This window comes from Vandammella animalimorsus (genome assembly GCF_002288875.1).
Taxonomy (GTDB): domain Bacteria; phylum Pseudomonadota; class Gammaproteobacteria; order Burkholderiales; family Burkholderiaceae_C; genus Lampropedia; species Lampropedia animalimorsus.
Genome location: NZ_NTBH01000003.1, coordinates 1 through 57,016 on the forward strand (window position 1 = coordinate 1; position 57,016 = coordinate 57,016).

General features: G+C 64.9%; 45 protein-coding genes, 1 tRNA gene, 1 rRNA gene and 1 pseudogene (1 of these 48 cut by a window edge). 12 read left to right on the top strand and 36 right to left on the bottom strand.

All coding sequences use genetic code 11. The annotated features are described in order from the left end of the window. Positions 1-66: 66 nt before the first annotated feature. The 3 genes from rrf (at position 67) to CLI93_RS05590 (ending at position 2,325) form a co-directional block, all read left to right on the top strand. A 5S ribosomal RNA gene (gene rrf / locus CLI93_RS05580) occupies positions 67-179 on the top strand. Positions 180-333: 154 nt separating this feature from the next. After that, positions 334-828: a GNAT family N-acetyltransferase gene (locus tag CLI93_RS05585; protein WP_095543723.1), complete on the top strand. Its 495-nt coding sequence runs from the start codon at positions 334-336 to the stop codon at positions 826-828. Positions 829-1,083: 255 nt separating this feature from the next. Next, a complete protein-coding gene (locus tag CLI93_RS05590; RefSeq protein ID WP_095543721.1) occupies positions 1,084-2,325 on the top strand; it encodes an MFS transporter in 1,242 nt (413 codons plus the stop codon). A gap of 80 nt (positions 2,326-2,405) precedes the next feature. Here CLI93_RS05590 and CLI93_RS05595 read toward each other — a convergent pair whose 3' ends face one another. Further along, complete coding sequence (locus tag CLI93_RS05595) at positions 2,406-4,112, bottom strand: TonB-dependent siderophore receptor (protein ID WP_172425525.1); 1,707 nt, start codon at positions 4,110-4,112, stop codon at positions 2,406-2,408. A 17-nt stretch (positions 4,113-4,129) separates the two neighbouring features. After that, positions 4,130-4,684 (bottom strand): annotated as a pseudogene (locus CLI93_RS15625) (TonB-dependent receptor plug domain-containing protein); the annotation flags it as partial. Positions 4,685-4,806: 122 nt separating this feature from the next. Here CLI93_RS15625 and CLI93_RS05600 point away from each other — a divergent pair. Next, a complete protein-coding gene (locus CLI93_RS05600; protein WP_095995977.1) occupies positions 4,807-5,658 on the top strand; it encodes an AraC family transcriptional regulator in 852 nt (283 codons plus the stop codon). Here the strand turns inward: CLI93_RS05600 and CLI93_RS05605 are convergent. From CLI93_RS05605 to CLI93_RS05635, 7 genes are all read right to left on the bottom strand, one after another. Then, complete coding sequence (locus CLI93_RS05605) at positions 5,649-6,524, bottom strand: isocitrate lyase/PEP mutase family protein (protein ID WP_095995978.1); 876 nt, start codon at positions 6,522-6,524, stop codon at positions 5,649-5,651. The two genes, CLI93_RS05600 and CLI93_RS05605, sit on opposite strands and share 10 nt — an antisense overlap. A gap of 91 nt (positions 6,525-6,615) precedes the next feature. Next, positions 6,616-7,797, bottom strand: coding sequence for a 2-methylaconitate cis-trans isomerase PrpF (prpF, locus tag CLI93_RS05610; RefSeq protein WP_095995979.1), 1,182 nt, complete (start codon positions 7,795-7,797; stop codon positions 6,616-6,618). 56 nt (positions 7,798-7,853) lie between these two features. Then, the gene (locus tag CLI93_RS05615; protein ID WP_095995980.1) at positions 7,854-8,891 is read right to left on the bottom strand and encodes a hypothetical protein; all 1,038 of its coding nucleotides are present in this window, start codon (positions 8,889-8,891) and stop codon (positions 7,854-7,856) included. Next, positions 8,888-9,880, bottom strand: a complete 993-nt coding sequence (locus CLI93_RS05620; protein WP_095995991.1) for a Bug family tripartite tricarboxylate transporter substrate binding protein — start codon at positions 9,878-9,880, stop codon at positions 8,888-8,890. Before CLI93_RS05620 ends, CLI93_RS05615 begins: the two co-directional genes overlap by 4 nt. A 40-nt stretch (positions 9,881-9,920) precedes the next feature. Beyond that, positions 9,921-12,569, bottom strand: a complete 2,649-nt coding sequence (gene acnD, locus CLI93_RS05625; protein ID WP_095995981.1) for a Fe/S-dependent 2-methylisocitrate dehydratase AcnD — start codon at positions 12,567-12,569, stop codon at positions 9,921-9,923. A gap of 239 nt (positions 12,570-12,808) precedes the next feature. After that, positions 12,809-13,963: a bifunctional 2-methylcitrate synthase/citrate synthase gene (prpC, locus tag CLI93_RS05630; protein ID WP_095543149.1), complete on the bottom strand. Its 1,155-nt coding sequence runs from the start codon at positions 13,961-13,963 to the stop codon at positions 12,809-12,811. Next, the gene (locus CLI93_RS05635; protein WP_095543148.1) at positions 13,960-14,358 is read right to left on the bottom strand and encodes an acyl-CoA thioesterase; all 399 of its coding nucleotides are present in this window, start codon (positions 14,356-14,358) and stop codon (positions 13,960-13,962) included. The genes prpC and CLI93_RS05635 overlap by 4 nt, the downstream gene beginning before the upstream one ends. 133 nt (positions 14,359-14,491) lie before the next feature. On the opposite strand from CLI93_RS05635, the gene CLI93_RS05640 reads away from it, so the two are divergent. Beyond that, complete coding sequence (locus CLI93_RS05640) at positions 14,492-15,928, top strand: short-chain fatty acyl-CoA regulator family protein (protein ID WP_095543147.1); 1,437 nt, start codon at positions 14,492-14,494, stop codon at positions 15,926-15,928. Here the strand turns inward: CLI93_RS05640 and CLI93_RS05645 are convergent. From CLI93_RS05645 to CLI93_RS05685, 9 genes are all read right to left on the bottom strand, one after another. Beyond that, entirely contained in the window at positions 15,913-17,091 is a 1,179-nt protein-coding gene (locus CLI93_RS05645; RefSeq protein WP_095543146.1) for an NADH:flavin oxidoreductase/NADH oxidase, read from the bottom strand. The genes CLI93_RS05640 and CLI93_RS05645 overlap by 16 nt on opposite strands. 32 nt (positions 17,092-17,123) lie before the next feature. Then, positions 17,124-18,299: an MFS transporter gene (locus CLI93_RS05650; RefSeq protein WP_172424328.1), complete on the bottom strand. Its 1,176-nt coding sequence runs from the start codon at positions 18,297-18,299 to the stop codon at positions 17,124-17,126. A 75-nt stretch (positions 18,300-18,374) separates the two neighbouring features. Beyond that, positions 18,375-19,334, bottom strand: coding sequence for an MBL fold metallo-hydrolase (locus tag CLI93_RS05655; RefSeq protein WP_095543144.1), 960 nt, complete (start codon positions 19,332-19,334; stop codon positions 18,375-18,377). 30 nt (positions 19,335-19,364) lie between these two features. Next, a complete protein-coding gene (locus tag CLI93_RS05660) occupies positions 19,365-20,075 on the bottom strand; it encodes an ABC transporter ATP-binding protein (RefSeq protein ID WP_095543143.1) in 711 nt (236 codons plus the stop codon). Between the two features lie 17 nt (positions 20,076-20,092). Then, positions 20,093-21,874: a branched-chain amino acid ABC transporter ATP-binding protein/permease gene (locus tag CLI93_RS05665; RefSeq protein WP_095543142.1), complete on the bottom strand. Its 1,782-nt coding sequence runs from the start codon at positions 21,872-21,874 to the stop codon at positions 20,093-20,095. Continuing rightward, the gene (locus tag CLI93_RS05670) at positions 21,871-22,794 is read right to left on the bottom strand and encodes a branched-chain amino acid ABC transporter permease (RefSeq protein WP_095543141.1); all 924 of its coding nucleotides are present in this window, start codon (positions 22,792-22,794) and stop codon (positions 21,871-21,873) included. Before CLI93_RS05670 ends, CLI93_RS05665 begins: the two co-directional genes overlap by 4 nt. 71 nt (positions 22,795-22,865) lie before the next feature. Beyond that, complete coding sequence (locus CLI93_RS05675; RefSeq protein WP_095543140.1) at positions 22,866-24,062, bottom strand: ABC transporter substrate-binding protein; 1,197 nt, start codon at positions 24,060-24,062, stop codon at positions 22,866-22,868. 70 nt (positions 24,063-24,132) lie between these two features. Continuing rightward, on the bottom strand, positions 24,133-24,897 hold the full coding sequence (locus CLI93_RS05680; protein WP_238945889.1) for an SDR family NAD(P)-dependent oxidoreductase: 765 nt from the start codon (positions 24,895-24,897) through the stop codon (positions 24,133-24,135). A gap of 24 nt (positions 24,898-24,921) precedes the next feature. Beyond that, entirely contained in the window at positions 24,922-26,637 is a 1,716-nt protein-coding gene (locus CLI93_RS05685) for an FAD-dependent oxidoreductase (protein WP_095543139.1), read from the bottom strand. A gap of 293 nt (positions 26,638-26,930) precedes the next feature. Here CLI93_RS05685 and CLI93_RS05690 point away from each other — a divergent pair, with 293 nt between their 5' ends. Then, positions 26,931-27,779: an IclR family transcriptional regulator gene (locus tag CLI93_RS05690; protein ID WP_095543138.1), complete on the top strand. Its 849-nt coding sequence runs from the start codon at positions 26,931-26,933 to the stop codon at positions 27,777-27,779. 113 nt (positions 27,780-27,892) lie between these two features. Here CLI93_RS05690 and ubiB read toward each other — a convergent pair whose 3' ends face one another. The 5 genes from ubiB to CLI93_RS05715 all read right to left on the bottom strand — a co-directional run bounded on the left by ubiB (position 27,893) and on the right by CLI93_RS05715 (position 32,072). Beyond that, positions 27,893-29,461, bottom strand: a complete 1,569-nt coding sequence (ubiB, locus tag CLI93_RS05695) for a ubiquinone biosynthesis regulatory protein kinase UbiB (RefSeq protein WP_095543137.1) — start codon at positions 29,459-29,461, stop codon at positions 27,893-27,895. 17 nt (positions 29,462-29,478) lie between these two features. Then, complete coding sequence (locus tag CLI93_RS05700; protein ID WP_238945887.1) at positions 29,479-30,192, bottom strand: hypothetical protein; 714 nt, start codon at positions 30,190-30,192, stop codon at positions 29,479-29,481. Between the two features lie 145 nt (positions 30,193-30,337). Beyond that, positions 30,338-30,412 (bottom strand) — tRNA-Arg (locus CLI93_RS05705). Positions 30,413-30,460: 48 nt separating this feature from the next. Continuing rightward, complete coding sequence (locus tag CLI93_RS05710; protein WP_095543136.1) at positions 30,461-31,435, bottom strand: NAD(P)H-dependent flavin oxidoreductase; 975 nt, start codon at positions 31,433-31,435, stop codon at positions 30,461-30,463. A 346-nt stretch (positions 31,436-31,781) separates the two neighbouring features. After that, a complete protein-coding gene (locus tag CLI93_RS05715; RefSeq protein ID WP_095543135.1) occupies positions 31,782-32,072 on the bottom strand; it encodes an H-NS histone family protein in 291 nt (96 codons plus the stop codon). 124 nt (positions 32,073-32,196) lie between these two features. Between CLI93_RS05715 and CLI93_RS05720 the strand changes: the two genes are divergently transcribed. Then, entirely contained in the window at positions 32,197-32,697 is a 501-nt protein-coding gene (locus CLI93_RS05720; RefSeq protein ID WP_143326442.1) for a hypothetical protein, read from the top strand. Between the two features lie 509 nt (positions 32,698-33,206). Beyond that, positions 33,207-35,174 carry a TonB-dependent receptor domain-containing protein gene (locus CLI93_RS05725; protein WP_095995982.1) on the top strand — a complete coding sequence of 656 codons (1,968 nt, stop codon included), beginning with the start codon at positions 33,207-33,209 and terminating at the stop codon, positions 35,172-35,174. A gap of 127 nt (positions 35,175-35,301) precedes the next feature. Here the strand turns inward: CLI93_RS05725 and CLI93_RS05730 are convergent, their stop codons facing one another. Then, positions 35,302-36,759, bottom strand: a complete 1,458-nt coding sequence (locus tag CLI93_RS05730; RefSeq protein ID WP_095995983.1) for an L-lactate permease — start codon at positions 36,757-36,759, stop codon at positions 35,302-35,304. A 60-nt stretch (positions 36,760-36,819) separates the two neighbouring features. Between CLI93_RS05730 and CLI93_RS05735 the strand changes: the two genes are divergently transcribed. Then, positions 36,820-37,437: a helix-turn-helix domain-containing protein gene (locus CLI93_RS05735; RefSeq protein ID WP_238946646.1), complete on the top strand. Its 618-nt coding sequence runs from the start codon at positions 36,820-36,822 to the stop codon at positions 37,435-37,437. A 193-nt stretch (positions 37,438-37,630) separates the two neighbouring features. Beyond that, positions 37,631-38,137 carry a DUF2478 domain-containing protein gene (locus tag CLI93_RS05740; RefSeq protein WP_238946139.1) on the top strand — a complete coding sequence of 169 codons (507 nt, stop codon included), beginning with the start codon at positions 37,631-37,633 and terminating at the stop codon, positions 38,135-38,137. Positions 38,138-38,194: 57 nt separating this feature from the next. Here the strand turns inward: CLI93_RS05740 and CLI93_RS05745 are convergent, their stop codons facing one another. From CLI93_RS05745 to bacA, 6 genes are all read right to left on the bottom strand, one after another. Beyond that, on the bottom strand, positions 38,195-43,810 hold the full coding sequence (locus CLI93_RS05745; protein WP_095995985.1) for a DNA repair ATPase: 5,616 nt from the start codon (positions 43,808-43,810) through the stop codon (positions 38,195-38,197). Positions 43,811-43,933: 123 nt separating this feature from the next. After that, a complete protein-coding gene (locus CLI93_RS05750; protein WP_095995986.1) occupies positions 43,934-44,587 on the bottom strand; it encodes a pilin in 654 nt (217 codons plus the stop codon). Positions 44,588-44,598: 11 nt separating this feature from the next. Beyond that, on the bottom strand, positions 44,599-46,692 hold the full coding sequence (locus CLI93_RS05755; protein WP_238946647.1) for a flotillin family protein: 2,094 nt from the start codon (positions 46,690-46,692) through the stop codon (positions 44,599-44,601). A 55-nt stretch (positions 46,693-46,747) separates the two neighbouring features. Then, on the bottom strand, positions 46,748-47,398 hold the full coding sequence (locus tag CLI93_RS05760) for an OB-fold-containig protein (protein ID WP_095995987.1): 651 nt from the start codon (positions 47,396-47,398) through the stop codon (positions 46,748-46,750). Positions 47,399-47,538: 140 nt separating this feature from the next. Beyond that, complete coding sequence (locus tag CLI93_RS05765) at positions 47,539-48,267, bottom strand: PspA/IM30 family protein (RefSeq protein ID WP_095995988.1); 729 nt, start codon at positions 48,265-48,267, stop codon at positions 47,539-47,541. 47 nt (positions 48,268-48,314) lie between these two features. Further along, on the bottom strand, positions 48,315-48,947 hold the full coding sequence (gene bacA, locus CLI93_RS05770; RefSeq protein ID WP_095995989.1) for a biofilm formation regulator BacA: 633 nt from the start codon (positions 48,945-48,947) through the stop codon (positions 48,315-48,317). Positions 48,948-49,121: 174 nt separating this feature from the next. On the opposite strand from bacA, the gene ahpC reads away from it, so the two are divergent. Together ahpC and ahpF are read left to right on the top strand one after the other, a co-directional pair. Then, positions 49,122-49,685, top strand: a complete 564-nt coding sequence (gene ahpC / locus CLI93_RS05775; protein WP_095539922.1) for an alkyl hydroperoxide reductase subunit C — start codon at positions 49,122-49,124, stop codon at positions 49,683-49,685. A gap of 144 nt (positions 49,686-49,829) precedes the next feature. Beyond that, on the top strand, positions 49,830-51,383 hold the full coding sequence (gene ahpF, locus CLI93_RS05780; protein ID WP_095995990.1) for an alkyl hydroperoxide reductase subunit F: 1,554 nt from the start codon (positions 49,830-49,832) through the stop codon (positions 51,381-51,383). Between the two features lie 121 nt (positions 51,384-51,504). On the opposite strand, the gene nrdE is transcribed toward ahpF, so the two are convergent. The 6 genes from nrdE to CLI93_RS05810 form a co-directional block, all read right to left on the bottom strand. Beyond that, entirely contained in the window at positions 51,505-53,751 is a 2,247-nt protein-coding gene (gene nrdE / locus CLI93_RS05785; RefSeq protein WP_095995992.1) for a class 1b ribonucleoside-diphosphate reductase subunit alpha, read from the bottom strand. A 101-nt stretch (positions 53,752-53,852) separates the two neighbouring features. Further along, positions 53,853-54,299, bottom strand: coding sequence for a class Ib ribonucleoside-diphosphate reductase assembly flavoprotein NrdI (gene nrdI, locus CLI93_RS05790; protein WP_095543124.1), 447 nt, complete (start codon positions 54,297-54,299; stop codon positions 53,853-53,855). 89 nt (positions 54,300-54,388) lie between these two features. Next, the gene (nrdH, locus tag CLI93_RS05795; RefSeq protein WP_095543123.1) at positions 54,389-54,619 is read right to left on the bottom strand and encodes a glutaredoxin-like protein NrdH; all 231 of its coding nucleotides are present in this window, start codon (positions 54,617-54,619) and stop codon (positions 54,389-54,391) included. A 471-nt stretch (positions 54,620-55,090) separates the two neighbouring features. Continuing rightward, a complete protein-coding gene (locus tag CLI93_RS05800; protein ID WP_095539917.1) occupies positions 55,091-55,462 on the bottom strand; it encodes a dihydroneopterin aldolase in 372 nt (123 codons plus the stop codon). Positions 55,463-55,511: 49 nt separating this feature from the next. Continuing rightward, complete coding sequence (locus tag CLI93_RS05805; protein ID WP_095543122.1) at positions 55,512-56,828, bottom strand: O-antigen ligase family protein; 1,317 nt, start codon at positions 56,826-56,828, stop codon at positions 55,512-55,514. Next, on the bottom strand, positions 56,806-57,016 hold the 3' portion of the coding sequence (locus CLI93_RS05810) for a glycosyltransferase family 2 protein (RefSeq protein ID WP_095543121.1). It continues 641 nt past the right edge of the window; the window shows 211 of its 852 coding nt (coding positions 642-852); the start codon falls outside the window, past its right edge; it ends in the stop codon at positions 56,806-56,808. Before CLI93_RS05810 ends, CLI93_RS05805 begins: the two co-directional genes overlap by 23 nt.

Genomic DNA, 57,016 nt, shown 5'->3' on the forward strand with positions numbered 1-57,016 from the left:
CAAAATCACTCGATTCGACTCTATGCTTTTTGTTGCTGTAAAAAATCAGCAACAACACCAGTTATGCCTGATGACAATAGCAGTCTGGAACCACTCCTTCCCATCCCGAACAGGACAGTGAAACGGACTAGCGCCAATGATAGTGCGGATTCCCGTGTGAAAGTAGGTCATCGTCAGGCTTCTATGCCCTAAACCCCCCTCTTCCTCTCGGAATTGGGGGGTTTGTTTTTGCCCAAAATTTGAGCGCAGTATCCTTTTAAGGGCTAATCCACTATGATTGCGCTGTCAAAACTTGTTGGCGTTGAATCCATGGATGTTGGATTGCCGCTAGATATGGAAACACCACCTGAAGTTGTGCTGCGCATAGCCAGTGATGAGCAGGATTGGGAGTCTGTGCATGAGCTGTTTTTGGAGTATGCGCAGGGCTTGTCCATTGATTTAGCATTTCAGGACTTTGATACTGAGCTGGCATCATTGCCTGAGCGATATGCGCAACCTGCTGGTTGCGTAGTGCTGGCCTTCGTTGATGGAATGCTGGCTGGATGCTGCGCGATGCGCGGCCTTGAGTCCCCAGATTACCCTGATGCCAGCGAAATGAAGCGCTTGTATGTGCGCAGATTGTTTCGTGGCTTTGGTCTGGGGAGGTTGCTTGCACAGGCTGTAATGGAGCAGGCTGCCTTGGCGGGCTACGGCTGTATTTTGTTGGACACTCTTGATGAGATGGACGCAGCTCGCGCGCTTTACGAGGATTTGGGCTTTGAGGAAATTGAGCCTTATTACTACAACCCGCATCCTCAGGCCTTCTTTCTGAAGGCAAGTTTGGTTTGATGACGCTTCATTCAGCTTGCTTGGATATGGTGTTATGGCCGTGTTTTCAGTGAAATCCGCACAGCTGTTGCATTCAGAATGCTTGTGATGTGTTGGCCTCATACACGTTTTCGTTTTGCATCCAAGGCTTTGGCTTAGAAAAACTAATTAGACGAAATACAGGCAAGAGGCGAGTTAGATGCTTGCCGCCTTGGCATGTGGCGCAGCAGTAATAATGGAATGAGTATGCAGTCTTCCCGCGCCGTTTCCACGGCCATGCTTCCCAGTGAGCGGCGAACCAGCCTGGTTCTGGCTGGTATTTTTGTGTTGCGCATGCTGGGTTTGTTCTTGGTTTTGCCGGTGTTTAGCTTGGCTGCGGCTGATTACCAGGGTGGGGACGATCCCCGGTTGATTGGTCTGGCGATGGGCATTTATGGTCTGACCCAGGCGCTGTTGCAATGGCCCCTAGGCATGGCTTCGGATCGCTGGGGCCGCAAGCGGGTGATTGCCATGGGCCTGCTGGTGTTTGTGTTGGGCAGTGTCTGGGCGGCGTTGAGCCATTCAGTTTGGGGGTTGGTGGCCGGGCGGGCCTTACAAGGGGCTGGGGCCATCTCGGCGGCCATGACGGCGCTGCTGGCGGATGCAACCCGCGAGGTCGTTCGTACCAAGGCCATGGCCTTGATCGGCATCAGCATTGGAGCCAGCTTTTCCTTGGCTTTGATTCTCGGGCCATTGCTCGGGTCAAAACTGGGCTTGAGTGGCTTGTTCTGGTTGATGGCGCTGCTGGCTGGCATTGCTCTGCTTGTGGTGCTCAAACTGCTGCCCCGACCCAAGGGCCAACAGGATGCTCCGGTGCAGCATATCGAGCTGCCAGCCCATGCTGCAGAAACAGCTGCGCAGACAGGGCGATGGGCACTGTGGCGCCTGAACCTGGGGGTTTTTGTTCTGCATCTGTTGCAAATGGCCATGTGGAGCGGCGTGCCTTTGTTGCTGCAGGATGCTGGCTTGGCCAGCGCCGCGCATTGGCAGCTGTATTTGCCGGCCGTGCTGTTGTCGGTGCTGTGTTTTGGTGCGGTGTTTTCGCTGGAGCGTCGCGGGCGTTTGCAATGGGCGATGCGATTGGCCATGGGCCTGATTCTGGCAGCGCAGTTGGCGCTGGCGACTTTTAGCCATTATTTCCATGAGCAACTGACAGGCCAGGCAGCACTGTGGTTTCTGGGTGCGGTGCTGTTCGTATTTTTCTGTGGCTTCAACGCCCTGGAGGCCATGCAGCCCAGCCTGGTGTCGCGCCTGGCGCCGGCGGCGCAGCGCGGCTCCGCAATGGGGGTGTACAGCACGCTTCAATCGCTGGGCCTTTTTGCCGGTGGTGTGGTGGGGGGCGCACTGGTGGCCTATTGGGCAGAGGCCGGGCTGTTTGCGGTGACTGCGCTGATTGCCGCCGCTTGGTGCGCATTGACGCTCTGGTGCGAGCGCGTGCCGCAGCACACAGCTGATGCGGCGCGCTCCTCGCAGCCTTAGTGCGCTTCAGCACGTCCCAGGCGGATTGCTGTTTTGGCTTGGCCTCTCCTCGATGAGGCATCTGTTCCCAAGTCGGCCGCTTACCACTGGTAGCGCAGGCTGGCCTGGGCGCTGCGGCCCTGGCCCCAGTAGCAGACGGTGGGGCCGTAGCAACTGGCCACGTGGGCGCGGTTGGCGATGTTTTTCACGCTGAGCGCGAAGTGGTAGCCCGCGAGCGCGGCGTGGGCCTGGCCCAGGTCGTAGTCCAGCCCGGCGTCCAGCAGGGTGTGGGCGGGGAGGTGCTGGCCGGGCCGCCCGTGCCAGGCGCGCTGGCCAGTGTGGCGCGTGCCGCCGTACAGCGTCAGCCCGGCCAGCGGGCCTTGGGCGATGCGCCAGTCCAGCCACAGCGCGGCCTGGTGGCGGGGCACGTCGGGCACGGCGCTGCCGGCTTCGCCGGGGATGTGCGAATGGGTGATGCGAGCATGGGTGTAGGCGTAGGAGGCGTTCAGGTGCACTTGCGCGCCGAGCTGCGCGCGCGCCTCCAGCTCCAGCCCGCGCGTGCTGCGGCGGCCTTGCTGCACCTGGCAGGCGCGGCCGCAGATGGGGGATTCGGTCGGGTCGGGGTCGCGCGTGAGGGCCTTGTGCTGGCGCAGCGCAAACAGGCTGGCTGAGAGGGTGAGGTTGCGGTCCTCGGGCTGGTAGCGCAGGCCCAGCTCCCATTGCTGCGAGCGGCTGGGCTGGAACAGACGGCCGTGCCGGTCTTGCCCGGCCACGGGCTCGAAGCCTTGGGCGTAGGCGAGGTAGGGTGCCCAGCCATTTCCCATGAGCCAGCTCAGCCCCAGGCGGCCGGTGGTGGCGCGGTAGCGTGAGGTGGGGGAAGCGGGCGCGCCGGCCTGCCCCAGCCGCAGCCGGTCGTGCCGCAGGCCGAGGGTGGCGACCCACTGGCCCAGGCGCAGCTGGTCTTGCAGATACAGGCCGGTTTGGCTGGCGGTGGGCTGGGTGGCGTAGCGCCGCGTGGGCAGTTGCCAGGGCTGGCCGTAAATGGGCTGGAACAAATCCAGCGGGGCGGCGCGCCCGCCGGAGAGGCGCTCGAAATCGCTGCGCTCGCGCCGCGTGTCCCATCCCAGCAGCAGCTGGTGGCGCACCGGGCCCCAGTTGAAGCGGCCAAAGAGCTGGGTGTCGCTGCTCAGGGCGCGCGTGTCCTCGCGGGTCTGGCCCACGCTGCGGCCCACGTGGCGCAGGTCGGCGTGGATGCCGCCAAAGTCCTGGTTGACCGAACGCATGTGGTTGTCGGTGCGGGCGTGGCGCAGGCGGTGGCGCAGCGCCCAGCGCTCGCTCAGGCGCGTGTGCAGCACGTAGCCCAGGTGGCGGGTGCGGCCGCTGAAGTGGTCGTAATCGAGCTCGCCCAGAAAGCGCCCCAGCGGGATGCGGCCGTGCGGGTTGGGCCAGACGGTGCCTTCGGGCGGCAGCCAGGCCGGGCCGCCGCCGCCGGGCGCGTCGGCGTGGCGCAGCATGGCGTGCAGGGTGAAGCTGGTGCGCCCGCCGGGGCCGTCCGGGCGCAGCGTGAGGCTGGGCGCCAGCGTCCAGCGCCGCTCGCGCACGTGATCCATCTGGCTGCCGTCGCGGCTGCCCAGGCCCGCCAGGCGCCACAGCCAGCGCCCATCGCCCCACTGGCCGCCCACATCCAGCCGCGCCTGGCGCAGGCCGTGGCTGCCCGCGTCCAGGGCGATTTGGCGGCGCTGGCGCGCGTCGGGCAGCTTGCTGTACATGGCCAGCAGGCCGGTGGGCACGTTGGCGCCGTAGAGCACGGAAGACTGCCCTTGAGCGCCTCCACCCGCTCCAGCAGCCAGGCGTCGATGCGCGAATCGCCATAGCCCAGGCCGTAGGGCAGGCGCATGCCGTCCAGGTATTTGTAGGGGATGTGGCCACGGATCATCACCCAGTCGGCGCGCACGTCGCCATCGCCGTACTGGGCCAGAAAGCCGGGCGTGTAGCGCAGGCTCTCCAGCAGCGAATGGCTGCCCTGGGCCTGCATCAGCGCGCTGTTGACGGTGCTGACGGCCTGCGGCGTCTCCAGCAGCGGCGCGGCCTGCTTCAGGCCGCTGGCGTTGATGTCCTGAAAGTCCAGCCAATCGCCCTGCGGGGCGGCGAAGACCTCGACCGTGGGCAGCTCGGGCGCGGCGGCATCGGTTCCGGCCCCTGTTGCGGCTTCTGCGGCGCCCTTTGCGCCGGGCGCCGCCACGCGGGCCGGAGCCTGGGCGCGGCGCTCCGGCGCGTCGGCCTGCGCCAGCGCCGGCGCAGCGCCGACCGCCAGGCAGCTCAGCAGGCAGGCCAGCGCCAGCGGGCGCATGGCGCCCGGGCAAAGCGGGTTGGAAATCATGGGGAATACCTCCTCGTCAATGAAAATGATTATTTTTTGGGGGCGAGCGCCCGGCCGCTACCGGCGGGAAGGCAAGGCATGCGGCGCGCGCGTCAATCTCCCCCAGGCCCCAGACGTTTCCCATGACCAGTTTTCACTGCATCCAAGCCCACAGCGGCGGCCGCCAGACGGGCGAGCTGAGCTTGCACTCGCACGAGGAAGGGCTGCTGTTCATGCTCATCGGCGGGCTGATCCATGTCGAAACCGAGCGCCAGGCCTGGTGCGCCAGCCCCGGCCACCTGGGCTGGATCGCCCCCGGCGTGCCGCACCGCGCGCAGTGGCACGGCGTGGCGGGCGGCATCTTTTTGTACCTGCACCCGCGCCACTGCGGCCCCTTGCCCGCCGAAGGCGCCACCGTGCGGCTGACGCCGCTGGCCGAGGCGCTGATGCGCCGCCTGCTGGCGCTGCGCCGAGGTTGCGCGGCTTCGGATTGGGCCCCGGGTTCAGCCTCAGATGCAGCACTTGAATCAGTGCCCGGGCCTGGCGCCACCGGCGGCGCGCGCATCGCCGCCCTTATCCACCTGCTGCTGGGCGAGTTGCAAGACGGCCTGCCCGCTGCCTTGCCCGGCCTGCCGCTGCCGCGCTCGGCCGCCTTGCAGGCATTGGCGCAGGCCTTTCTGGCCGCGCCCGACAGCGCGGACGATCTGCCGCAATGGGCGCGCCGCGCCCGGATGTCGGCCAGCACCTTGCAGCGCCGCTTCAAGGCCGAAACGGGCCTGAGCCCCAGCCACTGGCGCCAACGCGCCCGCCTGATGCGCGCGCAGGAGCTGCTGGCCGGCGGCGCCAGCGTCACGGCGACGGCCATGCACGTGGGCTACGGCAACGTCAGCGCCTTCATCGAAGCCTTCGCCCGCCACTTCGGCGCCACGCCCGGCCAGTACCTGCAAGCCGATGCAGCGCCCGCCCGGTCTGCCGAAACAGGCCCTCAGCCGTAGCGCTGCTCCAGCGCATCCCAGGCCGGTTTGCCGACCAGGCGCTGGCGTTCGGCGAAGGGGGCGACCAGGCCGCTGGATTCGAGCAGCTGCTTGTCGCGGCGCAGCGCGCCCAGGGCGTTTTGCATGCCGCTGAGCGCGCCTTGCAGCGCGGCGTTGGCGTAGAGCACGATGCCGTAGCCCAGCGCGGCCAGCTCGTCGGCGCCGACGATGGGGGTTTTGCCGCCGATGACCATGTTCATCAGTTGCGGTACGGGCAGCAGGCCGGGCAGGGCGCGGATGTGCTCGGCGCTGGTGACGGCTTCGACGAACAGCAGATCGGCCCCGGCTTCGGCAAAGCGCTGGGCGCGCTCGACGGCTGCCTCGAAGCCGTGCACGGCGGCGGCGTCGGTGCGGGCCATGATGAGCAGGTCGGCGTCGCGCCGGGCGTCAGCGGCGGCCTTGATCTTGCCCACGGCCTCCTCGGTGCTGATGACCTGCTTGCCGCTGAAGTGGCCGCAGCGCTTGGGCGCGAGCTGGTCTTCGAGCTGGATGCAGTCGGCCCCGGCGCGCTCGAGCGTGCGCACGCTGTGGTAGACGTTGAGGGCGTTGCCAAAGCCGGTGTCGGCATCGACGATCAACGGCAGGGCCACGGCGTCGCGGATGCGGGCGGTGTGCTCGGCGATTTCGTGCAGGCCCATGAAGCCCTGGTCGGGCAGGCCCAGCCACATGTTGGTCACGCCGGCGCCGGTGACGTAAATGGCTTCAAAACCCAGGTCTTCGACGACCTTGGCCGACAAGGCATTGAAGGCGCCGGGCACGAGGGCGCCGCGGCGGGCCTGGATGAGAGCGCGTAGTTGCTGGCGCGGGCTGGCTGGGCTGGTGGACATGGCGGGATTTCCTTGGCAAAAGGGCGTGCGCGCTGGCGCACGAGATCAGGGGGAAAGAGGTTTGGCGCGAACAGGCGCGAAAGGCCGGGGTTCAGCGCAGCGTGTCGGCGGGCACATGCACCCAGCCGCTCATCAGCACCCGGGCGCTGCGGCTCATCACGGCTTTTTTCACCGTCCAGGGGCCGCTGGCGTTTTCCACCGCCGCGCCCACGCGCAAGCTGCCGGAGGGGTGGCCAAAGCACACGCTCTCACGCGGTTCGCCGCCAGCGGCGCGGTTCACCAGCGTGCCGGGCACGGCGGCGGCGGCGGCGATGGCGACCGAGGCCGTGCCCATCATGGCGTGGTGCAGCTTGCCCATGGACAGCGCCCGCACCCGCAGGTCGATGTCGGCAGCATGAATGGTCTTGCCGCTGGAAGCGGTGTAGTCGGCGGGCGGGGCGACGAAGGCGACCTTGGGCGTGTGCTGGCGCTGGGCGGCTTCTTCCGGGCGTTGGATCAGGCCCATGCGCAGCGCGCCCGCGGTGCGGATGGCCTCGAACATGGCCAGCTTTTGCGCATCGGCGTTGACGTCCTTTTGCAGCTCGCAGCCGGTCAGGCCGATGTCGGCGGCGTTGACGAAGACGGTGGGGATGCCGGCGCTGATGAGCGTGGCGGGCAGGCGGCCCAGGCCGGGCACGTCGAGTTCATCGACGAGCTGGCCGGTGGGGAACATCGCGCCTTCGCCTTCGTCCACCGGGTCGATGAATTCGAGCACGATTTCCGCCGCCGGGAAGGCCACGCCATCGAGCATGAAATCACCGCCTTCCACCACCTGCCCGCCCTGCACCGGCACTCGGGCGAGGATGGTCTTGCCGATGTTGGCCTGCCAGATGCGTACTTCCACCATGCCATCCCGCAGCCGCTCGGGCGGGATCAAGCCGTTGGCAATGGCAAACGGCCCGACGGCGCTGGAGAGGTTGCCGCAGTTGCCGCTCCAATCGACCAGCGCCTCGCCAATGGCGACCTGGCCGTAGAGGTAGTCCACGTCGTGGCCGGGGCGGTTTGACGGCGAGATGATGACGCACTTGCTGGTGCTGGAGCTGGCCCCGCCCATGCCGTCGATGTGCTGGGCGTAGGGGTCGGGCGAGCCGATCACGCGCATCAGCAGCGCATCGCGCGCCGCGCCGGGCTGCTGCGCCTGGGGCGGCAAATCCGCAAGACGAAAAAACACGCCCTTGCTGGTGCCGCCGCGCATGTAGGTGGCGGGGATGCGGAGTGCGGGCCTTGGGTGCATGGGCAAATCCTTGTGGGCAAGAGGGCAGAGCGAACAACGAATGGGGACAATGAAAGTCAGTCATCCACGCCAGGGCGCAGCGGCGGCAGGCTCACGCTGCCGTCGGCGTTGCGGATATTGCGCAGCAGGCGCTCATCGCTGGCCTGGCCGCTGTGGCTGTCGTATTGCAGCGCCAGGGCCATGTCCTCCTGGCAATTGCTGCGGCGCTGGGCCACAGCCTGGGGCGAGCAGAGCAAGACCTGGGCGTGCAAGCGGCCGATGTCCGCAGGGTCGGGCGCCATTCGCCAGACCACCGGGGAGATGGCGTTCAGGGCCGCCCCCCGCAGATGCGTCTCCAGATAGCGCTGCGTGTGCGCCAGGATCGCGGCCTGCAGCTGCTTGTAGTAATCCGTGTAGGGGATCACGCGCAGCCGGGATGGATCGGGCGGCAGCGGGGTATCGGGCCTGAGCCAGATGGAATACAGCGGCGCATCCGGGCGGCTGGGCGCCCGGGTTTCCCAGTCCAGGCGCTCGGGCATCGCAGCCGGGTTAGCCCCCGACTGGCGCAGGTACAGCTCCCAGTGCGGCCGCCCCCAGTCCCTGCCCGCAGACGTCTGGCCCCAGGCCTTCCAGTACGCCTGGGCACAAGCGCCCACACGGGCCAGCGCGGCGCGGGTATCGCTTTGGATGTCCAGCTCCACCAGCGGCGCGGGGCCGCTGCCGCCAGAGACCATGCCCAGCATCGGCAGCCCGCAGCCACGCAAGGCGGCCACGCTGGTGTTGAAGATGGTGGCGTTGTAATGGCCGCTGTCGTAGGCGTGCTGCAGGATCTGGCGGCAGCGCTGCGGCTCGCAGATGCTCAGGTCGCGGTGGCTCAGCTTGACGCGGAAGTTGGCGTCATCGCGCGCGGCCAGGATGATTTCATAGCCCTGCAAATCCCCGCGCCGGCCGGCCTTGTACAGCTGGAACTGGCCTGGCCAGGTGGCCTCGGCCAGGGCCAGTGTCTGCCGCGTGGCCTCATCCAGCGCGCGCGGGTTGTGGCAGGCCGCCAGCGGCAGGCAGGCCAGCAGGCCCGCCAGGCTGCGCAGTCGTGCAGCGCGCTGGCGGCGCATCATTTCGCTTCCAGCTTGGCGGCCGAGATGGTCTGGGCCCATTTGGCGGTTTCGCTCTCGATGAGGCGGGCGAAGTCCTCGGGCGAGCCGCCGCCGATCTGGCCGGCTGTTTCCTCGAACGCGGCGATCACATCGGGCTGCTGCAGCACGCGGTTGGCTGCGGCATTGATCTTGTCCACGATGTCGCGCGGCACGCCCGCCGGGGCGATGAGGCCCTGCCAATTGGTGGACTCAAAGCCCGTCAGGCCCGATTCGGCCAGCGTGGGCACCTCGGGCAGCAGCGGCAAGCGCTGGGCGCTGGTGACGGCCAGCGGTCGCACCTTGCCGGATTTGATGGCTGGCATGGCTGCATAGCCCATCTCGAACATCATCGGGATGTGCCCGGCCATCAAATCGGCCGCGGCCGGCGCGCCACCTTTGTAGGGCACGTGCGAGAGCTTGATGCCCGCCTGGTGGGCAAACAGCTCGCCCGAGAGGTGGTGCGCCCCGCCCATGCCGGAGGAGCCGAAGCTGATGCCGCCCGGGTCTTTCTTGGCCAGCGCAATCAGCTCCTGCACCGTCTGGGCGGGCACGCCCTGGTGGACGTTGAGGACCAGCGGCGCCTGCTCGATCAGCACGATGGGCGTCAGCTCGGTCTTGACCTGATAGGGCACGGTCTTGGGCGTCAGCGTGGGGTTGACCGCCAGTGGCGCCAGGTGGCCACTGCCAATGGTGTAGCCATCGGGCTTGGCCTTGGCGATTTGCGCCGTGCCGATGACGCCGCCTGCGCCAGCTTTGTTCTCAATGACGATGGTTGCGCCCAGCTCCTTCTCCAGCTTGCTGGCCACCAGGCGCATGCGCGTGTCGGCAAAGCCGCCTGCGGCATAGGGCACGATGAAGGTGATGGGCTTGGCAGGCCAGGCCTGCTCTGCCAGGGCGGCGGCGGAAAACGCCGTCGCCCCGGCCAGGGCCCAGGTGCACAGCGCGGCCAAGCGCAAGGAAAAGCGTCGCATGTTCATGACTCCAGATCAGATGGTGGTGGCAAAGCATGCGTTATGCCACGTTCGTGGCCGCTGTGGCGTCAACTGGGCGGCTGTCCGCCTGCGCCAGAAAGTCCTGCGCAAAGCGTTGCAGCACGCCGCCGGCTTCGTAGATCTGAACTTCCTCGTCCGAGTCCAGGCGGCACAGCACGGTGGCCTGGCTCTGGCGGCCGTCCTGGCGGTGGATGCGCAGGGTCAGGCGCGCGCCGGGGTGGCGGTCGCCGATGACGTCGAAGGTTTCCGTGCCGTCCAGCGCCAGGGTGTGGCGGTTCTGGCCGGGCAGAAATTGCAGCGGCAGCACGCCCATGCCGATGAGGTTGGTGCGGTGGATGCGCTCGAAGCCTTCGGCCACGATGGCCTCGACCCCGGCCAGGCGCACGCCCTTGGCGGCCCAGTCGCGCGAGCTGCCCTGGCCGTAGTCGGCCCCGGCGATGACGATGAGCGGCTGGCCGCGCTGCATGTAGGTTTCGATGGCTTCCCACATGCGCATGACTTGGCCTTCTGGCTCCACGCGCGCCAGCGAGCCCTGGCGCACGCTGCCGTCGGGGTTTTTCACCATTTCGTTGAACAGCTTGGGGTTGGCGAAGGTGGCGCGCTGGGCGGTGAGGTGGTCGCCCCGGTGGGTGGCGTAGGAGTTGAAATCCTCCTCGGGCAGGCCCATGCGCGCCAGGTAGTCGCCCGCGGCGGAGTCGCGCAGGATGGCGTTGGAGGGCGAGAGGTGGTCGGTGGTGATGTTGTCGGGCAGGATGGCCAGCGGCCGCATGCCGCGCAGCGTGCGCGCGCCGGCCAGCGCGCCGCTCCAGTAGGGCGGGCAGCGGATGTAGGTGCTTTGCGGCCGCCAGTCGTACAGCGGGCGGGCGTTTTCGGCGCGCGCGCGCTTGGCGAACATGGGGGTGTAGATGCGCTGGAACTGCTCGGGCTTGACGGCGGCGGCGACCACGGCGTCGATTTCGGCGTCGCTGGGCCAGATGTCTTTCAGGCGCACTTCGCGGCCTTGTTCGTCCAGGCCGAGCACGTCCTGCTCGATGTCAAAGCGCACGGTGCCTGCGATGGCGTAGGCCACCACCAGCGGCGGGCTGGCCAGAAAGGCTTGCTTGGCGTGGGGGTGGATGCGGCCGTCGAAGTTGCGGTTGCCCGAGAGCACGGCGGTGGCGTAGAGGTCGCGCTCGATGATTTCGCGCTCGATGGCTGGGTCGAGCGCGCCGCTCATGCCGTTGCAGGTGGTGCAGGCGAAGGCGACGATGCCAAAGCCCAGCGCCTGCAAGTCGCCCAGCAGGCCCGCCTCCTGCAAATACAGCTCCACGGCCTTGGAGCCGGGCGCCAGCGAGGTCTTGACCCAGGGCTTGCGCGCCAGGCCACGCCGGCGGGCGTTGCGCGCCAAGAGGCCCGCGGCAATGACGTTGCGCGGGTTGCTGGTGTTGGTGCAGCTGGTGATGGCAGCGATGATGACCGCGCCATCGGGCAGCAGGCCCCGCGCTTCTTCCGAGCGGGCCATGGCCAGCTTGACGGGGCCGGCGATGCCGCGCTTTTGCAGCTCGGCGGTGGGCAGGCGGCGGTGCGGGTTGCTGGGGCCGGCCATGTTGCGCACGACTTGCGAGAGGTCGAATGCCAGGTTGCGCTCGTACTCGGCCTGGGCCAGATCATCGGCCCACAGCCCGGCGGCCTTGGCGTAGCGCTCCACCAGCGCGACTTGCTCGGGCGCGCGCCCGGTCAGGCGCAGGTAGTCCAGCGTTTGCCCGTCGATGGCGAACATGGCGGCGGTGGCGCCGTATTCGGGCGCCATGTTGGCGATGGTGGCGCGGTCGCCCACGGTCAGGCTGGCCGCGCCCTCGCCGTGGAATTCCAGATACGCGCCCACCACTTTCTGCTGGCGCAAAAACTCGGTCAGCGCCAGCACGATGTCGGTGGCGGTGATGCCCTCCTGGCGGCGGCCGTCCAGGCGCACGCCGACGATCTCGGGCGTGCGCATCCACGAGGCGCGGCCCAGCATCACGTTCTCGGCCTCCAGCCCGCCCACGCCGACCGAGATCACGCCCAGCGCATCGACGTGCGGCGTGTGGCTGTCGGTGCCCACGCAGGTGTCGGGGTAGGCCACGCCGCCCTGCGCCTGGATCACCGGCGACATCTTCTCCAGATTGATCTGGTGCATGATGCCGTTGCCCGCCGGGATCACGTCCACCTTGTCAAAGGCGCTGCGGCACCACTCGATGAAGTGGAAGCGGTCTTCGTTGCGGCGCTCCTCGATGGCGCGGTTCTTGGCGAAGGCGTCCGGGTCGAAGCCCGGCGCTTCCACCGCCAGCGAGTGATCGACGATGAGCTGCACCGGCACCACGGGGTTGACCTGCGCCGGATCGCCCCCCTGCGCGGCAATGGCCTCGCGCAGCCCGGCCAGATCGACCAGCGCCGTCTGGCCCAGGATGTCGTGGCAGACCACGCGCGCCGGGTACCAGGGAAAGTCCAGCGTGCGCAGCCGGCCGATGAGCTGGCCCAGGTAGTCGTTGATGCGCGCAGGCTCGGCGCGGCGCACGATGTTCTCGGCATGCACGCGCGCGGTGTAGGGCAGGCGCGCCCAGGCGCCGGGCGAGAGGGCTTCGACGGCTTCGCGCGCGTCGAAATAATCCAGCGCGGTGCCGGGCAGGGGTTTGCGAAAGGCGGTGTTCATGGGGTGCGTGGGGGTATGGGGCTATGGGCGGCAGCAAGCCGAGGCGGGCTTTATTACATATCAAAAAGAAATAAAACCGCCTTGTGTCGGCACGATGGGCAAGCGCATGGATTTCTTTTTAGTTTGATTTTTCATGTTGAGCAATCGCGGACCACATAGCAGATCAATCCACAATAGAAGCGCGGTATTTCGGCATGTATCTGGATGCCACGCTGCGTGCCTCGAACTGAACTCTGTAATTAGGCCCGCGCCTCGATGGGCACGAACACCTGGTCTTCCGGGCCGACGTAATGGGCGCTGGGGCGGATGATCTTGTTGTCCACGCGCTGCTCGATCACGTGCGCGGCCCAGCCGCTGGTGCGGGCGATCACGAACAGTGGGGTGAACATGGCCGTGGGCACGCCCATCATGTGGTAGCTGACGGCGCTGAACCAGTCCAGGTTGGGGAACATTTTCTTGACCTCCCACATGACGGACTCCAGCCGCTCGGCAATGTCGTACATCTTGGTGGCGCCGGCCTCGTCCGACAGGCGCTTGGCCACGCCCTTGATGACCACGTTGCGCGGGTCGCTGACGGTGTAGACCGGGTGGCCGAAGCCGATCACCACCTCTTTGGCTTCCACGCGGCGGCGGATGTCGGCCTCGGCCTCGTCGGGGTTGTCGTAGCGTTTCTGGATTTCAAACGCCACCTCGTTGGCCCCGCCATGCTTGGGCCCGCGCAGCGCGCCAATGGCGCCGGCGATGCTGGAGTACATGTCGCTGCCCGTGCCTGCGATCACGCGCGCGGTGAAGGTGCTGGCGTTGAACTCGTGCTCGGCGTACAGGTTCAGCGAGGTGTGCATGGCGCGCACCCAGCTCGCGCTGGGTTTTGCGCCGTGCAGCAGGTGCAGGAAATGCCCGGCGATGGATTCGTCGTCCGTCTCCACCTCGATGCGGCGGCCCGAGTTGCTGAAGTGGTACCAGTACAGCAGCATGGAGCCCAGCGAGGCCAGCAGCCGGTCGGCAATGTCGCGCGCGCCGGGCAGGTTGTGGTCGTCCTTTTCCGGCAGCACGCAGCCCAGGGCGGACACGCCGGTGCGCATCACGTCCATGGGGTGGGCGCTGGCGGGCAGCTTTTCCAGCGCCTCCTTCACATTCGCGGGCAAGCCGCGCATGGCGCGCAGTCTGGCTTTGTAGGCCTTGAGCTCGGCCGCCGTGGGCAGCTTGCCATGCACCAGCAGGTGGGCGATTTCCTCGAACTCGCAGACCTCGGCCATGTCCAGGATGTCGTAGCCGCGGTAGTGCAAATCGTTGCCCGTGCGGCCCACGGTGCACAGCGCGGTGTTGCCCGCCGTCACGCCGGAGAGGGCGACGGATTTTTTGGGCTTGGTGGGGGCGGCGGTCGTGGGGTTCATGAAGAGGTCTCCTGGTTGATGTCAGCGCGGTCAATGGCAATGTGGCGGCCCTGGCCGTCGATCGCCACCATTTCGAAAATTCCCTTGAGCACCTCCTCGCGCGGCAGGCCGGGCGCTTCGGTCAAACCCTTGACGCACACAGTCATGGAGCTGCGGCCCACGCGGCTGACCCAGGCCAGCAGCGCCAGGCTATGGCCCACGGGGATGGGCTGGGCGAACTGGATGCCGCTGACCCCGGCCATCACCACTTCACGCTGTGCCAGGCTGCGTGCCGCCAGGAACGCAGCCTTGGCCATCAGTTGCAGCCCTTGGCCGGCAAACAGCGTGCCGTGGTGGTTGGCCATGGCCGGCAGTATCAGCTCATGCACTTCAGCGGTTCCGAGGGGTGTTGTCATAATTCGCAATTTACGCAAGAATCCCGCGCGACTCAACGACTGAAAAGGCGAATGATTGCGAACTAAAATCAGCCAATTTGCAAATATTGCGAATTGTCTGCCGAGGCCGTTGCAAGTGTTCGCCCCTTAAGCGATGAAAAAAACCTTCATGGGCGTCAAACTGCGCCGCCTGCGCGCAGAGCGCGGCCTGTCGCAAGTCGCGCTGGCCCAAACCCTGGGCCTGTCGCCCAGCTACCTGAACCAGCTGGAGCAGAACCAGCGGCCCCTGACCGTCTCCGTGTTGCTCAAGATCAGCCAGGCGCTGGGCGTGGATGTGCAGCACTTCTCCGAAGACGAGGAAATGCGCCTGGTGGCGGCGCTGCAGGATGCGCTGGCCGATGCGCCGCAGCCCGTCACCCTGCCCGAGCTGCGCGAACTTGTCGCGCAAATGCCCGCGCTGGCCCATGCCCTGCTGGCCTTGCACCGCCGCAGCGTGGATGCGCAGGCGCGCTGCGACGCGATGGCCCTGCGCCTGGGCGGAGACGAGCGCGCCCAGGCGCAGCCTGCTGCCGAGGCGGCCGCTGCCACGCCGCGCGCCATGCCTTTTGAAGTGGTGCGCGACTTCTTCTTTGCCCACCAAAACCACTTCGACACGCTGGATCGCGCCGCTGAGGGCCTGGCCGCGCAGGCGTGCAGTGCCGGCGGGCCTCTGCCCGCCTGGCTGGAGCAGCGCCTGCACCAGCGCCACGGCGTGCGCGTTTTGCGCAGCGATGCAGCACAAGAGCGCCAGCGCAGCTACGACCCCGCCCAGCGCATCCTGCACCTCTCAGCGGCGCTGGAGCCAGGCCAGCAAGCCTTCCAGTTGGGCACCCAGCTGGCGCTGCTGGAAATGAGCGAGGCGCTCGACGCTTTGGCCCACCCGGCGGCCCTGCAGCACGATGTCGCAGCGCAGCGCCTGGCGCGCATCGGTCTGGCCAACTACTTTGCCGGTGCGTTGCTGCTGCCCTATGCCCAGTTCCTGCAGGCGGCCGAAAACCTGCGCTACGACATCGACCTATTGGGCCAGCGCTTTGGCGTCGGCTTCGAAACTGTTTGCCACCGCCTCAGCACCCTGCAACGGCCAGGCGCGCCGGGCGTGCCCTTCTTCTTCGTGCGCGTGGACCGCGCCGGCAACATCAGCAAGCGCCAGTCGGCCACACACTTTCACTTCAGCCGCACCGGCGGCACCTGCCCGCTGTGGAACGTGTACGAGGCCTTCGCCCAGCCCGGACGCATCGTGCCGCAGCTGGCGCAAATGCCCGACGGCCGCACCTATCTGTGGGTGGCGCGTACCGTCTCGCGCGGCCGCCACGGCTGGGGCTCACCGCGCAAAACGTTTTCCATCGGCCTGGGTTGCGACATCCGTCATGCCTCCAGGCTGGTGTACGCCAAAGGGCTGGACTTGAAAGACCCCAGCGCCGCCATCCCCATCGGCATGGGCTGCAAGGTCTGCGAGCGCCCGCACTGCCCGCAGCGCGCCTTCCCCTACGTGGGCGAGGCCTTGCGCATCGACGAAAACCAAAGCCGCTTCTCGCCCTACGGTGTGGCCTGATGCGCCGTGGCTGGACACTGGTTTGCCAGGGCGCTTGCCAAGATGGGCGCGCGGCGCGCAAGCCAGATCCCATGCCTGAGGGGCCATTGCGCATAGCCTGGGTCGGCATTCAAGGTCTGTGCGGCATGGTGGGCCCAGTACGGGTCGAACAAGGCCTCGCGGCCAATGGCGATCAAATCGGCCTTGCCTTGCGTGAGTATGGCTTCTGCCTGATGGGCATCGACGATCATGCCCACGGCCTGGGTTTTGACATGGGCGTCGTGGCGAATCCGTTCGGAAAATGGGACTTGAAAACCCAATCCCCTGGGTACTGGCAAGGTGCGGGTTTCTTCCGTCAAGCCCCCGGACGAACAATCGATGACATCGACGCCGCAGGCAGCAAGCTCTTTGGCCAGCACGATCGAGTCCTCCAGGCTCCAGCCGCCCTCGCTGCCATCGACGGCGGAAATTCGGCAAAACAAGGGCTTGCCTGCTGGCCATATGGCACGTACTGCCCGCGCAATGTCCAGTGCCAATTTCATGCGCCCAGCCAAATTGCCACCCCACTCGTCACGGCGAAGGTTGGACAGCGGCGAGAGAAAGCTGGCGACCAGATAGCCATGGCCAAAGTGCAGCTCCACGGCATCGAAGCCTGCGGCGTTGGCGCGCCGGGTGGCATCGGCAAAGCTGCGCACGATGGCGGCAATGTCTTGCGCAGACAAGGCCTTTGGGGCCGTCCATCCAGGGCCTGCCGGCAGCTTGCTGGGGCCAAGACGCTCCCACGGATGGGCGTCGGCGGCCAACTGTGCATCTGATAATGCTGCCCCGCCTTCCCACAGTGGCTGGCTGCCCGCCTTTCGACCAGCGTGCGCCAGCTGTATCCCAATGGCTGCACCATTGCTGTGTACGAAGTCGACCAGTGTTTTCAATGGCTCGATCTGGCTGTCTTGCCATAGGCCCAGATCGGCGGTGCCGATTCGGCCTCGTGGATCCACGGCCGTGCTTTCGGTGAGGATCAGCCCGGCGCCGCCCAGGGCAAACTTGCCCAGATGCACCAGGTGCCAAGAAGTGGCATGGCCCGATTGGGCGGCATGCTGGCACATGGGTGAGATGACGATGCGGTTTTTCAGCTCCAGATCACGCAATTGGATGGGGTGGAAAAGAAGGGGTTGGGTTGGGTGCATGGCAATCACTTTCTTTGCTCAAGCGCAGTCCTTCAGGCCTCAGCCAATGGCCTGGGGCGTTGTTGGAGTTGCCAGGCGAGCAAGCCTGTCAGGACCACAAAGCCCGAGGAAGATATGAAAAACACCGTGGATAGACCGAGGCGGTCAACGATCCAGGCTGCGGCCATGATGCCTGCGGACTGGCCCACAAACAGCGTGCAGACAAACAGCGATACTGCCGTGCTGCGCACAGTCGGGGCCATTTGCGTGGCCTGGGTTTGCAGCGTGTTGTGTAGCGCATAAAAGCCCAATCCGGCAAGCCAGCAGGCGGGTACGAACCAGGCCCAGTGCGAGGCCCATGCCATGGCTGCCCAGGCTAGGCCAAGGCAGGCGCCGCCGAAGCAGGTTTGCGCGACCTCTCCACCGTGGTGCAGCAAACGGCAGGCGCAGCAGCTGTAGAACAGCCCGCCCAGTCCGTAAAAGGCAACGATGGCGCCTGCGGCCAGTGGCGTCATGTGAAAGCACGCCTGCATGTGCGCTGGGATGAAGGACAGGGCACCCAAAGCCAGCGCCCCTTCCAGACCTGTCACGATCAAAATCACTCTGGCCCAGGGATGGGATAGGACGTGTCTTATAGGGCGTTGGGTGCAATAGGCGCTGACCCCTGCCAGGGATTGGCCTGTGCTGGCGTTAGCGTCGGCCCGGACTCTTTGGCACAACGCCATGCCGCTGAGCAGGAAGGCCAAGCCCGTGGAGGCAAAGGCCAGGCGCCAATCGAACAGCGCGGCAGCCAGAGCGCCAAACAGCTGACCGAACATCATGCCGCACACCACTGCACCCGACAGTTTGGCCAGTGCCCCGGAGCGCTCGGAATAAGAAAAGTGGCTTCCCACCCATGCCATGGCCATGGGCACGATGCCCGCTGCGGTTGCACCCATGAGGATGCGACCAGCGACCAGCCATGCTAACGATGGCGCCAACGCTGCCGCCACACAGCCAATGGCACTGGCGCAACTGGCATAGCCCACCACCTGTACAGTGCCGTAGCGTTCTCCCATCAAGCCGTAGAAAAGCTGTAGCACGCCATAGGCCACGGCAAAGCCAGAGATGGCATAGCTGGCCTGCCCTGTGCTGACCCCAAAATCCTCGGCCAGTGCGGGCAGCATGGCGTCGCACAGCCGCATGGCCGCCATGCTGGTGAAAGCGCACACACCCAGTAGCCGGAACATGCTGAGCGAGCAATCAGGGGCTGTAGCTTGGTTTTCCCAAGCTGCCATGGCGAGGCTGCAGTGCTGGCTGGCGCGTCAACCCTCTAGGGCCCGCCACATTTCCAGATCGCGCTGCGCCGTCCAGATGCGCGGGTCGGGATATTGGGTGAGTTCGTCATAGCAGCGCGTGACATCGAATGGCATGCAGTGCTCGAAGATGACCCAGTGACCATATTTCGGCCGCAGCGCGGTCATGGTGTCCTGATAAATCGTTTTGAGATCCTTGCCGGCCTGCACGCCTTGTTGCACACAGGCGCGCACGTCGGTAATGAAGCTGCGCGTTTCCCCGATGCCTTGAGCGATCGTCTCTGGCGTCGTCAGCGCCGCACCCCGGCCTGGCACCAATGCCTGGGGCTGCAGTGTGGCCAGGCGATCGAGCGTTTGCGGCCAATCCTTGAAGTAGGCGTCGCCAGCGTAGGGCGTCGCACCGAATTCGACCAAATCCCCAGACAGCAAGGCCCGCTCCTGCGGCAGCCACACCACGGTATCGCCCTTGGTGTGGCCGCGCCCCAACTGCAGTAATTGCACCTCAAGCTTGCCAAGCCAGAGAGTCATCTTGCCCGTGAAGGTGATGGTGGGCCAAGTCATCCCGGGGGGCACAGTTTCTACCCCGGCGAACAGGCGTGGAAAACGGGCGATCTCGCTGGCCTTGTCCTGCTCGCCACGCTCAACGATCAGGTCGTAGGTGTCTTGGCTGGCCAGGACATGGTCTGCGCCGTAGGCACTGGCACCCAGCACGCGAACGGCGTGGTAGTGCGTGAGCACCACGTATCGAATGGGCTTGTCGGTGACTTGCCGGATACGGCGGATCACATCCTGAGCCATGGCGGGCGTGGCCTGTGTGTCTGCCACCAGCACGGCGTCATCGCCAATGATGACCCCGGTGTTGGGGTCGCCCTCGGCCGTGTAGGCCCAGGCGTGCTCTGAGATCTGGCTGAAGCTGACCTGCTTTGCATCCAGGTCGGCTTGTGAAGCAAATTGCTTAGTCTGGCTCATGGGTGTTCCTTGTTCAGTGCGTTGATGATTTCAGTGCGTGCCCAGGTAGGCTGCCTTGACCTTGGGGTTGTTCAGCAGTTCAGGCCCTGTGCCCTCTAGCGTGATGCGGCCGGTTTCAAGCACGTAGGCGCGGTCGGCCACGCCCAGGGCCTGCTTGGCCATTTGCTCCACCAGCAAAATGGTCAGGCCCGATGCACGCAACTGCTCGATGGCGTGGAAGATGTCCTGGATGACCAGCGGTGCCAGCCCAAGCGATGGTTCGTCAAGCAGCAGCAGTCGGGGTGCACTCATCAGTGCGCGCGAAATGGCCAGCATTTGCTGCTCTCCACCAGACAGCGTCCCGGACAGCTGGTGCTGGCGTTCGCGCAAGCGGGGAAAGCGCTGGAATTCGCGCTCCAGGTCGGCTTCAATCTGTGCCGTGTTTCTGCGGCGCGTGTAGCCACCCAGCAGCAGGTTTTCCCGCACCGTCTGGTCTGCAAAAACGCCACGCCCTTCAGGTGACATGGCGATGCCCAGCCCGACGCGCTCATGCGCCTTGACTTTGGTGATGTCGCTGCCATTGAAGCGGATGCGGCCTGCGGCAGCGGGCTCCAGGCCGCAAATGCATTTCAGCAGCGTGCTTTTGCCTGCGCCGTTGGCGCCAATGATCGTGACCACCTCACCGGCATGGACCTGCAGGTTGACGCCTTTGATGGCCTGGATCGCGCCGTAGGCCACTTGGACTGCTTCGAGTTTCAGCATATTGCCCCCCCTATTGCTCATGCCACGGTGGGGCTGGGCCCCGGCTCATCGATACCGAGATAGGCCTCAATGACACGGGGGTCGGCCTGTACTTGTGCAGGCTGCCCTTGTGCGATCTTGACGCCGTAGTCCAGCACGATCACATGGTCGGAGATCGACATGACCAGGTCCATGTGGTGCTCGACCATCAGAATGGTCACGCCATGCTGGCCAATGCGCACCAGCAGCTCGCCCAACTCCGCTGTCTCCTGAGGGTTCAAGCCGGCAGCGGGCTCATCGAGCAAGAGAAGCTGCGGCTGCGTGGCCAGGGCCCTGGCCAATTCAACGCGGCGCTGCAGGCCGTAGGGCAGGCTGGCCGCCCGATGGTGGGCCCAATGCAGCAGGCCCACCAGATCCAGCAGCTGCAGGGCCAAGGCTTGCGTGGCGGCTTCCTGCCGGATGGCGCTGGGCAAGGCCAGCAGCGAGGCAAAAAAACCGTTGCCCATGCGGCAGTGGTGCCCCAGCATCACATTGTCCAGAACCGATAAGTCGCCAAACAGCCGCAGGTTCTGGAAGGTGCGGCCCATGCCCATGCGGCAAATGGCATGTACCGGGTGCTCGGAGATCTCCTGCCCGAGAAAGCGGATCGAACCTGCACAGGGCTTGAGCAGGCCGGTGAGCATGTTGATCATGGTGCTCTTGCCAGCGCCATTGGGGCCGATCAAGGCGTGGATGTGCCCGCGCTGCAGATCAAAGGACACGTCCTGCGCGGGCTTGACGCCGCCAAAACTTTTGGTCACGCCCTGCGCAACCAGCAATGCGCTGTCGTGGTCCGTGTCAGATTGCAAGGGCGAGGTGTCGCCTTCTTGGTTGGCAGCAGGTGCGTCGGGCTTGGGCGCAAGCCACCTGGAGAACAGGCCCGCCACGCCGCCTGGCATCACGTAGAGCGCAAACAGCAGCAAAACGCCGTAGAGCAAGTGCTGCACCGATGGCCAGCGCGCCAGCATGGCATCGACCAATGTCAGCACCACGGCACCGATCAATGGGCCATATTGCGACCCGGGGCCACCAAAGAGCACCAGCAGCAAAATGAAGATCGACAGATGGAATGTGATGAAGTCCGAGTTGATGTACTGGTTTTGCTGGGCCACCAGAGCCCCTGCGATGCCACAGGTCACGGCCGCAATGACAAAGGCCATGACTTTGGCGCGATAGACCCGCACACCGACCGATGCAGCGGCGATCTCATCGGCCTGCAGCGATTGCAGGGCCCGGCCAAAGCGCCCCTGCAGCACATTGCGCAGCAGCCAATGCGTCAGTGCGCACAGGCCAATGCCCAGCCAAACCCATTGCTGCGAGGTCAGCGGCTGTGCATTCCAGGTCAAGGGCCTGATGCCATAAATCCCTTGTGCGCCGCCAAACACTTCGGTCCATTCGCTCACCAGCTTTTCCACCACGATGCCAAATGCCAGCGTCACCATGGCAAGGTATGGGCCTTTCACGCGCAGCGAAGGCAGGGCAATGAGCACGCCGCAAGCGGCTGATGCGCCTGCGGCAAGAACCAATGCAAACCATGGGTTGATGTCCGTGCGCGTGGTGAGCAGCGCCGCCGCGTATGCGCCTGCAGCAAACAGCCCAGCCTGCCCCAGGGATTTTTGCCCTGCATACCCCACCAGCACGTTCATGCCAGCAGCGCAGAGGTAGTAAACGCACATCATGAAGATGATGCGCAGGTAATAGTCGTTTTGCAGCAAAGCAATGAGGCCGGCCAGCGTGGCAGCCACCAGGGCCGTGCCCACCAAGTGTCGATAGCGCTTCATACTTTCTCCACCATCGCTTTGCCAAACAGCCCGGTTGGACGCAGCGCGAGCACCAGGATCACGAGAGCGAACACGGCCACTTCTCGCCACTGTGCAGACCAGAGGTTCACGAGTGACTCCAGCACGCCCAACGCAAAGCCGCCGATGACGCAGCCGCGGGGGTTGTTCAGCCCTCCGATGATCGCGCCTGAAAAGCCTTTGAGCCCTACGGCCAGGCCCAGGAACAGCGATGCCTGGGCGATCGGCGCCAGAAGAAAGCCCGACAGGCCCGCCAGTGCAGAGCTCATCACGAACGCGCCGGCCATCATCGCGTTGGTGTTGATGCCCATGAGGCTGGCCACTTGGCCATTGGCGGCCACTGCGCGCATGGCCTTGCCGGCCATGGTGTGGTTCATCACCCAGTCCAACCCCAGCGTGATGACTACGGCCACACCCAGCGTCAGCAGCTCTTGCGGGCGCACGCCAATTCCCAGCACGCGGATGACCGAATCACCCAAGGGGCTGGGCACGACCACAGGCTTGGGGCCCCAGATGGCCAGGCCGATGCTTTGCAAAATGACGCCAAAGCCCAGAGTGCTCATGACCCAGGCCATGCCGGGGCGACCCGCAAAGGGGCGCACGCCCACGATGTACAGCAGCCAGCCAAGAGCACCCATGACGCCCAGGGCGGCTGCCAAGGCCAATAGCTGGGCCCCTGTGCCAGGCTGCGTCTGGCCGAAGGTGGTTGAGGTCGCGGGCATGCCCAGCAGCAAGAACAAGGCGCTCATGCTGATGAATGCCCCTGCCGAGACGAACTCCCCATGCGCGAAGTTCAAGGTCTTGGTGGTCGTGAACGTGATGCTGAAACCCAGGGCAACCAGGGCGTATGCGCCGCCGACGGCCAAGCCGCTGAGAATGGATTGCAAGATCGCTTCTGTCATGGTTGACTCCAGAGCGAGGGTCCCGGGTGGCACGGTTACAACCCGGTGGCTTAGAGCATTTTTGTGGGTGCTTATTTCTTGAAGTCAGCGCTGCTCAGCGCTTCAATGACCGCATCCGAGTAGGGCGCGAGCTTGCCGTCCTTCCAGCGAATCCAGACGAAATCCTCGGCCTTCAAGGCTTCGTGATTTGTGGCGCTGAAAGGCTTTTCGTAGGTCTTGAGCAGGCCTTGCACGGGCGCTTGCAAATCCTCCAGCGCTTGGCGCACGGCCTTGCCGTCGGTGCTATCAGCCTGCCGGACTGCGGCGGCATACAGCATCACGGAGTCGTAGCCATGCAGGGCGAAGGAGAAGGAGCCGGGCGCCTTGAGCTTGGCCGAGATGCGCTCGAAGAGGGCCTGCTGCGCAGGGGTGTAGGCATCGGCCACCGTGCGCATGAAGATGGGTTTTTCTGCCAGGTTCTTGCCTGCGGCGTCATAGAAAGTGATGTTGTCGGCCGCCCAGGAGGTGAGTACCAGCGGGAAGTAATCGATCTTTTCCATGCTGCGCACCAATTGCGCGATTGGCGTGCCCTGTGCCCAGACCACCACCGTGTCCACGCCGGCTGACTTCATTTTGTTCAGCTGGGAAGTCATGTCCGTATCGCCCACGCCAAAACGCTCAGTCGCAGCAACGCTGATGCCTTGCAGCTTGGCAATCTCCTCCAGATCCTTGAGCCCGCCTTGCCCATAGCCCGTCGTCTCTGCCATCAAGCCGATGCGTTTGGATTGCTGCGCATTCTTTTTCACATAGGCCATCAGGGCTGCCACTTGTTCCCGGTCCACCATAGAAATGCGGAACATGTAGTTTTCGGCATTGGCGCCCATGGGCTTGGTGATGTCGGTGCCGGACGCCACATTGCCGATGACGGGAATCTTTTTCTGATTGGCAATGTGCTTCCAGGCCATGGCGTTGCCGGAGTTGGTTGGGCCGAATACGGCAGCCACCTTCTCGCGGTCGATCAATTCGCTCATGTTCTGAATCGACTTGGGAGGCGCCGAGGCGTCGTCACGGGTGATCAGCACCAGCTTTCTTCCCAATACGCCGCCTGCTGCGTTGAGATCCGCGATGGCGGCTTCCATACCCAGCACCGCCGCCTGCCCGCTTTGGGCAGAGGGCGATGCTGACAAATCCCCGTTGTAGCCCAGCTTGATGTCTTGTGCGCTGGCCATGGCCGTGGCCACCAAACCGGCTGTGAGCAAGGCTCGCTTGAAGAGTTGAGAAATGCGCATTGCTTGTCTCCTTGTTGGATGTTGTGATTCAAAGTGAACAGGCCCATGGGTCGAGAGCGCATCCCATGCACTAAGCGGCGAGGAATCCGCCGTCCACGGGCAAGGTGACGCCTGTGACATAACTGGCCATGTCCGAGGCGAGAAACACCACCGGACCCACCAGCTCCTGCGGTTGCCCGACACGGGCCATGGGTGTGCGCTGCATGAATGGGGCCAGGCGCTCGGGAGCGCCGCGCGTGTAGGCCGTCATTGGGGTGTCGATCACCCCGGGCGCAATCGCATTGACCCGTACGCCATGTCGAGCCAGCTCCACCGCCATGGCCTGGGTCATCAGCCTGACGGCGCCCTTGGATGGCGAATAACCCACCACATTGGGGATACCGACGCAAGAGGCGATGGAGGCTACGTTGATGACCACGCCCCGCCTGCGTTTGAGCGCGTCCAGCCAAGCCAGGGTCGGGAAAAAACTTCCCATCACGTTGACATTGAGCGTGCGCTGCAGGTTCGATGCGGCCTGCGGGCTGTCCAGACCTTCTCGAATGAGCATGCCGGCGTTGTTGACCAGGATGTCAATGTCGCCCACTTGCGCTGCCAGCGCTTGGCATTCGTCTTGAGAAGTCACGTCCAGCCTATGGGCCACTGCCTGAGCGCCTGTAGCATGAATTTGCGCTGCAACAGTCTGCGCGTTTTGGGCATCCAAATCCGTCACGATGACCTGAGCCCCCGCTTTTGCCAGGCCCTGCGCGATGGCTTGGCCATTGCCTTGGCCCGCTCCGGTGACGAGGGCAATGCGCCCATCGAGGATTCTGGGAGCCATGCATGCGGTGATTTCCATTGGGCCGCTCCTTGGATGCGCTGTTCAAGCGCTCGTGGGCAGTGCTGCCTGGTTGGCCAATGCCCGCCCGGCGATGTAGCCAAAGGTGAGGGCCGGGCCGAGCGTGATGCCCGCGCCGGGGTAATTTCCGCCCATGATGCTGGCGGCGTCGTTGCCGACCGCGAACAGCCCCCGCACAGGTTGCCCGTCTTTTTGCAAGACTCGGCAATGCTGGTCCGTGGCCAGACCGGCGAAAGTGCCAATGTCTCCGACAACGACCTGGATGGCATAGAACGGGCCATGCTGGATTGGCGCCATGCAAGGGTTTGGTTTGACCAGCGCATCGCCCTGGTAGCGGTTGTAGGCAGTGCTGCCTTTGGCGAATCGGGTGTCGGTGCCAGATATGGCATCGCGGTTGAATGCCTCGACCTCCTCTAGCAAGGCATCCGGGGGGACGCCGATGGCTTGCGCCAGCGCTTGCAGGCTGCCCCCCCGCTTGAGGTAGCCGCTTTTCAAATGCTTGCCAATGGGCAGCGGAAATGGAGCCACTGCGCCCATGCCGTATTCACGCAAATGCGCGTGGTCACACACCAGCCAGCAGTTCACAGCAGGGCTGCCGGCGCAGGCTTTCACCAAATCCTGGATGAAGTCATGGTAGGACAGGGCCTCATTGGTGAAGCGCCTGCCCTGGGCCGTGACGGCAATCACCCCCGGTTTGGCGCGATCGATGAAGTGCGGCATGACCCCATCGGTGCCATCCTTGCGCTTGACGATCGATGTAGGGCACCAGGCGGCGGCATTGGGGATGGTTGGGTCTACCCAGCCGCCGACGGATTCGCCAAGGCGCAAGCCATCGCCGGTATTGGGCGTTGGTGACGGAGTGAAATGCTCATGGCCGGTGGGCGCATGCGGGAACAATTGCTTGCGGCGCTCAATGTCATGGGGAAAGCCGCCGCAGGCGAGCACGACCCCACGGCGCACGCGCAGGTCTGTGGGCTGGCCCTCGCGAACCACCGTCGCGCCCACGACCCGACCTTGATCGGTGATGAGCTTTTGCGCTGGGCAGTTGAGCCAAACGGGGATGCCCAGATCCAGACCGGCCTTGAAGAGTCTGCCAGCCAGCGCATTGCCATTGGTCAGTGTCATGCCCCTGCCGTGCTGCAGCACGTCGGCGAAGTGCTTGCCAAAGCGCTTGGCGACATACCAGAAGGACTCCAATGACTTGAAGGCGCGCAGGAAATGCCAGAGCTCCTTGCCGGATCCCAGCATCATGCCGAACACCGTCAGCTCCGGCACGGGTGGTGCCAGTTGCGCGACGTGTTGCCCAAGTTCTCTGGCATCGAAAGGGCGCGTCACCATGGAGCGTCCACCGGGCTGACCGCCAGGTGCTTCGGCGTGATAGTCCGGAAACACAGCCGGCATGTCGAACTGGACGCAGGTGTTGTTCGTAAAAAAATCGATGGCCTGGGGCCCGTTCTCGATGAAGGCGGTCACGCGGTCGGCATCAAAGTGCGTCGTTGTCTCATGCTGCAAATAGCTGCGCGCAGCATCCACAGGCTCATGAATGCCTTGCTGCTTGGCCAGTTCGGTGCCAGGAATCCACAGCCAGCCGCCCGAGCGTGCCGTCGTGCCGCCATAGACGGGGGCTTTCTCCACGACCAATACCTTCAAGCCTTGGTGAGCAGCCGTGATGGCTGCTGACATACCGGAAGCGCCGGTGCCTATCACCAGAACGTCATACATGGATTCCTGCTCGCTCATTGCTTCATCCCTTGCCATCGCCGGTCATTCCTGGTTTGGTTGTATAAATTAGCTTAATACTAATCCATGTTTTATTTACTAATGGTTTACCCTTGATGTATGCACTTGATATTGTTTGATGTAATCGGCGGACTCGGGCTTGGTGTCAAAGCAGCGCACCGCAGCATTGGGGCCGGGAGGTTGGTGGCCGCAGAAAACGTGGCTGGGGGCTGTATATTGGCGCGGCAGTAGTGCCGTGCGCCAGCTGCGTCATGCAAGCGCGATGGATTCAACCCAACCGTTAGGAGAAAGGCATGCCTGCAGCCGATGCAGCAAGCAGTGGGCTCGCGCCCGAAAAAGGGCGCCGTGGCATTCAGTCGATCGAGGTCGGTGGGCAGCTGTTGCTGGCCCTTGGCGCCCAGGGCCGGCCGATGCCATTGAGGGAGTTGGCCAAGGCGGCGGACATGGCCCCGGGCAAGGCCCACCCCTATCTCGTGAGCTTTGCCAAGCTGGGCTTGGTTACGCAGGAGCCATCTACTGGCTATTACTGGCTCGGCCCGACGGCCATGCAGCTGGGCCTGGTGACTTTGCGCATGCTCAATCCCGTGCGCGAGGCCACGCCCTACGCACAGGCCCTGGCGCGGGAAACTGGTCACAGCGTTGGGCTGTCCGTTTGGGGCAATCAAGGGCCGACCATGGTGTTTCTCTTTGATGCGATCTATCCACTGCACACCAATATTCGCACCGGCACCGTCATGTCTTTGGCGGGCACGGCCACAGGGCGTTTGTTTGCTGCCTATCTGCCGGCCAAGCTGATCGAGGAATCACTGCTCGAAGATGAGCGTCGCCTTGGGCCGGACATTGCCAAACCGATTGATGCCGATGAGTTGCAGGAGATGCTCAAACAGGTGCGCAAGCACGGCGTCTCACGCGCCGTGAACAACCCCACCCCAGGAGTGTGTTCGTTTGCCGCGCCAGTGTTTGACTACTCCGGCAACATCGTGCTCGGTGTGACCTTGATGGGGCACACGCGCGCCTTTGACGTCCATTGGAATGGACCTCAGGCCAATGCTGTGCGGGCCTGTGCCCAGGAGGTTTCAAAGCGTCTGGGAAGCCCTGCGCACAGCTTGGCGCAAGCGAGCTCCAAGGCTGGGAGGGTATAGCCACCTTCGGTATGGCTTGCAAAGGCAGGCCGTGCCAACTGGCCCGGCTGTGCGGCTGCATGAGTCGGGATGTGCCTTGCAGATCTTCCCGAGCATCGTGGCTTTGAACCCAATCACCCCCAGAGCCGGATACGCAGGTAAACCTGCAGCAGCAACAGGCCCAGTGCGAAGCCCAGGCTGCCGTAGAGTAGCGATTGCAGCAGGCGGTTGGTGCGTTTTTGCTCTTCGATCAGGCGGCGCAGTTCCTGGTCGCGTTGTTGCACGCTGTGCTGCAGGAAGTCCTGCACCAGGCGCGGCAGGGCTGGGAGGATTTGCGCGTAGCGCGGCGCTTCATTGCGCAGTTCTTGCCATAGGCGCTTGGGGCCGACCTGATCGACCATCCACTTTTCCAGAAAGGGTTTGGCGGTGCTCCACAGGTCGAGGTCGGGGTCGAGTTGGCGGCCCAGGCCTTCGATGTTGAGCAGGGTTTTTTGCAGCAGCACCAGCTGCGGCTGGATTTCGACGTGAAAGCGCCGTGAGGTCTGGAACAGGCGCATCAGCACTACGCCCAGCGAGATTTCCTTGAGTGGGCGGTCGAAGTAGGGTTCGCAGACGGTGCGGATGGCTGCTTCAAGCTCGGCCACGCGGGTGTTGGCCGGCACCCAGCCGCTTTCGACGTGCAGTTCGGCAATGCGCTTGTAGTCACGGCGGAAGAAGGCGGTGAAGTTTTGCGCCAGGTATTCCTTGTCGAAGTCGGTCAGTGTGCCGACGATGCCGAAGTCCAGCGAGATGTAGCGCCCGAAGCTGCGCGGGTCGAGGCTGACCTGGATGTTGCCCGGGTGCATGTCGCCGTGGAAGAAGCCGTCGCGAAACACCTGGGTGAAGAAGATGGTCACGCCATCGCGCGCCAGTTGCGGCAGGTTGACGCCGTGCTGCCTGAGGGTTTCGGTTTGGCTGATGGGTACGCCCGTCATGCGCTGCATGACCATGACGTCGGTGTGGCAGTAGTCCCAGAAGACTTCGGGGATCAGCACCAGATCCAGCCCTTGCATGTTGCGCCGCAGCTGGGCGGCGTTGGCCGCTTCGCGCATCAGGTCGAGTTCGTCGTGCAGGTAGGTGTCGAATTCGGCCACGACTTCGCGCGGCTTGAGGCGCTTGCCATCGGCGGAGAGTTTTTCCAGCCAGCCGGCGAGCATGTGCATCAGCGCCAGGTCTTTCTCGATGACTTTGAGCATGCCCGGGCGCAGTACTTTGACGGCCACGTCATGGCTTTGGCCGTGCTTGTCCACCAGGGTGGCGAAATGCACCTGCGCGATGGAGGCGCTGGCCACGGGCTGGCGCTCGAAGCTGGTGAAGACGGCGTCGATGGGGCGGCCGAAGGCTTTTTCGATGATGGCTACGGCCAACTCGCTGTCAAACGGCGGCACGCGGTCTTGCAGCCGCGCCAGCTCGTCGGCAATGTCTGGCGGCATCAGGTCGCGCCGCGTGGAAAGAACCTGGCCGAATTTGACGAAGATCGGGCCAAGCTGCTCCAGCGCCAGGCGCAGCCGTTGGCCGCGCGGCGCCTGCAGATTGCGCCCGCGCGAGAGCAGGCGCACCAGCGTCTGCGCCCAGCTGCTGCGCAATTGGGTGAGCACCATTTCATCCAGGCCATAGCGCAATACCACCCAGACGATGGCCCAACCGCGTAGCAATTTGCTCATGGCGGTGCTGTCGGCGTTCAGGCTTGCGGCGCCTGGGTGGGCGCGGCGGGCGAGTCGGGTGAATTGGGCGCGGCCGCAGCCGGCGCTGGCGCATCGTTGGCGGGCCCGGTGCGCACGACGGCGACCGGATATTCGGCGGCATGGCCTTGGCCGGTGGCCGGTGCTGGGGCGGCGCCGGTGCCCGTGCGGCTGCTCAAGCCGCCCCAGGTGGCCAATGCGCCTTGGGCGAACTTGCGCAGCGCATCGGCCACGATGCGGCCCAGTTGCGCCAGCTTGTGCGCTGGCACATCGCCGACCAGGCGCGCCAGATCGTCTTCCACATCCCAGCGCACGTTGTCGATGACCCAGTTCAGCTCGCTGGCCAGGGCCACATCGCCGGCAATGCGGATCGGCGGGCGCTCGCCTTGGGCGGCGTGGCGGGCCAGTTGGCTGATGGAGGGCTCGGCCACCTCAACCAGCAGATCACTGCTTTGCTGGGTGCTGTCCAGGTCCAGCAGGCCTGCGGGCGTGATGCGCACCTGGCCGTTGAACTGGCGCCAGCTCAGGTAGATGGTTTTGCCCTGTTGCTTGGCCAGACGCTGCTGGGCCTGGGGCTCTTGCTGCAGCACGTGGTTGAGCAGCAGCACCATGCGGCGCTGCATTTCTTCGATCAGCCAGGCCGGCAGCGTGATGCTTTTGCCAATGCTGCTGGCGATGTTGCTCAGAAAAGAGAGTGGGGACTGTATTGCCATAGGCCCCGATTGTGCTTGAAGTTGGCCGCCATGCTGGGCCTTGCGGCTTTCTCGCGCGGCCACTGGCCCGGCCTTCGCAGGGCAAAAAAACCCGCCTGGCTGCGAAAGGGCGAGGCGGGTTTGGGCGTTTGCCCGTGCCGTGGGCTGGTCCCCCCGACAGGAATCGAACCTGTATCTAGCGCTTAGGAGGCGCTCGTTCTATCCATTGAACTACGGGGAGGGCCGGGCTCGGGCGCGGATTGTACTGGTCGCAGGCTCTGACACGGCCTCAGCCCAGCTGCAAGCGCTGGCGCGCAGCCTGGTACTCGCGCTCCAGCCGATCCACCAGGGCGGCGGTGGAGGTCACGGCCTTGATGGCGCCAATGCCCTGGCCGCAGCCCCAGATGTCGCGCCAAGCCTTGGTTTTCTGCGCCTGACCGTCGCTGGTAGTGGCAAAGCTCATGTCCTTCAAATTGCCTTCGGGCAGATTGTCTGGATCCAGCCCGGCATTGCGGATGCTGGGCGCCAGGTAATTGCCATGCACGCCAGTGAACAGGCTGGAATACACGATGTCGTCCGACGTGTGATCGACGATGGCCTGCTTATATTCCTGTGAAGCGTTGGCCTCATCGGTGGCGATGAATGCCGAGCCCATATAGGCAAAGTCCGCCCCCATGGCCTGGGCCGACAAAATCGCATCGCCCGTAGCCATGGCGCCCGACAGCGCCAAAGGCCCGTCAAACCATTCGCGGATTTCCTGCACCAGGGCAAATGGGCTTTTCACGCCCGCATGACCGCCAGCGCCGGCAGCCACGGCGATCAGCCCATCGGCGCCTTTTTCAATGGCCTTTTTGGCAAAGGCGTTGTTGATCACATCGTGCAACACGATGCCGCCATAGCTGTGCGCTGCTTCATTGATTTCAGGGCGCGCGCCCAGCGAGGTAATCACGATGGGCACGCGGTACTTGACCAGCAACTCCATATCCTGCTCAAGCCGGTTGTTGCTTTTGTGGACGATCTGATTGATGGCAAAGGGCGCGGCCGGGCGCTCAGGGTTTTTGGCATTGTGCTCGGCGATGCCCTCGGTAATCTCCTTGAGCCAATCTTCCAGCACTGAAGCGGGCCGGGCATTGAGCGCCGGCATGGAGCCCACGATGCCCGCCTTGCATTGGGCCAGCACCAACTTGGGGTTGCTGATAATGAACAAAGGCGAGCCAATGACGGGCAGGCGCAGATTCTGCAAAACAGCGGGAATACGTGACATAAAAATCCTTGAATCGACAAAAAGCCATTTGGCGATGGGCCTGGTGGACGGCTGTGTGCTGCTGCGTGGCAGGTGGGCAGGCGCGGGCCAGGATTGGCCACTGATTCTAGAGCCACTCGCCTTGCCAGCCGTATGCATGGCTTGCAGCCCATGCGACAGCGCCAGATGAGCTGGGATGGGCCTGTTGGGCCATGGGGCGCTCATGCCTCATGTCAAAGCGGACTGCAACTGCGGGCATGGCAGGCGTTTGCCTTGTGCTGGTTGCGAGAGCTCCAAAACAACACGGCCACCTCTTACAAAGGTGGCCGTGAAGGCAGTCAAATTTTGCAGGCTTGGCCCTGCAACATCAAACCTTGAATTGTTCGCGATCCAGCCCTTGAATCCAGCGGGGCGGCTTGCCGCGGCCTGTCCAGGTTTCCCCTGTGGCTTTGTTCATGTATTTGATGGCTACTTTCTTGGCGGCTCCTGGCTGGCGGTTAGCCTTGCTGTTGCCGAACACATCCGCCACACTCAAATCATTTTTTTGCACAATGGCGCGCACCTGTTCAATGGCTTGGGCGCGCTCTTGCTCACGAATTTTTTGAATGCGTTGCTCCAATTCTTCGCGCTGTTGAAGGAGTGCGGTTAATTCAGACATCAGGAATCTCCACTAAGTTTAAGAATGAGAGGTTAATCAGTTATTGAGCGATTGTATCGCAAAGCGGAGGTTGTTTAAATGACTTGTCAGGCGGCAAGTCTGCGCTGTTCGCACGGCGTTGCCTTTGAGCGCAGAATTTTCATTCACAACACGCACTGGTCGTAAAACATCTTTGAATTTTCTAGGCTGTTTGGTAAAGGTGGGTGCTTTTAGAGCCTGTTCAAAATCTTTGCGCGGCGGTCAAGAGAGCGGATTTGGGCAGCTCTGCTGCGTTGCAAAGCCTCTCCATGGCCCCAGCTATGGCTGCGTTTTGCGCCTTGCAGCCCATCCCAAACCGCTTCTTGCCCACCCGCGCCGAGATTTTGAACAGGCTCTTAGGGTTGCTGGGCGCCTACAGCTCGGAAAGTCAAAAAAACTTCCACGCCAGCGTTGCTTGGCTGCTGTGCTTTGCATTCCATTTGAAGAGGCTTGTTGCCCACTTGTCCAAGAAATTGAACAGCCCTTGGGAGATCCTGAATATAAATTTTCTTTCAATGTTGCCTTGTCGGGTGCAGATCAAGAGCAGATTGAATTGGTTGCAGCCTTGTCATTGATCTGTCACAAATTAAGCAAGGCAAGGGCATGAGCATTCAGGTGTGCTGCCTCTTCAGCTGAAGGCCAGGTTTTGTGCAGCATTAAAACCTGGCCATGGCGCAGCAAAGTCGCAGGCGGAGCGCCTCGCGCTTGTGCCTAGGGCAGAGAAGCAGAGCAGGGACGGAGCCCTTACCCAGGGCGTGGGTATGGCCCGTGGCGATTGGTGCAAGATCGATAGCATTATAATGAAGCGAATCGTTGCTATTCTTATTTTAGATCCTGGTCTTTTCGTTCGCAGGCATGTTGCTTGCAGGGGGGTAGGGTCTTTGGGAGAACAGGCCAGAAACAGTGCCCCGGCTCTGGCTTGAGCACGGGATGCGCGGCGCGGTTTTAACCGCGCCGTTTTTGCGGCCTGGGCCGGGCGGGCAGGCGTGTTGCTTGCGGCAAACCGCGCCATGGGATGGAGGCGCGGTTGCGCACCGTGTTGTTTTTTTGCACCACGCGCATGCCCTTTTGCGTAATGCTGGGCAAGCGAAGATTTTTTTCTCACTGAGGAGTTTTATGTCCGCGCTGAAAAGCACCCCTTTGTTTCGTCTGAGTGTTTTGCAGGTGGCGTTGTTGGCGGGTTTTGCCCATGCTCAGCAGCCGTCTGATGCATCGAAGAAGGATGCGGAATTGCCTGCCGTGCAGGTGCAGGGCCAGGCCCCCACGGCTGAGCCTGTAGAGGATTGGCGTGCTCAGGAGCGCAGCACCGACACCGACCTGAAGGAGGTGCTGGCCGACCAGGCGGCGGTGCAGTTTGGCGGCGGCAATGGAGTGTCGCAGTGGGTCACGATCCGTGGCATGGGGCAGGATCAGATCGACTACGTGGTCGATGATGCCTCCAGCGATGCGCAGATCTTCCACCACCAGGGCCGCTTCATGATGGATCCGGCGCTGGTGAAGATCATCGGCATCGAGAAGGGCACGGGCTCGGCCAGCTCGGGCATTGGTGCCACCAGCGGCAAGATCGAGGCCACTACGGTCGATGCACTGGATTTGTTGCGCGATGGCCAGGACGTGGGCTTTCGCGTCAATGGCGGCATCAACACCAACAAGGGCCGCAACGGCGGGCTGTCCGTCTATGGCCGCAGCGGCAATTTCGATGGCCTGTTCGTAGGCAACCGCGTCGATGACCAGAACTACAAGGACGGCAGCGGCCGCGAGATCGGCAACAGCGCGCTCGATGGACGCAGCTTCATGGCCAAGGCCGGGGTGAATTTCAGTGACGACCTGCGTCTGACGCTGAGCCACCGTCGCGAGCAGGAGTCGGGTTTGCGCAATCTGCGCGAGGAGTTTTTCTTCGACACCGCCAACGACGATCCTGCACACCGCCGCCGCACGGTGGACACCACCACAGCGGCGTTGCGTGGCGGCCAGCTGGGCTTCATCGACACCCTAGATTTGAATGCCTCGATGATCCGCTCCGAGCAAAAAAGTGGCGCTGGCCGGCGCCTGCAGGCCTCGACGGCGAACATCGACACCAATGCCGGCAACCTGCGCCTGAGCAGCCGCCTGGGCGCGCACCGCATCAAGTACGGCGTGAACCTGCGCCAGCAGCAGGCTGACTCCACGGGCTCCAAGGCCGCGGGGCTGGGCAAGCAAGAGAAAACCGACGCCGGCTTGTACGTCGAAGGCATCTGGAGCTGGCACCCCATCACGCTGACCACCGGCCTGCGCTATGACCGCTTCAGCCTCAAGTCCAACGAAGGCGCCAAGCATTCGGATGGCAACGTCAACCCCAGCGTCGGCCTGATCTGGGATGCCACCGACACCCTGTCCTTCAACATCAGCCACAACCGCGCCAGCCGCAGCCCGCGTTTTTACGAGGCCCTGCTGGCCAGCACGCCTGTGCGCTACGACCGCGATCTGAAGGCCGAGCGCTCGCAGAATTCGGAAATTGGTTTTGACTGGGTCGATGGCGGACTGGCTGTTTCCGGCAGCTATTTCCAGCAGAAGATCCGCGATCTGCAGAACTTTGCCGGCATGAACTGTGTGGAGCGGGTTTGCGAATACCGGCTGGTGCGCAACAACGGCGAACTGACCAACCGCGGCTACGAGCTCAACAGCAGCTACCGCTGGCGCGATCTGACGGCCCGCCTGGGCGTGGCGCACAGCAAGCCCAAGCTCAACGGTGCGACCTACGATTCGGTGGCCACGGCCATCCCGATGGGCCGCCAGTGGACCACCGGCTTGAGCTACCACTACCGCCCCTTCAACCTGGAGCTGGGCTGGCGCGGTCGCTATGCGCAAAAGGGCAGCTACATCAACGCCACCCGTGGCAGTGGCACGCCCGTCTCGCGCAGCGGCTACGGCGTGCACGACCTGCACGCCACCTGGATGCCGCTGGGCAAGGACACGCTGCACGTCAACTTCGCCGTGCACAACGTGGCCGACAAGCTCTACCGCAACCACAGCCAGCGTTCGGGCAACAACGCCTTGCCCGAGCCAGGCCGCGAATTCCGCCTGAGCGTCAACTACCGCTACTGATCACTCTCGCTGCGCTCAGCGCGCGAGTGCGCGGCCAGGTTTGATCGCCTCTGCCGCGCCCCGCGTGCTCTCCCGCCCCCACAGCCACGGCCCTGCCGTGGCTTTTTCATGGCCTCGGCAGCAGAGCTCACCACCACAGCAGCGCCACGCAAAACAGTGCCAGCACCGATACCGAGGGCAGCGCCGCCAGCAGCACCAGGCGCTGCACCCAGGCGCGCTGGCCGGCAGCCTCTGGCGGGCACAGCTGCACGGCCATCTCCACCTTCGCCGGGGAGGCCATGAGCAGCAGTGCCGCGCTGACGTTGTGCGCCGCCATGAAGGGCAGCAGCGGCAGGCCCATTTGCAGCGCGATGCGCGCCTGAGTGTCGGCCAGCATGGCATTGGCGCCGGTGTTGGAGCCGGTGTTGGAGCCGGTGACGAAGCCGCCCAGCGCACCGACGAACGGCGCTGCCAGCGCATATCCGTGGCCCAGTCCGGCCAACGCCTGCGCCAGGCGGGCGGCCATGCCCGAAAGCGCCATCACCAGCCCCAGCAGGATGTAGCACACCGCCACCGCAGCCACCAGGGCCCAGCCGTGCAGCACGCGGGCCTGCAGGCCGCGCCACTGCAGTGCTGGAAGGGGCGTGCTGCCGCGCTGCACGCGCCAGGCCGTCAGCGCCGTGGCCAGCCAAAGCCACAGCGCGGGCGATGCCAACGCCATCCAGGCGCTGCCCGCCAGCCCGGCGGCGCGCAGGCCCTGCGCGGCCAGCAGCAGCCCACCCAGCAGCAGCGCATAGGCCTGCAGAGCCAGCAAGGCTGCCTGCGGCAGCGGCGGCCAGGCGCCGCGTTGGCGCATCAGGTGCAGCAGCATCACCAGCAAGGCCCCCAGTGCCCCAGCTGGCGCCGTGCCGGCCAGCCGGTTGCAGGCCCACACGGCCAGCCACAACGCCAGTGCCGAGGCCGTGGCCAGCCCCAGCGCACGGCCGCGCTGCCCCGGTTGCCCGGCCAGCCAGGCCGCGCCCCAGCCCGCCACCAGAAAGGGTGGCAGGCTCAGCCAGGCCGAGGCCTCGCCCAGTGCCTGAAAAGGCAGCTCGGCCATGCGTGCAGCAATCAGCGTGCCCGGCCCCATCGAGCCCCAGGGTACGGCGCACAGCCCCAGCAGGCCCACCAGCGCCGCGCGCGCTGGCGCCAGGCCCAGGTGCAGCAGCAGCGGAATACCCACCGTCACGCCAATGCCAAAGCCGGTGACCGACTCGGCAAATGGCGTCGCCCCATGCACCACCAGCAGCGCCGCCCCCACGCCCTGTCCGGCGCGCTGGCGCAGCCAGCCGGCCAGGGCCGCCTGCGCGCCGCTGGCTTGCAGCAGCTGGCTCAGCGCCAGGCCGCCGCCGATGATGCCCGCCACCTCCAGCACCACTGGCAGCCAATGCCAAGCTGCTGATGCCAGCGCTGGCGTGCCCGGCAGGCTGCCGCCCGTCAGGGGCTGGGTCGCCGCCAGGGCCAGCGCCACAGCCAGCCCCAGCAGGGCTGCGCGCAATGACGGCCAGCCGCGCAATAAGGCGCCCAGCACCGCAAGAACGGGTAAAAATGCCGCCAGGGACCACATGACATGCACTCCTGAAATTCCTTATCTGCAATTTTAGTTTCCGATAAGAAATTAAAAAACATGGCAAATACCCTGATGAACCCCTTGCCCGGCGAGCCTCAGGAGCCCCAGCCAGGGCCTGGCCGACACGACGCCGCCTTCGGCGCGGCCGTGCGCGCGCGCCGCGCAGAGATCGGCATCACCCTGGAGCAACTGGCCGAGGCCACCGGCATCTCGCGCAGCGCGCTCTCGCGCATCGAGCGCGGCGCCCTGGCCACCAGCCTGAACTACGGCCTGGCCATCGCCCAGGCGCTGGGGCGCGAGCTGCCCGAGCTGCTGGGCCAGGCTGGGTCGGTCGGCCACCACATCACGCGTGCGGCCGATGGGGTGCGTTACGTCGATCCGGCCACGGGTGTGCAGCGCCAGGCGCTGGCGCGCCCGGCCCCGGGGGTGGAATGGGTGGCCTACACGCTGCCCGTGGGCGCGCAGACCGGCACCTTCGCACCCCATGGCCCGGGCACGCGCGAGACCTTCCATGTCGTCTCGGGCACGGTGGAGATTGAGCTGGATGGCCAGGCCGTTCGCCTGGGCCCGGGCGACACCGCCACGTTGCGCGCGGACGTGGCGCACCGCTTTCGCAACACCGGGCGCAGCGCGGCGCGCGTCATGCTGATCGTGGCCGAGCCCAGGGCCTGTTGAGGTTTAGGGGTTGTTGAGATTTAGTCTTGCGGCGGTGTTTTCGGTCAAAACTCCACAGCTGCCGCGTTTTCGCCTTGCATCTGCGGCTTTTGCCTCGAAAAACTGCTTTGTGCCCACTTGCACCGAAACTTTGAACAGGCGCTCAATGACAGCAAAACCTGAACGACCTAGACCCAGTGCCCTCTTGGCAGCGGTGTTGCACGATGGGCACGGCATTGCCGAGCCTGTGCTCAAAGCCTTTGTGCAACGCTTGCAGGCTCGTGGCGTCCGTGTGCGTGGCTTGCTTCAGGACAGCGTCGTGCAGGCTGACACGGCTGCTGATGGCAGCAGCATTTGCCAGCGCCACATGGAATTGGTGGATGTGCAAGGTGGCCAGCGTTATCTGATCTCTCAGGTGCTGGGCAAGGGGTCGCAAGCCTGCTGTCTGGATGCAGCAGGGGTGGCTGCAGCCAGCGTCGTGCTGCGTCGCGCCCTGCATGAGCAGCCCGATCTGATCGTGGCCAACCGCTTTGGCAAGATTGAGATCGAAGGCTCCGGCTTGCGCCAGGAAATTGCTGCCGCTGCTGCTGCTGGCATTCCATTGCTCACGGCCGTGGATCAGCGTTTTTTGCCCGAGTGGCAGGCTTTTTGCGGTGGTATGGGCATGCAGCTTCCGCCCGACGTGCAAGCCTTGGAGCAGTGGTGGCAACACCTGCCCTGAGTATCTCGTTCAAGGCCGCTGCATAACACGCTCTAAGCGGCAATGGGCCCGACGCCATCATGGCGCAGGGCTGGGCGGTTCGGTGCGCACCATTTTGTCGAAGGCCTTGTCCACCACTTCGGTGTGGCGCACGCGCTCCTTGTCGCGTGGCGCGGCTTTGGCGTTGAGGATGTCGAGCTGCTCCTGGATGGCGGCGGCGATTTGCAGCATGACGCGGTGCAGGCCCAGCTGCTGGCGGCGGCTGTTGGCCAGGTGGTCTTGCACGGGTTGCAGGGCGCTGGCCACCAGGTGGCCCAGCTCGCGCGCGGCCAGCAGGCGGCTGGTTTGTTCGGCCAGGTCTTTTTCTGCCTGGCTTGGGCTGGCGGCGTCAGCCTGTGCGGCAGGCGGCTGCGCGGCGGCCAGTTGTTGCAGGCTGGCCAGCAGTTCGGCCCAGGGGGCGGCGGGCTGGTTGGCGCTGGCTTCGGCCTGGGCGCGGGTGGCGCGCACCAGGTCGATGAGTTGGGCGACGATTTGCCCGCCGGTGTCGGCATCGGCGCCGCCCATGGCTTGCGTGCGCTGGTAGTTGAGCTGGATTTCGCGCCAGCGCGCCTGCTGCGCTTGGCTCATGTGGCCGCGCAGCTCGGCGAGCTTGAGCAGGTTTTCCTCTGCGCCGGTGGTCAGCAGCTGCGCTTCGCCCAGGTAGTGGTCGTCCAGCAGTTGCTGCATTTCGGCTTCGTTCATGACGCTGGTGATTTTCTCGGCCAGCTTGTTCATGTTGCGGTAGGAGCCTTGCAGCTTGAAGGGCGGCTCGGTGCGGTTGGCGTCGGCCTGGGCGGCGCTGGCGATGTATTGCTGGTTGACGCGGTAGACGATTTCGCGCACAGCCAGCATGCGCTGGAGCACGGCGTCGATCTCGCGCAGCTCGGCGGCGCTGTAGTCGTGGCTGAGGTCGCCGGCGGAGAATTCCCGGCCCTGCGCCTTGCCGATGAGCAGGTACAGGTCCTTGAGATCGCGCGTGGCCAGCGGCGCCAGGGTGGGGTTGCTGGTCAGGCTGTTTTCGATGTAGCTGAGCTTGAAGGTCTCCTCCATGCCGCCGAGCACGTCGCCCAGGTTGTAGACGTCGGCGCGGTTGGCCAGCATGTCGGGGATCTTGAAGACCTCGCCCGATTCGGTGTAGGGGTTGCCGGCCATGACGATGCAGAACTTCTTGCCGCGCATGTCGTAGGTCTTGGTGCGCCCGCGCCAGACGCCCTCGATGCGGCGCGTGCCGTCCGACAGCGAGATAAAGCGCTGTAAAAACTCCGGGTGGGTGTGCTGGATGTCGTCGATGTAGAGCATGACGTTGTTGCCCATCTCCAGCGCGAGGTTGAGCTTTTCCAGCTCTTGGCGGCTGGTGGCGTCGGGCGCCTGGGCGGGGTCGATGCTGCGCACTTCGTGGCCCAGCGCCGGGCCGTTGATCTTCATGAAGATCAGCCCCAGGCGGCTGGCGACGTATTCCATCAGCGTGGTTTTGCCGTAGCCGGGTGGGGAGATCATCATCAGCAGGCCCATCAGATCGGTGCGCTTGTGCTCGCCCACGGTGCCCATTTGCTTGGCCAGGTTGTCGCCGATGACGCTCAGGTACACGTCGTTGATGAGCTTGTTGCGCACGAAGCTGGCCAGCGGCCGGGGCTTGAACTCGTCCAGCCGCATGGCCGCGCGCTGCTCGGCCAGGATGTCCTGACGCAACTGCTGGTAGCGGCGCAGGCCGGGCACGAAGTGGTTGGTGTGCCAGTGGGCGCGGCGCGCGAAGTCGTCCACGCCCAGCTCCAGCGCGCCATCGTGGATGCGCGGGTGCTGGCCCAGCAGGCCGGTGACGGTGGTGCGCAGCGGCACGTGCAGCACCTCGTGCGCCGTGCCTTCGTGCAGCAGGGCCAGGGCGGCGGCTTCGGGCACGTAGTCCAGCGCGGCCTGGGCGTTCTTGGCGGATGTGCTGGCCTCGGCCTGGGCGATGGCGCTCAGCCACTGGACGGCCAGGGCAAAGCGCACGGCCAGCGGCTGCTCGGCATCGTGCAGGGTGGCGTGCAGCTCGGCCCAGCGGCCCTGGGGTTGCAGGCGCTCTTGCAGGCTGTGCAGCAAGGCTGCCGCCTGGCTGGAGAAGTGCAGCCGCGCCGCGCCGCCGCTGGCGGGGCCGGCCAGCTCCTCGGCCAGATAGGCCGCGGCCTGGGCGGCCAGGGATTGCAGGGCGGTATTGCTGTGCTGTGGCCTGGGCTGGGTCGGATCGTCCAAGTCGGCTTGGGCGGCCAGGTCGGCCGGCGCAAACACGGCTTCGAGCTGCTGGCTGCGCGCAAAGGCCAGCAGGGCCTGGGCCATTTCCTGCTCCAGTGCGGTGCGCGCCTGGGCGCTGCCCAGCAGTTGCTGCATGGCGGCGGCGCCCTGGGCGCGGCTGGGCCAATGGCGCGCTTGGGCGGCCAGTTTGAAGCCCGGCTCCGCGCCGCCATCCAGGCCCGCACTCAGGCTGCTCCACAGCAGCACGGCCAGGGCGCGGGCGCGGGCGTCGTGCGCCAGCACGCCGGCCTGCTCCTGCAGCGGCAGCAGCGCTTGCAGGATGAGGGCGGCATCGTGATCGTGGATGCCGCGCTCATAGCCTTCGCGGTAGCGCGGCGCGGCAAATTCGCGCACGGCGCGCACCAGCTCCTCGGGCTTGGGCAGCAAGGCCATGAGCTGGTCGCGGCTGGGGGCGGCGGCGCCGGCTTCTCCGCTTGGCTCGCCGCCTTCGCCGCCCTGGCTGGCGGTGCCTGTGGTGCCCACTGCTCCCACCCCTGTTTGGCGCGCTGCTTGCAGCATTTGCAGGGCCAGGTATTCAGCGCGGCTCAATTGGGGCGATTCGGATTCGAGCGAGACGTCCCAGAACGGGCGCAGCGCGGCCAGCTCGGGCGCGTGCAGCGGCTCCATGAAGTCCGTGCCCGTCAGGTGCAGATGCAGCGTGTCGCCGCGCGGCATCAGCGTCAAATCCAGCGCCTGGGTGTTGACGGAAAAGCGGTGCCGGCCCAGGCGGATGACGCTGCCGTCGCCTTCGAACAAATCGCTCTTGTCGCGCAGTGCGCGCAGGGCCTGGTCGCGGATGCCTTTGAGGCGCGCCTCGATGTCGTCGGCCTTGACGTGGTCGTGCAGCGCGCGCAGGCGCTCGGCCAGCTCGCGCAGCTTGAGGATCAGCGCATCGCCGGCGAAGAAGGCGTTGAGCGCGTCCTGCCCGTCCATGCGCTCGGTGCGGCGCGGCAGCCCTTCCAGAATGCGCAGCGCAGCGTCGAACACGCCCTGGGCGCGGCGTTGGCGATCGTCCAGCAGGGCCTGTTTGTGGGTTTCGAAAGTCTCCAGCAGCTCCTCGCGCTTGGCGATGATGTCGGTCAGGAACTGCTCGTGCTCGCCGTACTGGCTCTCCAGCTCTTCGAGCTGCACCAGCAGGCGGGCCAGTTGCTCGTCGCATTTTTCCGGGTCGGTGGCCAGGGCCAGGGCGCTGGCGATGCTTTGGCCAAACAGCGCGAACTGCGCGCCGAACTGCGCCACCTGCTCGGCCGCGCCCATGCCGCGCTTTTTCTGCTCGGTGCGGGCGCGGCTTTGGTTGAGCGCGGCGTAAATCTCGGAGATGCCCTGCACGATGCGGGTGCGCTGCGTGGGGTCGTCCACGCGCAGCACGGCCATCAGCTCGGAGAGCGTGTCCAGCTCGGCCGACATGGCCTGCATGGCCGCCAGCGGCTCTTGCAGCTGGGGTGTGGTCTGGGCCTTGGCGACCTGCTCATCCAGCTGCTTGAGCCCCTCGGTGTAGGGGGCCAGGGCCTCGTCGCTGGCGAGGAATTCGGCCGTGCGCTGGGCCGTCTCGGCGTGGGCGGCGTCCAGCTCGGCTTGCAGGGCATCCACGGCGGCGGCATCGACGTAGCGCAGCTCGCGCACGCTCATCAACCGCCCGCGCTGCGCGCCCAGGCTGGCCAAGGCCTGCACGTAATCGCGCGTGTGGCGCAAATCGCCGCGGCGGATCTCGCCCAGCAGGCTGCGCTGGCGCGTGGCGGCCTCGTTCGTCTGGCGCTGCGTGTCGCTGCGGATGCTCTCGACCTTTTCGTACTCGTCCAGCACCGCCTCACCGCTGGCGACGATCTCGTGCAGCACGCGCGGCAGCCCCGGCAGTGCGCCCTCCAGCCCCTGCTCCATCCAGTGGTAGCGCTCGAACAGGCGGCGCGAGGTGTCGATCAGCCGCCCGTAGCGGCCGCTGGATATCTCCTCGGCCTCGATCTCGCGCGTGAGGCTGTACAGCTCGGAGATGCCGCGCACCAGCTCGGCGTTGCCGATGCGCCCCAGCGGCGTGTGGCGCGCGGGCTGGCGCGCGGCGTATTCCTCAGTGGCGAACGGCGTGCGCCAGATCTGCATCGGGTGGATGCGCGTGGGCTCGTCGGACTCGGAGCTGAACAGCACCATGCGCCCGTCCTCCAGCAGCGCGTAGCCGTGGCCGATCAGCGGCGCTTGCAGCTCGCGCGCGATCAGGTTGTAGGTGAACAGCGCCACGCGCCCGCCTTCGGGCTCGTAGAACACGTAGAGCACGTCCTCGCCGTTGGGCGAGCGGTAACTGCGCTTGAAGCGCATGCCGCCCATGTCCTGACCGAAGCTGCGGCTCTCGCCGTTTTGCAGGTAGTAGCCACCGGGGAAGATGATGCCGTGGTCCTCGGGCAACTGGATGCAGGCCAGGCCGATGGCATCAATGCGCTGCACCTTCTGTGTCAGCGTGTTGTAGACCAGATAACGCCACTGCTCCTCGCGGTAGGGCAGCACCTTCAGCAGGATCAGGCTGCCCACGCGGGCGTATTCCAGCTTGGCGTCGTCCAGCGACTGGGTGGAGTCCTGCACGGCCTCGCGCCAGATGCCCAGGCCATCGTTGGTGTTGTTCTCGATCTTGACCGTCAGCTCGCCGCCCAGCGTGTCGATGAACACCGTATCCAGCACATTGATGTGCGGGTGGCGGCCCTGCACCACGTCGGCCCGGCCCGCAGCAGTCCATTCGAAATCGTAGGGTGCGGGCAGGGCGATGTCGCGCTCGCCGCGGTTGTCGATGTACTGCACCTGGCGGCCATCGGGCGAGATGGACCAGCGAAACACCCGCACGTCCGAGAGTCGCTCGCCAATCTGAAACGCCGCCAGCAGCTTGCCGTCCTTGACGCGCAATTGCAGCAGCCGCGCGCCCTTGTAGTAGGTGTAGAGCTCGCGGAAGTCCTGCACAAAGCTCTGCTGGCCCAGAAAAGTCTGCGCCGCATCGACCGGCACCACGTCGTAGCCCGCGCCGCCTTCGCTGCCATCACCGGCAGAACCCGCCGCGCCTTCGTGCAGGCGATAGACGGCGAACACATCCTCAACGCGCGTCTCCTGCTTGATGCCCAGGAACACGTTGTAGCCAAACACCATCAGCTCGCCCAGCTGCACGATGTCGCGCCCCACGCAGTTGTGCTCGGTGCGCACCCGCACGCGGCCCAGCAGGCCCATCTGGCTGGCGCCAAACTCGGCCAGGCGCTGCGCGTTCAAGTCCGCCGCCAGCGCCTGCAAGCTGGCGCCCTGCTCGGCCAGGCGCTTGCGCAAAACCTCATACGCGCCGCCGCTGGCGACGGCCTGGTCCACGGCGTGGTCGGCGTTGGCTGCTGCGGACTGCTGGGGCTGCTGTTGTTGTGTGGTCATGCCTGGTGTTCCTTGCGGCGGATGCGCAGATTCCGGGTATTGGTTCAGTGGTGGCCCGGCGCAGGCGCAAGCCATGCCTGCGCTCTTCGCGCTGCCTGGTTCGGGCGCTCAGCGCGCCTTGACTCAGCGCGCCTTGACGTAGCGGCAGTTGGGGATGGCAGTGGCGATGAAGTCGAAGTCGGCCGAAGTGCAGTCCCAGCCGCGGATCATGCCCTGCTCGGGCACGGCGTCCGGAATCAGCAGCACCTGGCCGTCCAGATCGATGCCGGCGATGGGCTGCAGCACGATCACGCCGCCGGGGCGCAGCTGCACCGAGGCCAGCAGATTGCTGGGCGTGTAGTCCGTATCAATGCTCAGCTGGCGCAGCTCGGTGGGCAGCTCGCTATGTTCGGCCAGGTATTCGGCGATGGCCACGCGCACGCCAGCAGCAGAGCTCACCACCTGGCGCAGGCGCTCCATGCGGCGGGTCTGGGCCACGGCCTGCTCCAGGCGTTGCTGGTGCTCTTGCTTCATGTGCTCGGCGGTCTCGCGCGCCACGTTGCGGGCGATGTCGCGCTGGGGCCGGCCGATGGTGAAGTCATAGACTGCCACGGCCAGCGCCGCCGTCGCCACGGCGATGAGCACCACGGCCCAGATGGGCAGGCTGCGCGCCTGGGCTGGGCGTTGCACAGGGCGCGGGCGTGCCGTGCGGGCTTCGGGCGGGGCGCTTTGCGCGCGCTCTGGGCGTTGGCCTGCCGCGCCCGGTGGCGTATGGCGGCGTGTGGGCTCGCTGGGCATGGCCGCTCCCTTCAGGCGTCAGCGCCAGGGGCCCGGCCTGGCTGGCTGACCGGGGGCGTGGCCGGCTGTGCCTGGGTCAAGGCCTTGAGCAAGTCGCCGGAGGGGGCGCCGCCGCCGGTGAACTTTTGCAGCAGGTCGTGGATGATGGGGCTTTTGCCCGCCGCGCCTTCGAGGAATTTGCCCATGGACAGGCCGCTGGCGAATTTGTCGAAGAACGCGCCTTCGCCGCCAACAATGTCGATGTTGGCCTTGGACAGCGCCGAGGACAGCACCTCGGCCTGCTCGCGCGCGATGTGCTTGCTGGCCTCGATGCCGGCAATGGCCTGCTCGAAGCTCTTTTCCAGTTGCATGCGGAACTCCTCGTGCGCGCGGGCGGTGTCGCCCAGTTGGCCCAGGGTGGCGAATTTCTCGGCCAGGCCCTTGGCTTCGGCCATGAGTTTTTCCAGCAGCACAGCGGCCTCGGCATTGCCCACTTCGCTGGTGACCTTGGCGCGCGCCAGGCCTTGCTCCTGCTCGCCCTTGGCGATGGCGATGAGCTTTTCGGCCTCCACCTTGGCTTCGGCCAGGCCTTGCTTCTCGATGGCATCGGCGGTGGCGTCGATAACGCGCGCCTCGGCCAGGCCTTTTTCCTCCAGGCCCTTGGCCTCGGCCATGAGCTGCTCGGCAGTGACCTTGGCTTGCGCCAGGCCTTCTTTTTCCAGCGCGGCGGCGGCCACTTCGCGCACGCGGGCATCGGCCAGGCCGGGGGCGGCGCGCTCGGCCTGCACGCCTTCGGCCAGGCGCTTCTTGGCCTCGGCCTGTTGCGTGGCCGCTTCCAGCTCGGCCTGGGCGACGACGGTGATTTCCACGGCCTTGTGGCGCGAGGCGGCCTCGTCGGCCTCGGCTTTTTTCACCTGCTTGACCAGGGCCTCTTCGGCTTCGGCCTGGGCTTGCAGCACGGCCACTTGCTTGAGGCGGTCGGCCTCGGAGACCTGGCGCACTTCCTTGATGCGCTCTTCTTCCTGGGCGACGGTTTTCTCCACCGCCACGCGCTCGCGCACGACGTTGGCGATGTGGGCTTTTTCCACTTCCAGGGCTTTTTCCTTCTCGATGCGTTGCAGTTCGACTTCGCGCTCGCGCGAGACGATTTCCAGATCGCGCGCGCGGGTGACTTTTTCCGCCTCGATGACCACGGCCCTCTGACGGTTTTGCTGGGCCACTTCCACTTCGCGCAGGCGGTTTTCCTCGCGGATGTCCACCTGCTCCTGCGTGGCGATGCGGGCCTGCTCGGCCTTGAGGCGCTCTTCTTCCTGCACCTTGCGGGTTTCGGCATCCTCGCGCGCCTGGATGGTGGCGATTTCGCGCTTTTGGCGCGCCTCGGCGTCGGCCTGTTGGCGCTCCAGCGCCAGCAGGGCCTCCTTGGTTTCGACATTCTTCTTGGTGATGGCCATTTCCTCGTTGCGCTCGAGTTCGTTGGTCACCACGTTTTGCGCCGCCGTCAGCTCGGTGATCTTGCGGATGCCTTCGGCGTCCAGGATGTTGTTGGGGTCCAGCGCGGCCTTGGGGGTTTGCTCCAGGTAGTCGATGGCCACGTCTTCGAGCGCGTAGCCGTTGAGGTCTTCGCCGATCACTTGCACGATGCGGTCGCGGAACTCCTGGCGGTTCTCGAACAGTTTGACGAACTCGATTTGCTTGCCCACGGTCTTGAGCGCCTCGGAGAACTTGGCGTTGAACAGCTCGTTGACGGCGGCCTTGTCCGAGGCGCGATCGACGCCGATGGACTTGGCGACCTTGAGCACATCCTCGGGCGTTTCATTGACGCGCAGGTAAAAGGCCACGGTGATGTCGGCGCGCATGTTGTCCTTGCAGATCAGCCCTTCCTTGCCGCGGCGGTCCACCTCCAGCGTGATGAGGGAGATCTTCATGAACTCCTTTTTGTGGATCACCGGATAGACCAGGCCGCCGGTGAATTTGACCTTGGGCGTGGAGCTCATGTCGTTGATGATCAGCGCCGTGCCCTGCGGCACTTTGACGTAGAAGGCTTTGAACATCGCCAGCAAGGCGACGACGATGACGACGACGACGCCAATGCCCAGCAGCAGGGGCATGATCCAGGCCAAGTTCATCGGTGTTCTCCCAAGGGTGTGTGTGAAAGGAAAGGGATGTGCAGTGGCGCGGGTTTTATGGCAGCGCGCCGGTGTTGAATTCTTCTTCGGAAACGACGCGCCAGGCGCGCTGCTCGGGCAGCGGCTCGATCAGCACCACGCGGCTGCCGCGCGGCAGCTCATCGCCGTGGGTGCGGATTTGCAGCACCAGGCCCGCGCCGCCATCGTCCACGGCGGCATAACCGCTTTGGGCGTTGACGCTGGCGCTGCGCACCACGCCCACGCGGCCGAGCAGGGTTTTGGGTTCTTCCTGCGGGATCTTGCGCAGCAGGGCGCGCACGGGCTTGAGCGCCAGGCTGGTCAGCGCAATGGCGGCCAGGCTGGCGGCGGCAAACACCGCTGCGCCCAGCGCGAAATGCACGGCAGGGTGGCCCAGCAGCGGCAGCGCAATCAAAACGGCAAAGTAGCTGGCCAGCCAGCCAAAGAGCACGATGAGGCTGAGGATGACGGTCAGCGGCACGCCGCCCAGCCCCAGGCGCGAGAGCAGGCCGGCCAGCGCGCCGGCATCGGCGCCGTCCAGCCCGTCGGCGTCGAAGAACAGGCTGTCGAGCACTTCGGTCTCCAGCAGGCCCAGGGCCACGACCAGCCAATACAGCACGACCACGGCCAGCAGAACGCTGAAAACCACGGTGGGAAAGCCAGTGACGATCTGCAAAAAGCTGTGCATGCGAACCTCTTGGGCGGGAGCTGTGTGGGACGGCAGGTGGGCGCACCGCGCGGCCATGCCGCTGGCGCGGACACAAGGCTGGGATTTTCGCGCGCTTTGGGCGCTAAGGGCCGGGGGCAAGGCCCCCGACAGGGCCTGGTTCAATCGTTTTGGCTGGCAGGGCTGGCCGCCGGCTGCCCGCCGCGCTGCTGGGCCTTGAGCCGCGCCAGCACGCTGCTGGCGCTGTGCGCGTCGGGGCTGATGCCAGCCTGGCGCAGGCGGGCATCGAGAGCGTCTTCGGCGTTTTCCTGGGCCAGCTCTGCGGCTGCCTGCAGCCGCGCGCCGCGCTCGGCCTGTTTTTGCTTGATGCGCTCCAGCGAATCCAGCGCGGTTTGCACGCGCGACTGCCCGCCGCTGTAGCGTTCGGCCACGGTGGCCTGGGCGCGCTGCACGTTTTCCGTGGCCTTGACGGTGTCGGCCTGTTGTTTCAGCCGCCGGATGTGCGCCTCGGCCTGGGCAATGGCCTGGCGCAGCTGGCTGGCGCTGTGGGCGAATTGCTCGGCCTGGGCCTGCTCCTCGTCGCGCACGGTCTCCAGCGAGGCGATCTTGCCCGCCACCTCCAAGGCCAGGGCTTCGTCGCTGCCATCGAGCGCCTTGACGGCATAGCCCTCGTATTCAGCGATTTTCTTGGCGCTTTGCTCCAGCTTGCCGCGCGCCAGCTTCTCCTTGGCGATGATTTCGGCCAGCGCCTCCTTGCTCTTGCGCAGGTCGGCGTCGGCGTCGCGGATCTCCTGATCCAGAATGCGCAGCGCCTGACCATCGACCAGGGCCTGGCCGGCTTCATGGGCGCCGCCGCGCAGCGCTGTGATGAGTTTGTTCCATACCGACATGGCGGTCTCCTCCTTGCTCAGTGAAAAGGGGTTACAGGGGCGGGCCATCAACCCGCAGCCTGTTGCGCGGCCGGGCGCAGCAGCGGCTCGAAGGCCTCGGTCATCTGGATGACGTTGTCTGCCAGGGTTTCGATTTCATACAGCACGTTGGCCAGCGAGGCGGCGGCGCTGAGCGCGCCAAAGACGATGTAGCCATCTTGGCCGTCGGCAAAGCGCTCGATGGCCACCGTGGCCAGTGGGAACACCTTTTGAGCGCGCAGCACCTGCTCGTTGAAGGCGGCGCGATCTGCGATGTGCTCGATCGGCCACAGGTAGGCCTCAATCACGATCTGCCCGCCAGCAACGGCCAGAAACAGCGGCAGCTGGCCGTAATCGTGCATGGTGATCAGGATGCTGGCCTCTGCGCCTTCGAGCAGCTCCAGCGCCGCGTTGCCGCTGCGGGCCCAGTCGCTGTCCAGCAGCGCCTGGTGCAAGGCATGGATGGTCCAAGGTGTTGCCGTGTTCATGATGCCCTCCTTGATGCTTGTCTGCGCGCCGCGTGGCAGGCGCATCTGTTTTTCCAATGCCAGCAGGTCTTGCGCGTATTCGGGCAGAACCCACAGCTCCTTCTTGACCAGGCCCTTCTCGCGCAGGCGCTGACGGTGCAGGCGCTGGTAGTAGGCCGACGACTTTCTTTCCATGTGATGAATTTTATTACCATCACATGTGAAGTCAATCGAGTTTGTGCCGGGTTTGGAGGGTGTTTGATTTATTTTTTCTATCCAAGAAATGAATTTGCTCAATTTGATCTATTGCGTTGCAGGCCGTACACTTCGACCCATCATTGTTCACCTGCAAACGTAAGAGGTATTTCCATGGCAAAGGTCAACACCCCCATCAAGCCTTTCAAGGCCACCGCCTACCGCAACGGCCAGTTCGTCGACATCACCGAAAAGGACGTGCTGGGCAAGTGGGCAGTGTTTTTCTTCTACCCCGCTGACTTCACTTTCGTCTGCCCCACTGAGCTGGGTGACGTGGCCGACAAGTACGAAGAGCTGCAAAAGCTCGGCGTCGAAGTGTTCTCCGTCTCGACCGACACGCATTTCACGCACAAGGCCTGGCACGACACTTCCGACACCATCGGCAAGATCAAGTACTACATGGTGGGCGACCAGACCTTCCAACTGGCCAACAACTTTGATGTGCTGCGCGAAGGCCAGGGCTTGGCCGACCGTGCCACCTTCATCGTCGATCCGCAGGGCGTGATCCAGGCGGTGGAAATCACCGCCGAAGGCATTGGCCGCGACGCCGAAGACCTGCTGCGCAAGATCAAGGCCGCCCAGTACGTGGCCGCCCACCCGGGCGAAGTCTGCCCGGCCAAGTGGAAGGAAGGCGACAAGACTCTGGCCCCTTCGCTGGATCTGGTCGGCAAGATCTAAGCGCCTGCTCGCGCTGCGCGCCGGCGCCCTGGCCCCCATCGGCCAGGCCCGGCCACCGTCAAGCCCCGAGACCTCGTGCGGGTGCTCGGGCTTTTTTTTGCCCAATTTCTCATGCAAGAACCGTTGATCAGGAGGAAATGAACCATGTTGGACGACGCACTCAAAACCCAGTTGAAAGCCTATCTGGAGCGCCTGACCCGGCCGGTGGAGCTGGTGGCCACGCTTGACGACAGCCAGGGCGGGCGCGACATGCGCGCGCTGCTGGAGCAGATTGCCGAGCAAAGCGACAAGATCAGCCTGCGCACCGATGGCAGCGATGCGCGCGTGCCTTCGTTCCTGATCACCAACCCCGGTGTGGACAGCGGCCTGCGCTTTGCTGGCGTGCCGCTGGGGCATGAATTCACTTCGCTGGTGCTGGCGTTGCTGCAAGTGGGCGGCCACCCCTCGAAGGAGCCCGAGCAGCTGCAGCAGCAAATTCGCGACATCAGCGGCCGCTTTCACTTTGAGACCTATTACTCGATCACCTGCCACAACTGCCCGGACGTGATCCAGGCGCTGAACCTGATGGCCGTGCTCAACCCCAACATCACGCACACGGCCATCGACGGGGCGCTCTACCAGCAGGAGATCGAAGACAAGCAAATCATGGGCGTGCCCACGGTGTTCCTCAATGGCCAGCACTTCGGCCAGGGGCGCATGGCGTTGGCCGAAATCGTGGCGCGCATTGACGACAGCGCCGCAGAAAAGGCCGCGCAGGAAATCAGCAGCAAGGAGCCGTTTGACGTGCTCATCGTCGGCGGCGGCCCCGCTGGCGCGGCCGCCGGCGTGTATGCCGCGCGCAAGGGCATCCGCACCGGCATTGCGGCCCAGCGCTTTGGTGGCCAGGTGCTCGACACCATGGACATCGAGAACTACATCTCCGTGCGCAAGACCGAAGGCCCGCAGTTCGCGGCGGCGCTGGAGGCGCACGTGCGGGACTACGACGTGGACATCATGAATCTGCAAACGGCCAGCAAGCTGGTGCCGCCCAGCGCGCCGGGCGGGTTGATCGAGGTGCAGTTCGAAAGCGGCGCGCGCTTGCAGGCCAAGACCGTCATCCTCTCCACCGGCGCGCGCTGGCGCGCCATGGGCGTGCCCGGCGAGGAGGAGTACCGCACCAAGGGCGTGACCTTCTGCCCGCACTGCGACGGCCCGCTGTTCAAGGGCAAGCGCATTGCCGTCATCGGCGGCGGCAACTCTGGCGTTGAGGCCGCCATCGACCTGGCCGGCATTGTCGAGCACGTCACTTTGCTGGAGTTCGCCCCGCAGCTGCGCGCCGACGACGTGCTGCAGAAGAAGCTGCGCTCGCTGCCCAATGTCGAGGTGCTGCTCAACGCCCAGACCACGCAGGTGCAGGGCCAGGGCGGCAAGGTCAACGCGTTGGCGTACAAGAACCGTGAGACCGGCGCCGAAAGCACGCTGGCGCTGGAGGGCATCTTCGTGCAGATCGGGCTGCTGCCCAATACCGACTGGCTCAAGGGTACGCTGGAGCTCTCGCCCATGGGCGAGATCGTCGTCGATGCCCATGGCCGCACCAGCATCCCCGGGGTGTTCGCCGCAGGCGATTGCACCACCGTGCCCTACAAGCAAATCGTCATCGCCGCAGGGGATGGCGCCAAGGCCGCATTGAGCGCCTTTGACCATCTGATCCGCTCGTGATCGACCCACGCCCTGGCCCGGTGCGGGCCAGGGCGCCATGCAAAAAGCGCCAGCGGCATGTACAGCCGCTGGCGCTTTTTTTATGTTCAGAGCCCAAATCGCTTAGGGCGTGAACAGGTTCTTACAGCGTGCAGGAGACGCAGCCTTCGACCTCCGTGCCCTCCAGCGCCATCTGGCGCAGGCGGATGTAGTAAATGGTCTTGATGCCCTTGCGCCAGGCGTAGATCTGCGCCTTGTTCACATCGCGCGTGGTGGCGGTGTCGCGGAAGAACAGCGTCAGCGACAGGCCCTGGTCCACGTGGCGCGTGGCGGCGGCGTAGGTGTCGATGATTTTCTCCGGGCCGATTTCGTAGGCATCCTGGTAGTACTGCAGGTTGTCCTGCGCCAGGTAGGGCGCGGGGTAGTACACGCGGCCGACCTTGCCTTCCTTGCGGATCTCGATCTTGGCGACGATGGGATGGATGCTGCTGGTGGAGTTGTTGATGTAGGAGATCGAGCCGGTGGGCGGGATGGCCTGCAGGTTCTGGTTGTAGATGCCGTGCTGTTGGATGCTGGCCTTGAGGGCTTTCCAGTCCTCCTGCGTGGGGATGGCGATGCCGGCCTGCTCGAACAGTTGGCGCACGCGGGCGGTCTTGGGCTCCCACTTCTGGAAGATGTATTTGTCGAAATACTCGCCGCTGGCGTACTTGGAGTCCTTGAAGCCCTTGAAGGTCTTGCCGGTCTCGATGGCCAGTTGGTTGGAGGCGCGCAGCGCGTGGTAGGTAATGGTGTAGAAGTAGATGTCGGTGAAGTCGATGCCTTCTTCACTGCCGTAGAAGATTTTTTCGCGCGCCAGGTAGCCGTGCAGGTTCATCTGCCCCAGGCCGATGGCGTGCGAGTCGTCATTGCCCTTGGCAATAGAGGGCACGCAGCGGATGTCGCTCATGTCGGAGACGGCTGTCAGCGCGCGGATGGCCATCTCCACCGTCTTGGCGAAATCGGGCGAATCCATGGTCTTGGCGATGTTCAGGCTGCCCAGGTTGCAGGAGATGTCCTTGCCAATGGTCTCGTAACCCAGGTCGTCCACGTAGTGCGAAGGCTCGTTGACCTGCAGGATCTCCGAGCACAGGTTGCTCATGTTGACGCGCCCCTTGATGGGGTTGGCGCGGTTGACCGTGTCCTCGAACATGATGTAGGGGTAGCCCGATTCGAACTGGATCTCGGCCAGGGTCTGGAAGAACTCGCGCGCGTTGATCTTCTTTTTGCGGATGCGCGGGTCGTCCACCATCTCGCGGTATTTCTCGGTGACGGAAATGTCGGCCATGGGCTGGCCATAGACGCGCTCGATGTCATAGGGCGAGAACAAATACATGTCCTCGTTGTTCTTGGCCAGCTCGAAAGTGATGTCGGGGATGACCACGCCCAGCGACAAGGTCTTGATGCGGATTTTCTCGTCGGCGTTCTCGCGCTTGGTATCCAGAAAGCGCAGGATGTCCGGGTGGTGGGCGTTGAGGTACACCGCCCCCGCGCCCTGGCGCGCGCCCAGCTGGTTGGCGTAGGAAAAGGCGTCTTCCAGCAGCTTCATGATCGGGATCACGCCCGAGGACTGGTTCTCGATGTGCTTGATGGGCGCGCCTGCCTCGCGGATGTTGCTCAGGCAAAAGGCCACGCCGCCGCCGCGCTTGGACAGTTGCAGCGCCGAGTTGATGGAGCGGCCGATGGACTCCATGTTGTCCTCGATGCGCAGCAAAAAGCACGAGACCAGCTCGCCGCGCTGGCGCTTGCCGCAGTTGAGGAAGGTCGGCGTGGCCGGCTGAAAGCGCCCGCTGATGATCTCGTGCATCAGCTCCATGGTCATGGCCTCGTCGCCGCGCGCCAGCGTCAGCGCCACCATGCACACGCGGTCTTCGTAGCGCTCCAGATAGCGCTTGCCGTCAAAGGTTTTCAGCGTGTAGCTGGTGTAGTACTTGAAGGCGCCCAGAAAGGTTGGGAAACGGAATTTGTGCGCATAGGCCGCATCCCAGAGCTTTTGCAGAAAGGCAAAGTCGTACTGCGCCAGCACCTGGCCCTCGTAATAGCCTTTCTCCACCAGGTAATCGAGCTTTTCCTTCAGGTTGTGGAAAAACACCGTGTTCTGGTTCACGTGCTGCAAGAAGTACTGCCGCGCGGCCAGCCGGTCCTTGTCCAACTGGATTTCCCCATTGGGCCCGAACAGGTTGAGCATGGCGTTGAGCGCGTGGTAGTCCAGCTCCAGCTCTTCCTTGGTGGCCGCCGGCGCCTTGTGCACTGGCGTAGCCTGCAGCGGCGCCTTGGGCTGGGGCGGCTGGGCGGCGGAGGCCTGTGTCTTGGGGGCTGGGGCGTAGGCGGTCTCGGTAGAGGTGGCTGACATGGCGGGCTCGGCGGGAAAGAGGGTCAAACAGGAATCAACAAAAAAAGAAAAGATCGGCGGGTGATGCGCCCAGCGCGGCCTCAGAGCGCATGGCCGCTGGGCTACGGGTGCGAGGCTGGTTCAGGCGCGGGCTCAGGTTCAGACTGCTGGGCCGCCTGCTGCAAAAAGGCACTGATGCCCTGGCGCACGCGCTGCACATCGTCGCTGGTGCCCAGCAGCTCGAACTTGTAGAGCAGCGGCACCTGGCATTTTTGCGCCACCACCGCCCCGGCCAGCCCGTAGGCCGTGCCGAAGTTGGTATTGCCTGCAGCGATCACGCCGCGCAGCAGGCGGCGGTTTTCAGGCTGGTTCAGAAACGCAATGACGGGCTTGGGTACGGCCCCCTTGAGGCTGCCGCCGCCGTAAGTGGGCACGACCAGCACATAGGGCCCGCTGGCCTGGAACTGCTCGGCCTGCGCCACCTTCAAGGGAATGCGCTGCGCGGGCAATGCCAGCTTCTCGACGAAGCGGTGCGTGTTCTCTGAAACGCTGGAGAAGTAAACGATCATGCAGCAACGGCAATGCGGTCATGGCGGCCAGGAGTGCAGGCCGGGGCGCAAGGCTGGCGCAGCAGCGCCGAGATTTTGAACAGGCTCTCTCAAGCCGTGGCCGTCAGACTGGCGATCTTGTCGGGGCGAAAGCCACTCCAGTGCATGTCGTTGGCGATCACCACTGGCGCCTGGGTATAGCCCAGGTTTTTCACCATCGCCATGGCCTCGCTGTCCTGGGACAGGTCGACGACTTCATAGGCAATGCCCTGACGATCGAGGGCGCGGTAGGTGGCGGTGCACTGGACGCATGAGGGCGTGCTGTAGACCGTGACCTGCATGGGGGGCTCCTTCTTTGAGATCAGACGATGATGGCGTGCGGAAGGGGCGGCCCTGGGTCTCGGCAGCGGTTTCCCCATGCCGGGTCGTGCGCGGGTGTCCTCCCTCGTGATTGCATGGCAGCTGACCTTTGCAGTGGCCCTTGCCGGGGCCGGTGGCATGGTGCCGCTGGGCCGCCGATGCAAACCGGGCGATGCTACCATAGCCCACACCCCGGCCACTAGATGTAGTGCTGCTCCCGAAAGAAAACACTACATCTAGTGTTTTTTGGCGATTTGTTGATTTTTTGCAAGATGCTGGCTGGGCGCGGCCTGCACGGCCTCATCGGGGCGCAGGGCCTGTGCTGGCAAGGGTTGAAAAGGCCAAATCCACGCCACACGCGCCCTGCCGGGACATGGGATGCAGCAGCCCCAAGGAGGTCTTGTTGCAATTGGTTGCATCCGGTGCCTGGCGGTCAGCGCCCGCGCTGGGCGCTACCACTGGCCGGTTTCCATGCGGATGGCCACCTCGCAGTCGTCGAAGATGGCCAGCTTGGCGATGCGCACGCGCACGCCGATGACGCCGGGCAGCTGCATCAGCCGGTGCGAGACCTTGCCGATCAGCGTCTCCAGCAGGTTGACGTGCTCGGCCGTGCATTCGTCGATGATGATCTGGCGCACCTTGCGGTAATCCAGCACGCTGTGGATGTCGTCGTCAGCGGGCAGCAGCGGCTGCGTGCCCTGATGCAGCTCTGCATCGACCTGGATGGGCTGTGGGGCATTGCGTTCGTGCGCCAGAATGCCCAGATTGGCATCAAAGCGCAGGCCGGTCAGGGTCAGGGTCTGGGCGCCTTTGGTGTGGTGCATGGCAGGGATGCAGTGCAGCGAAAGGGAAAACGGGCCGGCCTGTGCAGGGTCATGCGCGTTGCTCCAGGCGGCGCAGCGCGGCCCAGCACAGTATGAGCATGAACAGGTAGAACATGGTGCCGCTGTTGTGCGCGAAGAACACCTGCGTCCAGCCAAAGCCGATGTACATCAGGACGATGGCCGAGCCCATCAGGCGCAGCGCCCACCATTGTGCCTGCTGCCATGGCGGTGGCGCTGCGACCAGCAGTGCTGCCTGGCGCTGGCGGCTGGGCCAGAACAAGGCCAGTGGCACGCCGTAGAACGCCAGCAGCAACGCCACGCCTAGCAGCCCGCGCTTGGAGAACAAATCCAGCACCTCGTTGTGGGCGTGGTCGAAGTAAGTGGTGTTGATGTCGAATTGGCCAGCCTGCGCCAAGCGCAGCTTTTCCTGCTTGTAGCCGGCATCGCCCCAGCCCAGCCAGGGCTTTTGCTGGCCCATGTGCCAGGCCAGGCGCCAGTGCTCCAGGCGGTGCCCGATGGATGTACTGGCATCGCCCTGGGCCTGATAGGCAGCCACCTCCGTGCCCATCAGCTGCAGGCGCTGCACGACCTGTGGCAGGCTGACGGTCAGCGGCACCAGCAATACCAGCAGCAGGGCCGCCCATGGACGAGCCAGCCAAACTGTTCGGCCGGCGCGGGCTGGCTGGCGCCCAGGCAGGCGCAGCACTGGCCAGGCCAGCAGCGGCAACAGCAGCAGGGCCAACCAACCGCCACGCGTGAGCGAGAGCACAGAAGCGCCGAATGCTGCGCCAATGGCCAGCACCAGCCCCAGCCGCATGCCCGGCCGCAGCCGTTGGTAATGGCAGGCCAGCACGATGCCGGCCAGCACCGCCAGCAGCAGCGCCAGGTTGCCAAACTGGATGGCATTGGTGTGGCCGGCGGCCCTGGCCATGCCCAGGCCGTAGACCTGCCACAGCGCGATGCCGCCGGCCCCCAGGCAGCCGGCCAGCAGGCCTTTTTCCAGCGCCTGGGCGCTGGGCGGGTGGGCCAGCGCATAGCCCAGGCAGGGCAGGGCCAGGGCGTATTTGCTGAACCGGTCCCAGCGCGCCGAGCCGGCCTGGGCATCGGCCTGGATGGCCCACATCAGCCCCATGGCCAGGATGGTGGCCGCCAGCAGCCAACTGCCAGCGCTCAGGCGTGGCAGCGTTCTGGGCCAGTGGTGCAGATTGGCCAGCGCCAGCAGCAGTAGCAGCAGCGCCCCCCAGGAATAGCCCGAGGGCAGCCACAGCGCCAGCGCTGGCACCAGGAAAGCCGCCACGCTGGTGGCGCGCTCCCAACGCCCCTGCGGCGCGCATGGACTGGCTTCAATGGTGGCGGCGCTGGACATCGTCACTGAGGCGCTCGTAGTCGTAGCGCAGCGCTGCGTAGCGCAAAAAGCTCTCCAGCGCCTTGAAGAAGCAGTAGAGGAAGCCTGCACCGCCGCCCAGCAGGCCCAGGCGCAGCAGGTAATAGCGCACAAAGGCCACCAGCGCCGCGGCCAGACCGCGCAGCACGCCGCCGCGCTTGCCCTGCGCC

Excerpts from the sequence above, each read along its gene's own strand:
- CLI93_RS05585 (WP_095543723.1), top strand. The coding sequence starts at position 334 with ATGGAAACACCACCTGAAGTTGTGCTGCGCATAGCCAGTGATGAGCAG.
- CLI93_RS05590 (WP_095543721.1), top strand. The coding sequence starts at position 1,084 with ATGCTTCCCAGTGAGCGGCGAACCAGCCTGGTTCTGGCTGGTATTTTT.
- CLI93_RS05600 (WP_095995977.1), top strand. The coding sequence starts at position 4,807 with ATGACCAGTTTTCACTGCATCCAAGCCCACAGCGGCGGCCGCCAGACG.
- CLI93_RS05605 (WP_095995978.1), bottom strand. The coding sequence starts at position 6,524 with ATGTCCACCAGCCCAGCCAGCCCGCGCCAGCAACTACGCGCTCTCATC.
- prpF (WP_095995979.1), bottom strand. The coding sequence starts at position 7,797 with ATGCACCCAAGGCCCGCACTCCGCATCCCCGCCACCTACATGCGCGGC.
- CLI93_RS05615 (WP_095995980.1), bottom strand. The coding sequence starts at position 8,891 with ATGATGCGCCGCCAGCGCGCTGCACGACTGCGCAGCCTGGCGGGCCTG.
- CLI93_RS05620 (WP_095995991.1), bottom strand. The coding sequence starts at position 9,880 with ATGCGACGCTTTTCCTTGCGCTTGGCCGCGCTGTGCACCTGGGCCCTG.
- acnD (WP_095995981.1), bottom strand. The coding sequence starts at position 12,569 with ATGAACACCGCCTTTCGCAAACCCCTGCCCGGCACCGCGCTGGATTAT.
- prpC (WP_095543149.1), bottom strand. The coding sequence starts at position 13,963 with ATGAACCCCACGACCGCCGCCCCCACCAAGCCCAAAAAATCCGTCGCC.
- CLI93_RS05635 (WP_095543148.1), bottom strand. The coding sequence starts at position 14,358 with ATGACAACACCCCTCGGAACCGCTGAAGTGCATGAGCTGATACTGCCG.
- CLI93_RS05640 (WP_095543147.1), top strand. The coding sequence starts at position 14,492 with ATGAAAAAAACCTTCATGGGCGTCAAACTGCGCCGCCTGCGCGCAGAG.
- CLI93_RS05645 (WP_095543146.1), bottom strand. The coding sequence starts at position 17,091 with ATGCACCCAACCCAACCCCTTCTTTTCCACCCCATCCAATTGCGTGAT.
- CLI93_RS05650 (WP_172424328.1), bottom strand. The coding sequence starts at position 18,299 with ATGTTCCGGCTACTGGGTGTGTGCGCTTTCACCAGCATGGCGGCCATG.
- CLI93_RS05655 (WP_095543144.1), bottom strand. The coding sequence starts at position 19,334 with ATGAGCCAGACTAAGCAATTTGCTTCACAAGCCGACCTGGATGCAAAG.
- CLI93_RS05660 (WP_095543143.1), bottom strand. The coding sequence starts at position 20,075 with ATGCTGAAACTCGAAGCAGTCCAAGTGGCCTACGGCGCGATCCAGGCC.
- CLI93_RS05665 (WP_095543142.1), bottom strand. The coding sequence starts at position 21,874 with ATGAAGCGCTATCGACACTTGGTGGGCACGGCCCTGGTGGCTGCCACG.
- CLI93_RS05670 (WP_095543141.1), bottom strand. The coding sequence starts at position 22,794 with ATGACAGAAGCGATCTTGCAATCCATTCTCAGCGGCTTGGCCGTCGGC.
- CLI93_RS05675 (WP_095543140.1), bottom strand. The coding sequence starts at position 24,062 with ATGCGCATTTCTCAACTCTTCAAGCGAGCCTTGCTCACAGCCGGTTTG.
- CLI93_RS05680 (WP_238945889.1), bottom strand. The coding sequence starts at position 24,897 with ATGGAAATCACCGCATGCATGGCTCCCAGAATCCTCGATGGGCGCATT.
- CLI93_RS05685 (WP_095543139.1), bottom strand. The coding sequence starts at position 26,637 with ATGAGCGAGCAGGAATCCATGTATGACGTTCTGGTGATAGGCACCGGC.
- CLI93_RS05690 (WP_095543138.1), top strand. The coding sequence starts at position 26,931 with ATGCCTGCAGCCGATGCAGCAAGCAGTGGGCTCGCGCCCGAAAAAGGG.
- ubiB (WP_095543137.1), bottom strand. The coding sequence starts at position 29,461 with ATGAGCAAATTGCTACGCGGTTGGGCCATCGTCTGGGTGGTATTGCGC.
- CLI93_RS05700 (WP_238945887.1), bottom strand. The coding sequence starts at position 30,192 with ATGGCAATACAGTCCCCACTCTCTTTTCTGAGCAACATCGCCAGCAGC.
- CLI93_RS05710 (WP_095543136.1), bottom strand. The coding sequence starts at position 31,435 with ATGTCACGTATTCCCGCTGTTTTGCAGAATCTGCGCCTGCCCGTCATT.
- CLI93_RS05715 (WP_095543135.1), bottom strand. The coding sequence starts at position 32,072 with ATGTCTGAATTAACCGCACTCCTTCAACAGCGCGAAGAATTGGAGCAA.
- CLI93_RS05725 (WP_095995982.1), top strand. The coding sequence starts at position 33,207 with ATGTCCGCGCTGAAAAGCACCCCTTTGTTTCGTCTGAGTGTTTTGCAG.
- CLI93_RS05730 (WP_095995983.1), bottom strand. The coding sequence starts at position 36,759 with ATGTGGTCCCTGGCGGCATTTTTACCCGTTCTTGCGGTGCTGGGCGCC.
- CLI93_RS05735 (WP_238946646.1), top strand. The coding sequence starts at position 36,820 with ATGGCAAATACCCTGATGAACCCCTTGCCCGGCGAGCCTCAGGAGCCC.
- CLI93_RS05745 (WP_095995985.1), bottom strand. The coding sequence starts at position 43,810 with ATGACCACACAACAACAGCAGCCCCAGCAGTCCGCAGCAGCCAACGCC.
- CLI93_RS05750 (WP_095995986.1), bottom strand. The coding sequence starts at position 44,587 with ATGCCCAGCGAGCCCACACGCCGCCATACGCCACCGGGCGCGGCAGGC.
- CLI93_RS05755 (WP_238946647.1), bottom strand. The coding sequence starts at position 46,692 with ATGAACTTGGCCTGGATCATGCCCCTGCTGCTGGGCATTGGCGTCGTC.
- CLI93_RS05760 (WP_095995987.1), bottom strand. The coding sequence starts at position 47,398 with ATGCACAGCTTTTTGCAGATCGTCACTGGCTTTCCCACCGTGGTTTTC.
- CLI93_RS05765 (WP_095995988.1), bottom strand. The coding sequence starts at position 48,267 with ATGTCGGTATGGAACAAACTCATCACAGCGCTGCGCGGCGGCGCCCAT.
- bacA (WP_095995989.1), bottom strand. The coding sequence starts at position 48,947 with ATGGAAAGAAAGTCGTCGGCCTACTACCAGCGCCTGCACCGTCAGCGC.
- ahpC (WP_095539922.1), top strand. The coding sequence starts at position 49,122 with ATGGCAAAGGTCAACACCCCCATCAAGCCTTTCAAGGCCACCGCCTAC.
- ahpF (WP_095995990.1), top strand. The coding sequence starts at position 49,830 with ATGTTGGACGACGCACTCAAAACCCAGTTGAAAGCCTATCTGGAGCGC.
- nrdE (WP_095995992.1), bottom strand. The coding sequence starts at position 53,751 with ATGTCAGCCACCTCTACCGAGACCGCCTACGCCCCAGCCCCCAAGACA.
- nrdI (WP_095543124.1), bottom strand. The coding sequence starts at position 54,299 with ATGATCGTTTACTTCTCCAGCGTTTCAGAGAACACGCACCGCTTCGTC.
- nrdH (WP_095543123.1), bottom strand. The coding sequence starts at position 54,619 with ATGCAGGTCACGGTCTACAGCACGCCCTCATGCGTCCAGTGCACCGCC.
- CLI93_RS05800 (WP_095539917.1), bottom strand. The coding sequence starts at position 55,462 with ATGCACCACACCAAAGGCGCCCAGACCCTGACCCTGACCGGCCTGCGC.
- CLI93_RS05805 (WP_095543122.1), bottom strand. The coding sequence starts at position 56,828 with ATGTCCAGCGCCGCCACCATTGAAGCCAGTCCATGCGCGCCGCAGGGG.